Below are 57,671 nucleotides of genomic sequence, written 5' to 3'. Positions count from 1 at the left end.
TTCACCTGTACAAATTGCAGTTAATTGGCCGTCGCCAAACACAACCTCTGTTCCTGCTTTAACACGCTTAGCAGGCTTCACAAGTGTTTCCCACTGGTCATCTTCTAATTGTTTTAATAACAGGATCTCAATACTGGCTCCTGTATCTTTTTTTAGACCATAAAGCCTTGCAGGCAAAACACGGGTATCATTTAATACTAGACAATCTCCCTCATGTAATTCATCAATAATTGATAAGAAATTTCGATCTTTTGTTTCACCTGTCTTACGATCAAGGACAAGCAAACGAGACGCCGTCCTGTCGGGAAGCGGCGTCTGAGCAATTAATTCATCTGGCAATTCAAAATCAAATTCTTCTACATTCATGTTAACATTCACCTTTTTTAAAATATCCGTTCATTTTTATACATCTTTGTTATCATACCCAAACTCTTAAGTCGATGCAACTTTAACGAAAACGTCCAATAATAAAGAAAAGCAGCGATAGAACAACACTTATTACAATACTCGTTATAATAGGAAAGTAGAAGGTTGAGTTTTCACGTTTAATTAAAATATCCCCTGGAAGCTTACCTATCGGAATAAATCGACCGATTAACATCCATAACCCACCAATTACAATACATAAAATACCGATCGTAATTAATACTTTCGGAAATGTATTCATTGTTTTGGAACCTCCAAATTAAAGTGTTCATAACAAGCTGGACTTACAATCCTTCCACGAGGTGTCCGCTGGATAAAGCCAATCTGCAACAAATAAGGCTCATACACATCTTCAATTGTGTCGGGCTCTTCCCCGATGGTTGCCGATATCGTTTCGAGTCCAACTGGACCTCCACGGAATTTTTCAATCATTCCATATAATAATTTATGGTCAATATGATCAAGTCCTAATCGGTCAACTTGCAATTGTTCAAGGGAATCTTGAGCAATTGCAAGATTAATCGTTCCGTCCCCTTTTACTTGCGCAAAATCACGAACACGGCGGAGGAGTCGGTTGGCAATCCGAGGTGTCCCTCTTGAACGTCGAGCAATTTCAACAGCTGCTTCTTCATCTATATCTGTGCCAAAAATCTCAGCTGTACGACGAACGATGATGGATAGTTCTTGCTCTGTGTAATATTCAAGACGCGCAAGTACACCAAACCGATCACGCAGAGGAGCTGAGAGCATCCCTGCGCGTGTAGTCGCACCAACAAGAGTAAATGGGGGCAAGTCTAAACGCACAGAGCGTGCGGTTGGTCCTTTGCCAATTACAATATCTAAACAAAAGTCTTCCATTGCAGGATAGAGAACTTCTTCAACCATACGGTTTAGTCTATGTATTTCGTCAATAAATAAAACATCTCCTGGCTCAAGAGCAGTTAAAATCGCCGCTAAATCACCAGGTCTTTCAATAGCAGGTCCTGAAGTTGTTCTCATTTGAACACCCATCTCAGTTGCTATTATTCCAGATAACGTTGTTTTCCCTAGTCCGGGCGGTCCATATAGAAGAACATGATCGAGACATTCTTCCCGCATTTTGGCTGCTTCCATAAACACTTGAAGATTCTTTTTAACCTTTTCCTGTCCAATATATTGTTGGAGTTTGTGTGGTCGAATTTGCTGATCAAGTGAATCTTCCATACCTTGTTCTTCCGCCGATACCATTCGTTCATCCATTCCTATCACCCCCGTTTATTACCCATTTAATAATAACTGAAGTGCTTTTTTAATATATGCATCGGTAGTCAAATCTTCTTTTTCCAAATGTGGGCGCACCTTTTTCAGTTCTCTCTCTACGTATCCAAGTGCTCGCAAGGCTTCTAGAGCTTCTTCTAATAACGGATTTTCCGTTTTTAAACTTTTAGGTGAAGCAGTCATTCCACTTTGTTTAAATAAATTCGGAGCAAAATCATCAAGCTTCCCTTTTAAATCTAGTATAATTTGTCTGGCCGTTTTCTTCCCAACACCAGGAAATTTAACGAGGAAAGATTCATCCTCTTCCTCAATCGCATGAACAACATGCTCAGGTTCTCCTGTTGCCAAAATAGCTAATGCTCCTTTTGGACCAATTCCTGAAACATTAAGAAGCTTCTCGAACAACGCACGTTCTTCCTTTGTCTCAAAACCATATAAACGAATCACATCTTCCCTTACATATTGATATGTAAACACTTGAACGGAATGCTCCATTTTACTTTGAAATCGATAAGGGTTCGGACAATATAATTGATAACCTAACCCATGATGATCCACAACAATATATTGAGTTTCTATATACACTAACTTTCCAACTACGTATTCAATCAATTTATATCCCTCTCCATACGAACATTTATTTCTATTTTAGCATAGAGTTCAACCAAAAAGGTCGCTTTTTACCTTTTTGGTTGAACTCTATGCGCTGTGCGGAGCCGATGCCTGGTTTTAAGCCTAAAGGAGCGCTCTTCTCCTTTAGGCGCGCATCGCGTGGAGCCAGCGCCACTATGTTCGCACCTGCCGCAAAAGAAAGCATTCCCCTTCACCTTTTGGGTTGAACTCGTAGCGATGTGCGGAGCCGCCGTTATGTTTTAAGCCCTTTGAGCGCTCTTTTCAAAAGGCGCACGGCGCGTGGAACCAGCACAAACTTGTTCTCCGACTCCAAAAATCTGTACCTTTTTTTATTCTTATAACCATGACAAAAACAAAAGGTGATTTCAATAACGAAACCACCCAATTAACTTACATCTGTGCTGATTTATATTGTCCAAAAACTTGTAGCACTTCCTCATAATGTTTAAGGTCCTGAACAGGTATGCCTTTTCTCAGTTCGGAATGTTGTCGACTCTTTAGTTTGGCTGTATCCAATTGGAAGAAAGATTGAATGACTCTTTCTTCATTTGGCTGCCCTTCATAAATGGAAAGAATTCCATCTTCTGTTATTCCAAAATATCCATTTACCTTCAACAGCGGTGAAATATCATTTACTTCCTTCCTAAAAATCATCTTATTTTCACTTTGGTCAACCAAGTTCCAGTCTTCATAATAAGCCCAAAAATCTTCCATCGACCAAATTGTTTCTTGAATTCGTTCTTCACTCTTTTCACCATCAAGGTATACACGTTCTAATATCACGTTAATTGTTTGAGGTCCCATTACTTGGTAAGCTTCCGATTCTGCTTGTTTCTGGTTATATGATTTCGTTTGGCTGCCTTCTATTACTGTCGTATTCCACAACGTAAAACCCATAACAATTAATGTCAAACTTAAAAGCAAAGAAAAGATATGTTTTCGCTGAGTTCGTTGTAATTTCATCAGCTCTCACCACCATTATAAAAAATAAAAACTTCCATCCTAGGCTAATGTTGCCCAAAAATGGAAGTCATCATTCGTAAATTAAATCATTTCACTACATATTCACATTTAAATGTCAGTAAGACAGTGGAGAAAAAGCTCCACTGTCTGTAACAATTAACGAGAACGTTCAAATGGTCGTTGTACTGCTCTTCCTAAATCTCCAAGCATATCTGTAAATGTAGCTGTTACTTCATCAAATGCAGTCCCTGTCCGTAATCTGTCATCCATATTACGGATGCGACCCACTGCATCAGAATCTGTTACTACTCGTACATCTTTATCTTTTGCTAAACCATTAACCGTTTTTTCAACTTTTCTTTTCACATCATCCATATCTCCATTTGTTGTAATTCCTACAACAACATCATTTTCATGAACAATTACACGTGCATCTTCAACACCATCTATACGTTCACATCGTTCTGCAAGACGTTGGACAGTTTGTCCATCATAGTCTTTATGATAGTTCATCGCACGAGTACCATGTTTACCTTGTGCACGTTGTTGACCATGGTGGACTCCCGTACGGTCACCACGACCAGTTGCATCAAAGCGATTCGGTGTGCGTGTACCATGATTTACATTCCCGCGATCACGCGCTTCTAAATTCATAGCTCCTTGCCCTTGACGACGATGGCCAGGAGTTGCATCTAAAGCACCAGCTCCTCGGCGTGCTCTTCCACGAAGAATTCCATCTTCATCAACCATGCCAGGACGGTTTCCTCCTGTTAATCCAGCACGTCCCATTCCTGCATTACGCTCCGTTGCACGAATCCCATCACGAGCGGTTCCACGATTTAAACCAGCAAGTCCTATTCCTCGTGCATCTGTTCCTTGACGTCCAGTGATCCCCTGTGCGCCATGCGTGCCGAATAACCCAGTATTAGTACCAAAGTTATCTCGGCCAGTATTTGTATAACCTACACCACGGTCATTGCCAGTTCCACGAGTTTGGAAATTATTTAAATGTGTACGGCTTTGTCCAGTCATACCAGTACCTTGGCCTCCAAATAACCCACCACGCGCATTTGTTTGGCCTGTACCTTGCCCTCCAAATAACCCGCCACGCGTTCCTGTTTGACCAGCTCTTTGACCTCCAAAAATCCCACCACGTGCATCTGTTTGGCCCGTGCCTTGGCCTCCAAATAGCCCGCCACGATGCCCTACATCAGCCCCTCTAGTCGTACCTTGTCCAACGGTACCACCACGCTGACGGTCTGGTGTCATCATATCAGTTATTGGACCTTCCCCTCTATGACGACCATCTATTGCTCCTCTACCACGCATATCTTGTGCATATATTCCTGTTTGTTGATTTGCACCCATGTCTGTTGCTTGGTTATCTACACCACATCCAGCAAGTCCACCTAAAAGCATTGTTGCTGTTGCTACTGACATTGCAATTTTTTTCATTTTTTAATTCCCCCTTTCACCAATTATGTTGGCTAATCGGAGGTTTCTTTACACTGTTACATCTTGGTTAGTGTTCCATAACAAGAAATTAAAATCAAATTAGCTTATACCTATGTAAGCCTGCTATGAATTTCTCATAGCAGGCAAAAAAGCTTACTTTATATATATTGCTTGATATTAATCATCATAATCATCTGACTCATGGTAACCTTGCATAAATGGCTGTTGTGGATAATCTTGCATCGGCATCAGTTGGCCGTTTGGACCATAAGTAATAGGTTGTGTTGGTCCACAACACCCTTTTTGTGGACTTTGGTAAGGCTGCTGCATCGGTTGGTGTTGATGCATTGGCTGTTGCTGGTGCATTGGCTGCTGCTGGTGCATTGGCTGCTGCTGGTGCATTGGCTGCTGCTGGTGCATTGGCTGCTGCTGGTGCATTGGCTGTTGCTGTGGATAGAATAGCATAGATTCCTGTTGTGGCATATAAGGTTGTTCTGGATAATATGGCATTGGTTCTTGTGATGGTGGCATTGACATTTGATGTTGGTGGTATGGTTGCATCATTGGCTGTGACGGACCGCATCCTGGCATTAATGGACTAACCGGGTGCATAGGCTGTTGAATGTATGGAGCTGTTTTAGGTTTTGACGGACCACACCCCGGCATTAGTGGACTAATTGGAACCAATGGTGGGCAAGGTGCCTTTTGCTCAGGTTGATACATTTGTGGCTGAATAGGTTTGTGGGCTGGCATTTGAATTGGTTTGTGAATTGGTTTGTGAATTGGTTTGTGAATTGGTTTGTGAATTGGTTTGTGAATTGCTGGCTTTGGTGCATAATGTTTTGGTGCAATCGGAGCTTCTTTTTTTATAGGTTTTACTTCTTCTTTCGGTTTTACTTCTTCTTTCGGTTTTACTATTTCTTTTTTCGGTTCAACTTGCTTCTTCACAGGCGGCTTTTTGACATCTGGCATAACCTTTTTAGGTTTTACTTGTGGTTGATAAAAGTTGATATTTGTTTCATATGAATGATAATCAACTTTTGTCTTTTGTTTTGGTTGCACCATTTGTGGCATTGTTGGCATCTGCGGCATAGGCATTGGTGCCGGCTTTGGTGCTTCTTTCTTTTGGATTGGTTTTGGCATTTCCTTTTTAGGCTGCTCTTTTACATGTGCTTGTGGAGCGACCTGGGTTTCTTTTTTTACCGGCACACTTCCTGTAGGTACTTTAATCTTCATACCAGGCATAATCATATCTGGATTGGACAATTGTGTATTTGCTGCCTTTAGTTGTTCAAAATCAACCCCGTACTTTTGAGCTAACTTCCAAAGTGTGTCACCTTTTTGGACAATATGAATTTTCACGTTTTCATTCCCTCCTCTTACCGTTCCTTACATCGTATGTCGCTATAGGCGAATTGACACGAAACCTTACCTTAGAACAGAAAAAAAGATTGAAAAAATCCTAATATTACAGGGGGCTCAGCACAGCTTATGTCGGAAAAAATAGGTTTATGCCTACATAAACAGAAAAACAAAAAGAGTGTAGTAAAAAAGGGTGTTTTTTTCCTTTTTTACTACACTCAGCAATGTGCGTAGCCGTTGCCATATTTTAAAGCCCGCTATGAGCGATTTCCTCATAGCGGGTGCGCATCGTGCGAAGCCATTGCTACTTAAACAGTAAAAAAGGGTGTTTTTTCCTTTTTTACTACACTTTTTAATCGTTAGGACGGACGATCAAGCATGCGTTGCAATGCAAGGTTTCCCTCTAAAGTTGTTTGTTCATCTACAGTAATTGGAAAATGCAGCCTCCCTTCAATAATCTCTTCCAGAGACCAAAGCAAATGATCTAAATCAATCCTATTCATTGTTAAACACGGACACATCGTTGAATTTAAAGAAAATACATTTTTATCAGGATGCTGTTGTGCTAAACGATTCACTAAATTCATCTCTGTTCCTACTGCCCATGATGAACCAGGCTCAGCATTTTTAATTGTTTCAATTATATAATGCGTCGAACCATTTAAGTCAGCTGCTTGAACAACATCAAAGGTACATTCTGGATGAACAATAATATTTGTATTTGGTGAATTTTGGCGTAACTCTTCAATTTGATCAACAGTAAATTTTTCGTGTACGGAACAGTGTCCTTTCCAAAGAATAACTTTTACTTGTTCGATAGGACCTTCACAGACAAGCTCTCTTGCAATTGGATCCCAGATTGCCATCTCATCCAGTTTTATACCTAGATCATAGGCTGTATTTCTTCCTAAATGCTGATCAGGTAGGAAGAGTAGCCTTTGCTTTTGCGTAAATGCCCACTGAACCATTGCCTTTGCATTAGAAGATGTTACAGTTGCTCCGCCGTTCCTTCCACAGAAAGCTTTAATTGCAGCTGTACTGTTAACATACGTTAAAGGTAAGATCGTATCTCCAAATTGTTTCTGTAACTCAACCCATGCGTGCTCTGTTTGAGCTATGTCCGCCATGTCTGCCATTGAACAGCCAGCCTTCAAGTCTGGCAAAATGACATGCTGATTGTCTGTAGTGAGCATATCAGCCGTTTCTGCCATAAAGTGGACTCCACAAAAAACAATATATTCTGCATCACGATTAGTTTTTGATAATTGAGCTAGTTGGAGCGAATCACCTGTTGCATCAGCAAATTCAATAACTTCATCGCGCTGGTAATGATGGCCAGGAATAAACAGTTTGCTGCCCAGTTTTTGTTTAATTTCTTTAATTCGCTCTTTTTTATCCTCTATAGACATCTTTTTGTACCGTTCTGGTATGCGATCTAACGTTGCTACTTTTTCAAGAAAATTCATCCTATTTGCCCCCCTCTAATAAAAAACTTAAATCTGTCGCTTTCACTGAATGCGTTAAACAACCGAGCGATATATAATCAACACCTGTATCTCGAAATGTTGCAAGATTATCGATCGTAATTCCACCAGATGCTTCCATGATAATATTTCCAGGTACAAGCTTGCGATAATTTTTAATCTCCATAGGAGTTGCATTATCGAACATAATGACATCTACGTTTGACTCTACCGCTTCTCTTACCTCATCTTCATTTGTCGTTTCAACTTCAATTTTTACCATATGCCCAATATGGTTTCGGACCGTTTCCACAGCTTGCTTTATTCCACCACAAGCGAGTATATGGTTTTCCTTCAACATGACAGCATCACTTAAACCTCTACGATGGTTAAATCCCCCTCCACATCTTACTGCGTATTTTTCAAATACTCTAAGGCCCGGTGTTGTTTTTCTTGTATCACAAATTCGGATCCTTTCATCTTCAAGTATCTTAATAGCAGTATGAGTCATCGTCGCAATCCCTGACATACGTTGCAACAAATTTAATAACACCCTCTCCCCGGCTAATAAAGGAATCACCCTTCCCTCTAAAATAGCGATCGTATCCCCTCTTTGAAATTCTTCGCCGTCTGAAACCAACACTTGAACTGTGATCGTAGAATCTAACATGCCATATCCCCATGTCAGCAAATCGCAACCAGCCATTACCCCATTCGCCTTAGCTACAATTTTGGCTTTCCCAATTGCACTAGTTGAAATGGCTGATTCACTCGTAACATCACTTTCACCCAGGTCTTCTATAAAAAAATGCTCTAATTGTTTTTTTACTAATAACTTGTTCATTCTCTCTCCCCCTAGATATTTTCGAGTACAAGATGTCGTTTTTCTTTTTGTGTAATTTGTGCACCTTTTTCTTTCGATAATGCAACGTACGTACTTGACCAAAGGTGGTCATTCCTTTTCGGAAAGTCCAATCGATAATGCCCCCCTCTGCTTTCAGTCCGATGAATAGCAGCTTCTGTAATTAAAGCAGAAACGATAAGCATATTTTTGCATTCTATCGTGTCATGAGAATCCGTAGAGAGAATTTGATTAGCATAAGGTAGAAATTGTTCAAGCCAACTTTTCATTTCAAGAAGACCTGATAGGTCACGCTCAATCCCAACAAATTTAGTCATACGAATTTGAATATCAGATTTAGAGGGCAAATGATGCGGAACTGTGATGTCAGAGTCCTCCTCTGAATAAACTAACTGAAATTTCGACTGAACACTTTGAATATCACTCGCTACTTGCTCGGCAAATACCAAACCCTCTAATAACGAATTGCTTGCAAGACGGTTAGCTCCATGAACACCTGTACAAGCTACCTCTCCTACAGCATATAACCCCTTTAATGATGTTCGACCAGATGAATCGGTCTCAATTCCTCCACTCACAAAATGGGCCCCTGGTACAACCGCTAACGGAGTAACTGTTGGATCAATCAACGCTTTCTCGCAACGCTCCGATAACCCTGGAAAGCTATGTTTAAAACCCTTTATGCCTCGACAATCTAAATAAATTTCATTTCCATTTTGTAACGCTTTATGAATTTCTCTACTAACAACATCTCTAGATTCCAATTCTTTCAATGGAAAATCTTCCATTAATCTTTTTCCATTTTTATCAATAAGCTTAGCTCCTTCACCACGCACCGCTTCGCTTATTAATCCCATTGTTTCCCCACCAACTCTCAGCAGTGTAGGGTGAAATTGTATAAATTCCATATCAATTAACGTAGCACCAGCACGGTAAGCAAGTGCAAATCCATCAGCTGTTGCCTCTTCAACATTTGACGTATGCTCATAAAGCCCACCGAGCCCTCCAGTTGCTAACACTGTCGCTTTTGCATAAATACATTCCTTCTCTGTATGAACCCCGATGACTCTTCCATTTTTTGAAACTAGTTTTTTCACCATTGTATAATCGAGAATTTCTACTCTCTCTTTGACCGCATTTATTAATGCCTCAGTAAAAGCCTGACCAGTCTTGTCACCATTTACATGTACAATTCGGCGATTTTGATGAGCTCCTTCCATTCCTAAAACGAGTGCTCCATCTTCATCTTTATCAAATGGGACCCCAAGTTGGTCTAATAAGGAAACAATTGCAGGAGCTCGTTTTACCAACATCTCAACATGAGTTTCATTATGGTGATCCCCTCCAGCTTTTAATGTATCAGCAAGATGTTTTCTCCAATCATCGTCAGGTCCAAGCGCTGCAGCCATACCTCCCTGTGCACAGCTAGAGTTACTCGTATTAACGTTAGACTTTGTGATAATCATCACATTCATATGATCAGCTAGCAAATGAGCCGTCATAAGACCCGCAATACCACTTCCGATAATAATAGCATCGACCGTCTTATTAGCCATCCCCATCCCCCTAAATAATTTACAGTTGTCTTGTCACCTATCTTTACATAAAATAAGAGTTGTGACAAGCGCTTTTTTTTGATTAAATAGGGAATTATTGGCTAGTGAGGAGGTCTTTTTCATGATTTACTTTGATTATAGTGCAACCACCCCCATGTCCTCTTATGCTCTAGAAACGTATAACCGCGTTGCGACTGATTTTTTTGCTAATAGTCGTAGTCTGCATAATCACGGGTTAGAAAGTGACGATATTCTTTCTTTAAGCCGTAAGACGATTGCCGATGCTTTACATGTAAATAGCAATGAAATTTACTTTACTGGTTCTGGTTCAGAGGCGACATTCCTGTCTTTAACAGGATTAGCATTTTCCCATCAGCAGAAAGGAAAAACTATCATTACAACGGAAGGGGAACACCACTCGGTCCTGCAAGCAATGAACTATTTAAAGAATTTTGGATTTACTATTTTATTTGTCCCAGTTAATGAATTCGGACAAGTTACTAAAGAACAACTAGCCTCCACTATTACGCAAGACACCATTTTAGTATCGATTGCCCATGCCAACAGTGAAATTGGGACCGTTCAAGATTTGCAGGCTCTTGGTTCTTTTTTAGCTGATAATGATATACTTTTTCATAGTGATTGCGTCCAAACTTTTGGAAAACTCCCTATTCCTATTGACGTGTTGACAAGTATCAGCATTACCGCACATAAATGCTACGGACCAAAAGGAGTAGGTGCCGCTTATCTTAATAAAAAAGTTCCTTGGTCTTCTTTTTTGCACGGCACAACTCATGAAAGTGGGTTTAGGGCAGGGACAGTCAATGTTCCTGGTATAGCAGCATTTGCAGCGGCAGTGGAAGAGTATCTCCCCCTCGCACCATCAGATATGAAACGGTTACTAGCATTCAGAAATAAAGTTGTAGATGAATTTAAAGGCAATCGTCATATTTATTTTGAAGGACATCCAACCGAACGCCTTCCCTTTCACATAAGCTTGCGAATTAGTGGAATTGAAGGTCAGCTAGCGATGCTCGAGTTCAACCGAAAGGGTTTTGCTATTTCGACCGGTTCTGCGTGTAGAGTAGGAGAGAGCGCTCCACCTCGGACATTAATTAGTTTAGGTCGGAAACACCATGAAGCTCATGAACTAATTCGAATCACGTTTGGCCGCTATACGACTGAAGATGAAGTTATAAAATTTATTAAAGCACTTAAACAAATATTGTTAGAATTTAAGGGGTTTGATGGAAGTGAATGATGGAAAAAAAATATTAGGTGACAAAAGAAGAGAGTTAATTATTCAATGGTTGTCTAGCAGTGAGGAGCCACTCACGGGCGGAGAGCTTGCAAAGCGTTCAAATGTAAGTAGACAAGTTATCGTCCAAGACATTTCAATTCTAAAAGCGAAAAAGCACCCAATTATTGCAACCGCTCAAGGATATATTTACGTTCAGCAAACGCCTTCACCAAAAGTAAATCGAATTATCGCTTGCAAGCATTCTCCAGCTGAAACGAAAGAAGAATTATTTACTTTAGTTGACCATGGTGTAACAGTCCAACAAGTTATTGTCGAGCATGCTATTTACGGTGAAATTACCGCTTCACTCATGCTCTCCACTCGCTTAGATGTTGAAGCTTTTTGTAAAAAAATCGAGCAAACTCAATCCTCATTGTTATCTGAATTAACCGATGGGGTTCACCTTCATGTAATTGAAGGTGAGAACTCTAGTCAGCTTGAAGCAGCGATCCAAGCTCTTAATGAAAAAGGATTTATTTTAAATGATTGACTCTTTAAACCAGAAAAAGGAACCAGCTAAGAGCATGCTGGTTCCTTAATCAAACAACCCTGCCAAGTTCGGAAGCCACTAAAAAAGGTACGGTTTTCACCTTTTTTCAGTGGCTTTTAAATAATGAGCGGAACCGTTGCTTTGTCTTAAGCCTGTTATGAGTGGGGTTCTCATAACGGGCGCGCAACGTGTGGAGTCATTGCTGCTTCCTTGAACTTGCTAAAAAAGTCTTTAAAAAGATTTCGCTTTGTTTTTAGCCATTGTGTAACATGGATAACTTCCAAGAATTTCGACGCCACACCCAAGGGCTTCGACTTCTGACACAACTCCTGGTATTAAAACATCGTCCATTGCACCTTCAACATCAATAATAAAGAAATAATTCCCTAATCCTGTCTTCGTTGGTCTAGATTCAATTTTCTTTAGGTTTAATTTTCTCCAAGCAAAAGCTGACAGTACTTGGTGAAGTGCACCTGAATAATCTGAAGGCAACGTCACCATTAATGTCGTTTTGTCTTCCGTAAAATTCGCACCTTCATATGAAACATCAAGTGGCTCTTTACTTAAAACAACAAAGCTTGTTCCATTGTTCTCAAAATCATGTATATTTGTATGAGCCATCTTTAACCCATATTCTTGCGCAGCTCTCTCATTAGCTATTGCTGCAATTGCTAATTCAGGGTGGTTCTTTACATACTCAGCTGCCGCTCCTGTCGAATTCATATATTCCCATTCAGTATTCGGGTAATAGTTTTGTAAAAATTCATGACATTGAGCAATCGCATGTGGATGAGATACTATTTTTTCAATTTTACTACCTTGATAATCAGGGTTCATTAATAAATGTTGCTCGATTGGGACTGTAATTCCGCCTATGATTGGTAGCCTTTGTTTATGAATTAAATAATCTAATGTCATATTTACAGAGCCTTCAATTGCATTCTCAATAGGTACAACAGCAACCCGTACTTCTTCCGTAGCAACTGCATCCATACACGAAGGAATGGTTCGGAAAGGAAGGAAGTCCCCTTTTTCAAATAATCCTCTCGCTGCCATTTCTGTAAATGTCCCTTTTGGTCCTAAAAATCCGATCTTCATGTTGTTCAAACTCCTTCCTATGAACCAGTTCCTACCAGTTCCACCTTTTCTACTGCTTCTAATCCTACAAGCCACTCCATAAGTTCATCTAAATCTAGTTTCATTGGCTCCGTATCGATTGATAACGTCATATGAGCCCTCCCTTGTAAGGGAATTGTCTGGTTTATTGTTAAGACGTTTGCACCTGTCTCGGCGACTTTCCCTAGTAACTGCGAAAGCGAACCAGAGCGATCGACTAATATAATCGAAAGGGTAATAATTTTTTCCTTCACTACTTTATTAAAAGGAAAGATTCCATCCTTATATTTATAAAAAGCACTTCGGCTAAGCCCAACCTTATTAACAGCTTCATTAATCTTCTTCACTTTACCTAATTCCAGTAGCTCTTTAGCAGCTAACGTTTTTTCCATTGCTTCTGTTAGCATATCCTCACGTACAAGATAAAATGATTTTCTTGCTGTCATATATCGTATTCACCTTCTTTCAACGAAGAGCTATGTATCATTATAGAATTGACGAAACTTTTTGACAACACAAATATGTCTTTTTACAGTAAAAAACTGTCTCCATAGAAGAGACAGTTTTTCTATATAGTCTTGTATTAATCGATAAACTCAAACTCAAATTTCATGATCCTAACAAGATCTCCATCCTTAGCTCCTCTTGCACGAAGAGCATCATCAACGCCCATTCCTCTCATTTGTCTTGCAAAGCGCCTTACTGACTCATCACGAGAAAAATCAGTCATTTTAAACAATCGTTCAAGCTCTGCTCCAGATAATACAAATGTACCATCGTCATCTCTTGTGATTACAAAAGGAATTTCTTTTTTCTCATGACGATAGATAACGCGAGTAGACTCCTCAGTTTCTTCATAGAGAGGAAACTCTGGGGTTTCTTCAATCTTATCAGCTACTGTTATTAAGAGATCACGTAACCCCTTTTTTGTCACTGCAGATATTGGAAAGACAGGATATTGGCCGTTAAGCTTTTCTTTAAAGATCTTTAAATTTTCTTCAGACTCGGGCATGTCCATTTTATTCGCTACAACTATTTGCGGTCGTTCAAGTAATCGCATGTTATATTGCTTCAGCTCATCATTAATCATCAAAAAGTCTTCATATGGATCGCGACCTTCAAGTGCTGACATATCAATGACATGAACAATCACTCTCGTTCGTTCTATATGTCGCAAAAATTGATGGCCTAACCCGACCCCTTCATGTGCACCTTCAATCAACCCTGGTAAATCAGCCATAACGAAACTACGATTGTCTTCTGTCTCCACTACCCCTAAATTCGGTGTAATCGTTGTAAAATGATAATCAGCTATTTTAGGCTTAGCTGCAGAGACTACTGAAAGCAATGTCGACTTACCAACACTAGGAAAGCCAACTAACCCGACATCTGCAAGAACCTTTAATTCAAGCACAACATCTCGTTCCTGACCCGGCTCTCCATTTTCAGCAATATCCGGTGCAGGATTTACCGGTGTAGCAAAACGAGTATTGCCCCGTCCACCTCTACCACCTTTAGCGATGACAGCTTTTTGCCCATGCTCGGTTAAATCTGCAATAATTTGACCAGTCGCATCATCAATAACGGTTGTTCCCGGTGGTACTTTGACAATCATATCGTCTGCGTTTTTTCCGTGCTGATTTTTTGGTCTTCCGTGCTCACCTCTTTGGGCTTTAAAATGACGCTTATAACGGAAATCCATTAACGTTCGTAATCCTTCTTCTACTTCAAAAACGACACTTGCACCTCGTCCGCCATCTCCACCTGCTGGTCCGCCGTCAGGTACATACTTCTCTCTACGGTAAGAGACTTGTCCATTTCCACCGTCTCCACCTTTTACGTATACTTTTACCTTATCTACAAACATACCTTTCACCTCAACTTCTCATAAACCTAGCGACTAATACACATTCAGACTCGTCCATCTCCACTAGCTTTACGTTTGGCTCCCATTCATTTAAAAATTCAAGCCAATCTTCCTTTTTCATTTGTAATGACCCTTGAAAATCAAATGTTATTTTACATTCAATATCCGTGAAAAGAAATGTAAGTAACAAATTATTTTCTGATTCTATTGAACATCCTTCTGTTAGCTTCTCCGTAATTTGCTCACATAATCGCAGCATACGAACTTCATCTTTTTCAAGTGAAAAGACGTCACCTGCAACATCTATTTCTAATTTCAGTTTACTGCTGAACCAATTATACGTTAAAAGAAAATACACAACACTAACTGCCTGTATTTCTGAAATTTTGCTCTCGCAAATCGATTGTTGTGTCACTTGATCAATAATTTCTTCAATGCGATCGTATCGTTTAAGTGCTAAATTCCCTTTTATTAACTGCATAACGTTCAACCAATCATGACGTGTTTGCCTAAGCGCCTTTAAGACATCTAATTGGTTATCCATTTCAGTCTCTCCCTTGTCCTCCATTAAAATAAGAATCGCTCTTTTCATTACATGGATTATCTTACCACAAAGTAAGGAATAGAAACCACGTTCTCTTTATTCGTTATATTATTAAATATTGTACAATACTAATCCTCACTATCCAACTCGGAAATCTAAGAAAACAATTGACAGATGACAAACTTCTACATATACTTAATAAAAGCTAAAACCCACTAAATCACTATGAATTGTAAAGAAATTCCTTGAATGAGGAGGGATACCATGTCTGACGTTAAAATTGCTAGTGTAGGAAAGACATTTGAGAATAAAGAAGAACAAACTTCCTATACTGTTTTCGATAACATTGATCTACATGTAAAATCAGGTGAATTTGTATCACTACTTGGTCCATCTGGGTGCGGAAAATCAACATTATTAAATATCATTGCCGGACTAGATCAAGCAAGCACTGGTTCTGTATTGGTCGGTGAACGTAAAGTTACAGGGCCTGGGGTGGACCGAGGGGTAGTCTTCCAAGAAGCGGCACTCATGCCTTGGATGACCGTGCTAGATAATGTTATGTTTGGAATTAAAAAGCGTTACAGCAAAAAAGAAGCAAAAGAACGGGCCATTGAATACCTCAAACTTGTACATCTTAGTAAATTTGTTGACTCATATCCACACGAGTTATCTGGTGGAATGAAACAGCGGGTCTCGATTGCACGTGCTTTAGCAATGGATCCAGAAGTTCTATTAATGGATGAACCGTTCGGAGCATTAGATGAGCAAACAAGATCAATGCTTCATAAAGAAGTACAATATATTTGGGAACAAACTGGAAAAACGATTATCTTCGTTACCCATAACATTCGCGAATCTATTTTACTATCAGATCGAATTGTTTTGATGGGTGTAAGACCTGGTGGAATTATTAATGTTTTTGACGTTCCTCTTGCCCGTCCTAGAAAACCATCTAATGAAGCTTTTGCTTCATTAGAAGATAAAATTAGTAAACAACTAGCAGGGGAAATCGAGAAAGTGATGAAGGAGGAAATGGGTGATGATTACCATAGTCAGAAGGCTACTCTTCTTTACAGCTCTCATCGCGATATGGGAGATAATATATAAACTTGATGTCTTTGGTACAAGAATGTTCCCTTCCCCCCTTCTCTCATTTGTAGAGCTTTATAAAGGCTTTTTCGAGACTGGGATCTTAACAGTTGCCTTAACAACAAGTTTAGGACGTATCGGCTTAGGTTTTGCCCTAGCTGTTATCATCGGCTCCATTCTTGGTATTATTTTAGCTACTTCTAAAATTGCTGATGAAACACTTGGTTCACTTGTTGTTGCTTTGCAATCTGTACCAAGTATCGTTTGGTTGCCGTTAGCCTTAGTTATGTTTCAAGGCGGAACAACAGCCATTCTATTTGTTATTGTACTTGGGGGAACGTGGCCAATGACGATGAATGTTAGAATGGGAATTAAAAATGTTCAGCCACTATTAATTCGAGCCGCACGTACAATGGGCTACAAAGGCTATGAATTAATATGGAAAGTAATGATACCAGCTTCCATTCCATCCGCTCTAACAGGGGTTCGATTATCTTGGGCATTTGGATGGCGTGCATTGATGGCAGCAGAACTTCTAGGTAGAGGTGGCCTCGGCCGTACTCTTCTAGATGCTCGTGACTTCTTTAATATGGAATTAGTCATTGCCATTATGATTATTATTGCTGTTATTGGTCTTATTGTAGAGTATTGTATTTTTAATCCGATTGAACGGAAAGTACTTAGTCGTTGGGGATATGCGAAATAGATAAATATTTTATTTTTAAAAAGGGAGAGACTACGATGAAAAAATGGCTTAAAGCAACTGGGATCGCGTTAGTGCTTGGGGCATTAACCGCATGTGGAGCAGGTAGTACGAGTGGTTCAGATTCAGAAAGTGACGTCCGCATTGGTTATTTTCCAAACCTTGACCATGCAGCTGCTATTATTGGAAAAGAAAAAGGATTCTTTGATGATGAATTAGGCGAAAGAGGTGCTGAGTACACCCACTTCCCAAATGGAAATGACTTCATCGAAGCGCTTGAAACAGGGAATCTAGATGTTGGATATGTTGGACCAGGTCCGGCTATTAACTACTTCCTTACTGGTGGAGATATCGTTGTTCTTGGAGCTGCTGCTAACGGAGCTACACTAATTGTTTCTCGTGAGGACTCTGGTATTGAAACACTTGAAGATTTTGGTGGTAAATCGTTCTGTACTCCAGGAAATGGATGCACACACAATGTTCAACTTGAAATGATGTTAAAAGACATTGGTCTAGAATCAAACCGTGTTGGTGGAACTGTTGAACATCAATCCCGTATTGCTCCAGCAAATATGGTTGCTATGTTTGAGCAAGGACAAATTGATGCTGCAGCTGCACCAGAGCCTTGGGGCACTTACCTTGTAGAAGAGCTAAATGCCAATGTCGTTACAGAATGGAATAATGTTTTCTTAGGTGAAGAACTAGCAAGTGTTGTTGTTGTTACATCTAAAAAATTCTTAGAAGAAAATCCTGAAGCTGTTGATGCTGTATTACGTGGTCATAAGCAAGCCGTTGATTACACACAAGAGAATACAAAGGATACACTAACAACAATTAACGATCACCTTTTTGATTTAACACAAAACCGTCTACCTGAAACCGTTCTTGAAAAAGCTTGGACTCGCATGGCTGTTACAACAGAAACACACGCAGACGCTTTACAAGCTTGGGCAGATGCTTCTTATGAATTAAAATTTATGGATAAAGAGCCAGATCTTACTGGATTTGTTGATACATCTCGTCTAGATGCGATTTTAAATCAATAAATAGGAAACCGCTCAAAACCTGTTGGTTTTGAGCGGTTTTTGTCTCTTGTCAATCTTTTTATAAAATAGGCAAAAAAAATTCACATTTTATGTTTACAACTTACCAAACATTGGATATAATTCCTTATGAAAGCAAATTTGAGAGCAAAGGAGGTTGAACACAATGATTAAAGGATTACTTACACCTACATTATTTTCATATATCATGCGTTCAAAACCTGCTAGCCTCAAACTAGAAGTTTGTTAAAATTTCTATTAGGAAGCTAATTTTTCAAGCCGCAGGTAGAGCGTATACCTGTGGCTTTTTTAGATATCTACCTAGCCACAGGAGCGTATACCTGTGGCTTTTTGTGTCTAATTTAACTTCCAATAATAGGAATCATTTTTGCTTATCCTTGAAATAGAAAGGCGGTGATCAAATGACTTTTACATTTTTACTTTTTACAATTTCTATAAAAAGACGACAATATACTGGAGAAGAACTTGAACGTTTAGTTAGACAACAGAAATTAGAAGAGTACCATAATCAACAGATTCACAAATTTATGCAATAAATTAAATAAAATATAAATAGGAGGTAATGACGATGATTTTTCTTAAAGGGATTGTTTTACAAGGCTGGTATGAGCAGGTGAAAGGCCTTACCTGAATGACTAAAATTTCTATTTAGGAGGCATCTATGACATTTCATTTTATTTTATTTACGATTACAATTAAGAAAAGACAATATACCGGGAAAGAATTAGAACAAATTGTTAGACAACAAGATTACGAGCAAGAACACCAAGAGCGAATCTCTCGCATTGAAAAATGGAACTAAAAAAGGGCGACTAGCTTTTTATCAAGCTAGTTGCCTTTTTTAGTAGTATCTTACCAACGTGCCGTTAACATTTTCTTTCTTGTATAAAAGTTTACCCCATCTTTTCCGTTAGCATGAAGGTCCCCATAAAATGAATTCTTCCATCCAGAGAATGGGAAAAACGCCATTGGAGCTGGTACATTGACATTTACACCAAGCATCCCTACTTCAATATCTTCACGATACTGACGAACCGCTGCTCCACTATCTGTATACAACACAGAGCCATTCCCGAAGTCAGATTCATTTGTCACCTCAATTGCTTCAGTTAAGTCTTTCACGCGTACAATTGATAGAACTGGTGCAAAAATTTCCTTTTTCCAAATATTCATATCTGTCGTCACGTTGTCAAAAATGGTTGCTCCTAAGAAGTAACCGTCAAGATCCTGACCATCTGGACGACCATCACGCACAAGCGTTGCCCCTTCTTGAATGCCTTCTTCAATCGCCTCATTTACCTTATCTAAATGAGACTGGCGAATAACCGGCCCTAGATTAACAGATTTATCACATCCGTCACCTAAAACTAACTGATCTGCCGCTTCCTTTAATTTAGAAATAAGTTCATCCGCAATATCTTCGGTTACAACAACGACAGACGTAGCCATGCAACGTTGACCTGCACTTCCAAATGCCCCTCCAACAATTCCTTGGACTGTCTTTTCCATATTACAATCAGCAAGAACGATCGAGTGGTTTTTCGCCCCAGCTAAAGCTTGAACTCGCTTCCCATAACTAGCACCTGTTTTATAAACATACTCAGCTACTGGTTGAGAGCCTACAAATGAAATGGCTTTGACATCTTTATGCTCAAGTAATCCGTTTACAACATCATGTGCTCCTTGAACTAAGTTCAGCACACCTTTAGGTAAGCCAGCTTCTGTAAATAATTCAACTAAACGCTCAGCAAGTAACGGCGTGCGCTCAGACGGCTTTAACACGAACGTATTTCCACAAGCAATCGCTAATGGGAACATCCAACAAGGAACCATCATTGGAAAGTTAAATGGAGAAATTCCACCAATTACTCCGACAGGATAACGATACATACCAGATTCAATTCCAGTTGCAATATCAGGTAACATCTCCCCCATCATTAAACTAGGTACACCAGCTGCAAACTCTACACATTCAATTCCTCTTTGCACTTCCCCATACGCATCATCGTAACACTTGCCATTTTCCTTCGTTATTAAACTTGCAAGCTCTTCGTAATTCTCCATGAGAAGTTGTTGATATTTAAATAGAATACGAGCTCTCTTTGGAACAGGAGTCTTCTTCCATGTTTTAAAAGCTTCTTTCGCTGTTAATACAGCACGATCTACATCTTCCTTTGTAGAGAGCGGAACACGAGCAATCTCTTCACCCGTTGCAGGATTTGGAACAATTTCAAATTCAGATGATTTAGAATCAACCCATTCACCATTGATATAATTTTTTAATACAGCTGTTGTTGTTATTGTCATTTTTAAAAACTCCTTTTTCTCATTTATTTAAATATAAAATAAAGAATATAATACAATCGCTAAAATTAGCGCAATTGTCGGAAGAATAACACTTACACAGAATATCGGTAAATAAGCTCTCTTATGTGTTTCACCACAGATTGCCCTAACCGTTGTTACCACATATCCGTTATGCGGCAAGGAATCTAATCCACCAGATGCTAAGGCTGAAACCCGGTGCATAGAACCAGGATCTATCCCTTTTGCTAAATAAATCGGTGCCAATAAAGGAAGAGCAATCCCGAGACCCCCTGAGGCTGAGCCTGTAAGTCCACATATAATCGTAACTCCAATAGCTAAGCCAAGCAGCGGAGGTCCTGAAATATTTACAAGAGCATTAATAAATGTATCAAAAGCAGATACTTGGGCTGCCACACTTCCAAAACCTACAACAGCACACGTATTAGCAATGGCTACAAGTGAGTTTTGTGTACCTACAGCTAATGACTGCCAATACTCTTGAACAAATTTATAGTTAAATCCCCAAACTGCTAAAATACCAAGTATTAACGCAACAAGAGCAGCCGTCTTTGGTGGCATGTAGAAAGAATATTCAGTACTGCAATTACAATAATAAGTGGTAAAATTGCAAAAAATGCATTTGGTAAGTTTTTCTTCTCCGTCGTAGCAGCTATCTCATCTTCAGCTTTGTCTGCAGAGTAGAACGGGCTTGATTTTGGTAATTCAAACACCTCACCATTTGCTATTGCTTTTCTAACTAATAATCGTAACCACAATCCACCAACTGCCGCAATGAAAACCCCTGTAAAAACTCCGACCCAGCCACCAGCAGTAGGTTTCGTACCAAAGAACTCGGTCGGAATTAAATTTTGAATTTCAGGTGACCCAGGTGATGTCATTGTAAAAGAAATTGATCCAAAAACTAATGCTGCAGGAATAAACCTATGTGGATAATTAGCTAGTCTAAATAATGATACAGCAATTGGATAAACGGTAAATCCAACTACAAATAAACTCACACCACCATACGTCATAATGGCACAGGCACCTACAACTGCAAAAACCGCCCATTGAGGTCCCATTGTCCGACTTACCCAATCGGCAATGGCTTCTGCTGATTTAGTATCTTGCATGACCTTTCCAAAAATGGCCCCTAGTAGAAAAATCAAAAACCAATTAGCAAAATAACCTGTAAACCCATCCATATAGTAGCCAGCCATTGCTGTATTTAGGTTTAACCCTCCTGTTACAGCAAGTACAATCGAGCAAAGCAATGCTGCAACAATGATGTTAATCCCTCTCATAGTTAAATAGATTAGAAGACCTAGTGCGACAAATAACCCAATCATGCTCAACATCTTTTTCTCCCCCTAAAAAGTGTCCATTATAACTTCTTCAATGAATGTTCATACACATAAGCTTGACGATATAAAGAAATAATCTCTGCTTCTGTAGGAACTTTAGGGTTATTAGCTGGACTTCCACTATCTAAAGCATCCTTTGCCATTTTTCCAAGAACACTTTCAAACTCCGCCTCATCTACACCCCACGTTTTTAAATTAGGAATATGTAAGCTTTGACACAACTCTAGAATATTTGTTACTACACGGTTAGCCATCGCTTCATCTGTAAGCCCTTTCACTTCTGGGTATAAAAAACGTCCTATTTCCGCTAAACGTGTCACGCATGAATCTTTTGTATACTCTAAGACAGCAGGCAATAACATTGCATTTGATATACCATGAGGAACATGGAATAATGCACCAATTGGTCTTGACATCCCGTGCACAAGGCAAACCGAAGCATTTGAGAATGCAATTCCAGCCTGCATTGAACCGTATATCATCTTATCTCTTGCTTCTAGATCAGACCCATTATGATAAGCTGATAATAAATTTTCTGTAATTAACTTAATTGCCGAAAGAGCCATGTGATCTGTAAATGGATGTGCCTTTCTTGAGATATATGCTTCCAACGCATGAGTTAGCGCATCAACTCCAGTTGCAGATGTTGTATTTTTCGGCGACGATATCGTTAAGACAGGGTCAACTATGGCAATTTCAGGCATAAATGCCGGTTGTTTAATCATCATTTTTACATCATTACTCGTATTGGTAATAACCGTTACATCAGTTGCCTCTGATCCGGTACCAGCCGTAGTAGGAATTGCTATTAGCGGCAGAGGCTTGACATTTAAAAACGTTTTCAAATTCATGTAATCACTAATTTCTCCACCGTTTGTTGCTAGCACTGCCACAGCTTTAGCCGTATCAATACAACTTCCTCCACCTAACGCTATAATAACGTCACATTGTTCTGTCTTTGTTAAAGTAAGTGCATCGTAAACGTATTGATCCGTTGGTTCACTCGCAACTTCTAAAAAATCAACAGAATCAACACCTGATTCGCTTAAATATGTATGACAAGTCTCTAAATTCCCTAAGTCTCTCATCACATAATCACTAATAATCAGTGCCTTTTTCCCTAGTTTCGCCGCCTCTTCTCCGATTTTTTCAAAGCTTCCTTGACCGTAGAAAATACTTTTTGGCAAGTGGACTGCTGCTACATTCATATTTGATTCCTCCTTTTTGCTTTTCGATTTCAGTAATGCAAAATTCGTGCCAACTTTTTAATTGTTGAAAATATGCCATATTCAAAGAAATAGAAAAGAAAATAGTGTAGCAAAAAAGATACACTATATATAGACGTGTATCTTTTTTGCTACACTATTTTAAATTATATTGCTTCATTTTCTTGTAAAGCGTTGTTCTATGAATCCCTAATCGCTTAGCCGCCTCGGACTTATTCCCACCTACTACTTCTAACATCTGTTCAATCGTTAGTTTTTCATTTTCAATTCTCCCTAGTTTAAGCGGCTGACCTACCATTACTTTTTGCTGATCTCTAATAGCAGCAGGTAAATGTATCGTTTTAATTATCTTTCCATCGACTAATACACTAAGTTGTTCAACTGTATTGATGAGTTGACGGATATTACCTGGCCAATCATATGACATTACTTTTTCCATAGCAGTTGGATCGACCTTTTTCACTTCTACTTTATTTTCACGAGAAAATTGTTTTAAATAATAAGCAAACAATATTGGAATATCCGAACGACGTCTTCTTAATGGAGGAATTTCTAATTCAATCACGTTAAGCCGATAATATAAATCTTCTCTAAATGAACCTACCTTTACTTTCTCGAGCAAAGCTTGATGCGTTGCTGCAATGACTCTAACATTGACAGGAACTTCCTGATTCCCTCCGACTTTCATTACCTTTCTCTCTTCTAAAACACGGAGAATTTTGGTTTGCATATGCTTTGGCATATCACCGATCTCATCTAAAAAAATCGTACCTCCATTAGCCAATTCGAACTTCCCTTGGTTTCCTCCCTTTTTGGCACCTGTAAATGCACCCTCTACATACCCAAATAATTCTGATTCAAGAAGGTTTTCTGGGATAGCTGCACAATTAATAGCAACAAAGGGGCCTTGCGACCTTCTGCTAGATTGATGAATAGCTTGGGCAAACACTTCTTTTCCTGTACCGGTTTCTCCAGTAATCAGTACCGTTGCGTTCGTCTTGGCTGCTTTTTTTGAAAGTCTTTTGCATGCATTGATTTCATCACTAACTCCTAGAATTCCATCAAAAGTGTTCAAAGGAGTTACTTCAGTTTTTTTCTTCTCTTCACTTATTAAAGGAAAAGGAGAGCCTTCTTTTGAAGTTTGAGTTGCATTTTCTAATATTCGGTACAACTCTGAAACTCCTTCAAAAATTAACATCCCAATAGCGCCAATCAGCTCATTATTCTGCCAAATCGGTATACGGTGGACGATCATTTTTTGACCTTGAATTACTTGAACTTCCCCTCTTTGAGGTATGCCTGTCTTGGCCGTTAGATGGAGCTCTGTATTATCAATAACTTCTGTTACATGTTTTCCTATAACATCTTCTGAAATAATTCCTAAGAAATTTCGATACGCTTGATTCATCTTTACGATAAATCCATTTCGATCGACGAGAGCAACCCCTTCATAAGCAATATCAAGAATGATATCAATGACATTCACATTATGCTGAATCGAACTTATTAAAAATTCCTGTGCAACGAACATCTCTCTCGCACTAATAGAGCCAACTAATTTATCGTCTTGATTCACGACTGGAATCACTTGTTCATTAAAAGGTATATGTAAAATCGATGTATCAGGAAAAATGGTAGGTGATGTTTCGAGCCACGCTACCTCCATTTTTTCATTAGGAGATATTCCTTCTAAATAAAGACGATTCACCATTTGTTGAGTAATGATCCCTAATACAATATGATCCTGGTCAATAACAATTAGATCATTGTTTTTATATTGCATTATTTCAAGTATGTCATGTATGGAGTGGTTGTCATATACAACAAAATGAGGAGGAACCATCCAATGTATCACTTGAAGCTCAGACTGAAGATCAGATTCATCGATTACACTTAATTGGTCAGTAGAGTTCTCCATCCTTTCGCCTCCTACTCTTACATATTCAAATATTAAATAGAAAAAAGAGGGCTCCTGATTCTCCATTCTCTAAAAAGTCATATAACAACATACGGACTTAAATAGAAGGCACTGAAAAAGGGAAAACCGCCCTTTTTCAGTGCCCACTTTTTCTCTACCACCTATTTAAAATTTGTTCTACAGCTGCCTCTCCTTGATTAATACAATCAGGCAACCCAATTCCATCATATCCTCCACCGGCAAGATGAAGGCCAGGAAGATTCCGTACAATGTCTTCTTTCACTTTTGCTAATTTATATGTATGACCCACATTGTATTGTGGCATAGCCTCCTGCCAACGTTTAATGAAGTAAAATTCCGGCTTTCCTTCAATTGTCATGATTTGCTTCAGGTCATAAAGAACAGCACTTACTATTTCCTCATCTGATCTCGAGACAATGGCCGAATCACCGGCGCGTCCAACATAAGCGCGGAGTAGCGCGTACCCTTCTGGAGTGGAATGCTGCCATTTATTATGCGTCCATGTACATGCGGTAATGGTATGGTTGCTTTTCTTCGAGACAACAAAGCCTGTCCCTTCATGTCGATTTATAACTTTTTCTTTCTTATAAGCAAGCGCTACTGTCGCAACCGTTGTTGATTCCATCTCACTTAAATAACTGAAATATGGATAATCAGCTAGTAAGTTCGCTGTTACCTTAGGTGGGGTAGTAATGATCACTTCATCATAGATAGCTTCCTCGCCATTTTTAAAATACAAATGGAAATGCTTATCTTGCTTTACGATCTTTATGAGATCACTACCTTTATGGACTGAATCTGAGTCAAGTTGCATTTCAATAGCTTCAACGAAAGACTGTAACCCCCTTCGAAACGTTAAAAACATGCCTGTTGATTTAACAGCCTCCGTTTGCGGCTTTGCTTTTTTATCCTTTGCCCCTTTCATCCCACGAATGAGACTTCCATACTTTTGCTCAACTTGCAAAAACTGAGGAAAGGTAGCTTTTAGACTTAACTTATCTAGGTCGCCTGCGTAAATCCCAGATAAAAGTGGCTCGATGAGACTATCGACCACTTCATTGCCTAATCTCCGCCGAAAGAAGTGGCCAAGAGAGATATCCTCATCTTTACCTGTAATACGTGGGGAAAAGAAGTCGCCTGCTGCTCTTAGTTTCCCGATTGGAGATAATAGACTTGTATGCAAAAACGGCTTGATCTCTGTAGGAATGCCCATGATGGCTCCACCAGGAATCGGGTGAAGGGTTTCACCTTTTAAGACATATGCTTGACCTGAATCATTAAACAGAAGTTCCTCTTCTAGCCCAACTTCTTTCGCTAACCTTGTCATGCTGTCCTTTCTAGCTAAGTAAGAATCTGGCCCAAGTTCAATAACAAAGCCATTGACGCGCTCGGTCCGTATCTTCCCGCCAAGTCGCTCACTTTTTTCAAACAAGTCATAGGAAATAGATGCACCGTTTGCCTTTGCCTTTTTCAGTTTATGCGCAGCTGCTAACCCAGTAATTCCACCGCCAATAATCGCTATCCTTCTATCCTTTTGCACCACAAATTTTCACTACTCTCTCTCTGCAAGCTTTTTTTTGACAACTGTTGCTAAACATTGAAGAAATTCTGGTTTGGCATTGGGCATCTCAGGACGATAATAATCAATCCCAAGCTCATCTGTTACAATCTTACATTCAATATCATTATCATAAAGTACTTCTAAATGGTCAGCGACAAACCCAACCGGACAATAGACAATAGCAGTATAACCATGCTGTTCGTAGAGACCTCTCGTTAAATCTTGAACATCTGGACCTAGCCAAGGGTCAGGTGTGTTGCCTTCACTTTGCCAGCCAATTGTATAATTCTTAATTCCTGCTTTTTCTGCAATCAAGTCAGCTGTTTCTTGCAGTTGATCTGGGTACGGATCTCCCATTTTTGTAATTTTTTCTGGCAGGCTATGGGCTGAAAAGATAACACAGGATTTGTCCTTATCCTTAATTTTACCTAATGTTTCTTTTACCTGATTTACCCAATAATCGATAAACAATGGCTCATCATACCAGCTATCAACACTGTAAATCGTTGGTCCATCAACATTTTCTGACTCATCTATAGCTCTGCCATTGTAAGATTTAACGCTGTATGTAGAGAAATGGGGTGCAAGGACTAAGCTTACCGCTTCTTCAATTCCGTCTTCTTTCATTTGCTTAACAGCATCCTCAATAAAAGGATCAATATGCTTTAAACCAAGGTACGCTTTAAATTCAATATCCTCAAATTCGCTATTTAATTGTGCCTCTAAGCCAAATGCTTGATCTTCTGTAATTTTAGCTAGGGGGCTAATACCTCCAATAGCTTCATAGCGCTCCGTCAACTCTTCTAACGCTTCATCAGAAGGTTTCCTCCCCCTGCGAATATGGGTATAATACGGCTCAATTTCTTCTTTCTTTCTTGGTGTTCCATATGCCATTACTAATAAGCCAATTCTTCTCTTAGTCATTTCCTCACCTCAAATTACTTGTTGTTCATTGAATAGTCATGCACAAACGCCGTTAATCTCTTTAACGTATCAGGACTAACCTCCGGGAAGACTCCATGTCCTAGATTGAAGATAAAGTTTGGATTTTTCATTCCTTGATCTAGAATTGCTTTCGCGCGTTCTTCAATTACATTCCATGGCGCTAATAAAATGGCAGGATCTAAATTCCCTTGAACCGTTTTCTTAATACCTAACTCTCTTGCTTCTTGTACAGACAAACGCCAGTCAAGCCCAACTACATCTAGAGGTAAGTCATTCCACTCGTTTGCTAAATGACTAGCTCCTACACCGAACATAATAAGTGGGACATTTTCTTGTTTAAGTTCTGCAAAGATACGGTTCATGACCGGCTTCACAAATGTACGATAATCAGCTACATTTAACGCCCCTACCCAAGAATCAAAAATTTGAATCGCTTGCGCCCCCGCCGCAATCTGCGATTTAACATATGTAATGGTCATTTCACCTAGCTTATCCATCAACAGGTGCCAAGCTTCAGGCTCTGCATACATAAACGCTTTTGTATTGTTGTAGTTTTTAGATGGGCCACCCTCAATCATATAGCTAGCAAGCGTAAAAGGAGCTCCTCCAAAACTAATTAATGGAACCGTTAACTGTTCACGTAGCAGTTTAATTGTATCTAGAACATATGGCACATCTTCTTCAGGGTTAATCGTTCCTAATTTTTCTACGTCACCTTTCGTACGTATTGGATTTTCGATAACTGGACCAATTCCTGACTTAATCTCTACATCTACTCCAATGGCTGGTAGCGGTGTCATGATGTCTTTATACAAAATAGCTGCATCGTTATTATATTGATCAACAGGTAACTTAGTCACATAGGCACATAGTTCCGGTTGATGTGTAATTTCAAAAAGAGAATATTTTTCTTTAATTTTTCTATATTCAGGCTGAGACCGCCCAGCTTGCCTCATATACCAAACAGGTACATGATCATGAGCCTCTCCTCTACAGGCTTTTAAAAACGTATCGTTAAAAATCTTCTGATCCATTGTGCCACTCCTTTATATATCTTTCCTACCTATTTTACTTGATTACATTCGAAAAAGCATATTATACAACTTTTACTATAATGACCGAACCTTAACGTGTATAGACAATCCGAACAACTGTCATAAAATAGATGAATGTTTCCCGTTTGTTTCAATAACTTAGCTTCTAGGCCCAAAGAAAGCGTTAAGGGGCTGTCCCAAAAGTCCGGAACAGAGGTGGCAATGGCTCCGTTCGCTACGCGCCTTGAGAGGAGAAACCCACTCCTCTCAAGGCTTTTATAAGATGTAGCGACTTCGCTCATTGCTTCGGGGGTGTCTCAAAAGGTCAAAAACAGACCTTTTGGGACACCCCCCGTAGTTAATGAAATCCTAGCCTAAATTCCACCTCAGCTAAATTTGAAGATACCCCTTCTTGATCTGTTATTGAGTTATAAGGAACAACCTCATATTTTTTAGATGTAAATGGATTTCGGCTATTAATGTAATATTCTGTCTGTCCAACAACTGTTGCAAGAAGGTGGCTTCCATCTTCAGTATTCTCATAAATATGATAGTAAATTCTCTCATCAGCTTTGCCGCTCCAGTTTAGGTGAATACTAGAAAATCCTCTTCCACCCATTGAAAAAGTCGCTGATAAATCAGTAATCACTGGAAGTTCAACAGGTGGCAGCAGTTCTTCTACTTCATCAGGTTTCTCAAAAGCCGCTACACGCATCCAACTTGGCAGTTCATTGATCATATCCTTATATAACACAGTAGGATACGCACTTCCTCCTCTAAGATACTGTTCACTTGTTGTAACATCATAACCCATCCATACTGCCCCCACAACCGTAGGCGTATAGCCGACAAACCAGGCATCCATTATTCCCCCCGCTACTTCAGGATAGGACGTCGTACCTGTTTTTCCAGCTAATGGGCTAATAGCCTCTCCACTCTTTCCTGTACCATTATTTACAACAGATTCAAGCATTCTAGTCATGTACCATGATGTCTGAGTCGATACGGGTGATTCACTTTTCCTTTCTTCACCGAGTAACTCTTCCCCATTTTGGCTATAAATAGCTTCAATAAAGTAAGGTGCTACTTGGTTTCCGTTATTGGCAAAGACACTGTAAGCAGAAGCGAGTTCAAGAGGAGTTACACCTTCTGATAATCCTCCTAATGCGATTGCTAATCCTCGATCATTTGTATGAATACCAAAACGTTCTAGAGCTTCGACAGACGTTGCAATTCCCATTTCATTCATCAGCCAAACAGCTGGTGCATTGGCTGAATAAGTGATTGCATCATACATCGTCATTTTCCCTGAATACTCTTGATTAAAATTCCTAGGAGTATATCCATCATAATCAATTAATTCATCAACAATCATTGAGTACGGATGAAATGTCCCCATCTCCATTGCCGGAGCATAAACAGCAAGTGGCTTAATTGTAGAACCAGGTTGTCGTTTCACATTCAAACGATTTAAACCCTTTCGTACATACTCCCTTCCACCTTGTACTGCAAGAACACCTCCCGTTTTTGAGTCAAAGAGAACAATGGCTGCCTCTGCATCCTCATTGCCACTTGGAAAATAACGATCATCTCGTATCTTTTCATAAGAATCTTTTTGAATCTCTTTGTTCATCGGAACGACAATTTGATAGCCTCCCGTTAGAACCTCTTCATTCGTTAAATGATAACGATCACGTGCTTCATCTAACACCATATCAATATATGTTAAATAAGCTTCATTTTCCGTTATACGATTTTGATTTATAACAACGGTTCGTCCACGTAAATGCCTAGCCTCTTCAGAATTTAACTTCCCATGCCTTTCCATTAACGTTAAGACAAGATCTCGTCTTTGTTTGCTTTGTTCTGGGTTTGTTATAGGAGAATAAGAGTTAGGGGCTTTTGGCAACCCGGCAAGGAGAGCTCCTTCCTCAATCGATAAATCATTCACAACTTTATTAAAGTACAATTTAGACGCGGCTTGTATTCCATAAGCTCCGTGACCAAAATAGATTCGATTCAAATACATTTCCAAAAGTTTACTTTTGCTGTATTTTCGCTCTAAATTCATAGCAATTAGAACTTCATTCGTTTTTCGTAGTAATGTCTTCTCACTTGTAAGAAAGACATTTTTGGCAAGCTGCTGAGTAATTGTGCTTCCCCCTTCTACTTTTGCACCTGCAAGCAAATCACGATATAACGCTCTCCCTATAGCACGAATGTCTATCCCTTGATGATCATAAAAACGTATATCCTCCACCGAAATAAAGGCTTGTTGTACATGTTCAGGTATCTCACCAATAGCCACAGGTTCTCTATTTTCAATATAAAGTTGGGTAAGAACCTCTCCATTTTGATCAACAAGAGACGTCGTCGCCTTCATCACCAGTTTCTGATCATCTATTACATAATTCCCTGCTAGAATAATACTTAAATAAATAATAAGAGCAAAAAGCATTGTTCCTACAACTGCTGCTATCGCTATAATTATTTTCTTTTTCAAATGACATTCACCTCCCTTTCTAGAAGCTACTGAAAAAGGAAAAAGCCCTTTTTTCAGCGCAATTCTTTCTATTACCTACTATACCCGTCTACCACTAGTTCATAACAGTTGCAAAGCAAATCTCCTACAGCTAAACTTATTTACGAATAGATTTACTTTTTCGTTTCAAAGATTGCAAAACAATAGGAGGTGCCTCATTTGAAAAAAGCTAGTATTGTTCAAATTAATAGTGAAATTTCTGCGCTTAATGGAGTTACGATGCAAGGAGAAGAGGGGCAGTTTGTTTATGTAGAGGAAGTCTCTGAACTTAGTACGGCAAAACATTATGAAGTCATTAGCGAAACAGGAACGATTGATACGAAAGGATTTGTTGTTATTAATAATATTCCTGTTAGCGAAGAAGGACGCCCTTCTTTTGAAGAACGTTTTCGTAATCGTGCAGGATTAGTTGACGGAGAGCCTGGATTCCAAGCCATTCGGATTTTACGACCTGTTAGTGATGATACATATGCAATCATGACAATATGGGATGATGAGGAATCTTTTCAAAAGTGGCAAACATCGAAATCGTATGAGAACGCGCATAAGAAACGAGGAACTTCTCAAGCGTTACCAACTACCATTTTCCCACGTCCATCTTTTGTTACGACATTTAAAGTTGGATAAAATAACCGCGAAAAAGAGAACATGCATCTATATTTTCCCTGCATGTTCTCTACTACTTTACTAATCCAGAACGATGTGCATAAACTGCCATTTGTGTACGGTCCTCTAATTCAAGCTTTTGCAGAATATGACTCACATGCGTTTTAACCGTTTTAATACCAATGAAGAGCGTATCAGCTATTTCTTGATTGCTTTTCCCCTCTCCCACTAGCTCAAGTACTTCTCTTTCTCGTGGGGTAAGTGCATCGTGTAATGGTTTCTCTTTCTTTCCTCTCATCCGGTCCATCATTTTATTCGTAACTTTCGCTTCCACGACTGACTTACCTTCTACGGCTCCTCGGATCGCATCAGCGATTTCAATTGCTGATGATGTTTTGAGCAGGTAACTAAATGCCCCAGCTTCAATTACTGGGTACACTTTCTCATCATCGATAAAACTCGTAAGAACAATCACCTTACAATTTGGCAATTCCTTAACAATCTCTGCTGTTGCAGCAATCCCGTCCATCTGTTCCATTACTAAGTCCATCAACACGACATCAGGTTGTAATTGTATTGCTGTATTGACTCCATCAAGTCCATTACTCGCTTGCCCAACAACCTTTATATCTGGTAGTGTCGATAAATACGCTGACAATCCCATTCGTACCATTTCATGGTCATCGACTAACAAGACATGAATCATTTTACTCACCCTTCCATGCAATTGGAATATTCACTTCAATTTGTGTTCCTTTATTAGGAACAGAAACGATTTGGAGCGTTCCGCCAATTTCAGTCATTCGCTCTCGCATCGTATGTAAACCATAAGAATTTTTCTGAACACTTTTCACGTCAAAACCAACACCATTATCGATTAGTTTTATTTTTAGATCTTGATTCGTTTGTCTAAGCTGAAGCTCTAATTGTGTTGCTTTTGCATGCCGCAAAACATTCGAAATTGCTTCTTGAACCATTCGAAAAATTTGATCTTCTATTCCTTTAGGAATCATCATATTCTCTTCAATCGTAACGGTGACATCCATTCCATACTTTTCTTGCAATTCATTAAATAATTGATGTATACCATCCTTTAAACTCTTCCCTTCTAAATGGGCAGGTCTAAGGTGAAGTAGCAATGCGCGCATTTCTGCTTGAGCCGTATTAGCCATCTTTTCAACCATCTTTACTTGTTCAACACTTGGATCTGACGTCTTTACCATCGTTTGTTTAATAGCAGCGGTCATCATGGAGATAGCAAATAGCTGTTGACTAACCGCATCATGCAAATCTCTAGCTAAACGCTGTCGTTCTTCTGATACAGCTGCCTTTTTGACCGTTTCTTGCATCGCAGCACGTTCGCTAGAAAGTCGCTGCAAGGACGCCACTTGTTCTTCAAAGTTTTGAGCCATTCCATTTAGTCGCTTACCAAGCTCTGCTAATTCGTCTTCCCCCTCGACTTCAACCCTGTGCGTAAATGTCCCACGTTCAAATCTCAGTGCTCCATGAACTAATTGGTCAACCCGTCTCCTTATTGGATCGGCTTGAATATAACCAGCAATAACTCCCGTAATCACGATTAGAGCAAACACCCAAAAAAAGAGCGGAATCGCTACTAGTTTACGATCAAATACGATAAGTAAGCCACGTGGTTCATCATATGTCATTAGAAAAAGCAAAAGAAATGACAAAATAAAAGTAACAAGGAGACTATGTCTTATAAATTGCCAACGAATACTAGCTAGCCGTTTTTTCATACTGCTCTCACCTTCACTTCGCCAACAAAAGTAGAAAGGATGAGTTTGACTCTTCTTTGTGCTTGTTTGTAATCTTTTGTTGCGATGCTAAGCTGTTGATTGATTCCACTGTGACTTTCATGAAAGAGGGAAACTTCACCAATCGTTGAAGTGGCTTGGATGGCAACCGCTAAATCTTCTGGTACATAAAAGTCGATTTCTCCAATTAATGTTTGGACAACAATGACGGTTTCACCTTCAGGTATGATTGCTTTTGATAAATCAATACGGACTTCGCCAATCCCATTCCAGATGGTTAAATCATTTAGTTCAAAAGCTTCACCCAAATAATGAATTTCTCCGATTAAGCTTTTTCGCATTGTAGGAGTGAACACCACTCGATTGTCTTTTGCAGCCTTTCGTTCATCGTCTTCTCTACTAGTTTTTTCATTTATTTTATCTAGCTTTTTCTCTGCTTTTCGAATCTTCCTCTCTGCTTTATCGTATTTCGCTTCTCTTTCACGCCTGTTTTTTTTTGGTGAGCGAACTAAACGTATGCCAAAATAAAGTACTGCAATCGCGATAAGCAGCCCCATGAAATTCATCCCTAAAACTTGATCGAAAATAATACTTGCACTAATAAAAAAGAAAATGAGGCTAATAAAATTATGGTTTCTTTTATAAAAAAACAGACCCATTACGAAGAAAATGAGTGGAGCAACGAAGTTTCCTATTGATAGATTCATCGTATTAATTAAAATATTGAAACCAATGATAACAAAGATAAGTCCAAATAATGTTTGCTTCTTCATGCTCCATCTCCTTTCATTTAGCGCTCACGGATGCGAATATCTCCAGAAGTTGTTGAAATCCTCAGTGGATGTAAACCATCACCTAGTATTCCTGTATAGGACCTAGATTTTATAGATTGTTGTTGTTGTAAATCAAGATGTACGTCACCTGAAACAGTGCTTACATTTACTTCTGCATTGCCTATTGGAATAAATAGCTCAACATCTCCAGAAACCGTTTTTAGCCAGACCTTGTCATTTTCATCTCTATACTCTATCTCAATATTACCAGAGACTGTTTTTCCTTCAATGTCCCCTGATAAAGTTTGAACAATAAGATCGCCAGAAACACTTTCTAACCTAACATCGGTAGCTGTTACTTCTTTAAATTTAATATTCCCTGAAGTTGTTTTCACTTCAACAGATTCACTTGAAAGTGTTGATCCTAATACATTTCCGGAAACAGTCTTTGAAAATGTATTGTTCACACTTAATTCATCATGAAACACAATTTCCCCTGAAATACTATTTACGTTTAGATTCTGACTATAACTATTGGGGATGCGAACAATAGCCTTCGTCTTCCCCAAAAAATTAAACGAAAAGAACCTGAATCTCGGTTCTTTCACCACAATCTGTAACGTTTCTTTTTGTTCGTTTGAATGTAATTCTATTTGTTTATTTTGATTAACTAATTCAACCGAAAGCATTTCACCGTCATGGCCTTCTATGACCCAATCTACAGAAGTGCTTGATAGGTCAAGACTTTTCACTGAACTTATGTCAGTCGTTAATGATCCTTCATTGTATTTTGTTTTTGAGTTTGTAAACGGTGAGGAAATAGTTGTTACTAAAAGAAATGCACCTATAACTATCAAAATGATCCCGAACATCACCTTCATGTTCTCCCTCCTCGCAATCATTTACACATTATAACTATATAAGACTTTTCGTTGTTCGCCTAGGAAATTTTTATATATGAAGGAGTAGTGAGCTACCCGTAGCATCAACTAACACTACTCCCTCACAACTGTTGACTATTAATTGCCTTGCATTTGTTCCTTTAATTTATTTATTTCTATTTCAATCTCACTTTCTTTTTCCCATTCAGGGTCAAGTACATTTGGATCATTCCAATTGTATGCCTTCCCTTTTTCCTTTTCATTTATTTTCATTTTCCCACTCGCTTTGACAGCTTGAACGCGTACAATTAATTCCATATGTTTTTCTTGTAATTGACTGTACTTTGTTTGAAGTTGTTCGAGCTTAGCGTTTTTTTCATAGATAGATTTCTCTTGCTGTGCTAACATTTCTTCAAACTGATTCATTTGCTTCCACACTTCTTTTTTGTTTAACAATATTTTTCGTGCCAAATCTTCGTTATCGGCTTGTAAAGCAACGCGCGCCTGCTCTTCTCGCTTCTCAAACAGCTCGCGTGCTAACGTTAGGTCGTTCTCCAATGTTTTTTTCCTTACTAATGCCTTCTCTAATTGTTGTTCCGCTTGTTCGACCTGTTCCCTCACATCTCGAATGTATTGCTTTACCATAATAGCAGGTTCCTCAATACGTTCTAATCCTTCATTTATATACGCTTTAATTAATTGATTAATTCTTGTTCCAATCATATTAATTTCCCCCTTCTTTCATTAGCTTTGCGAACTCTTCATCGATCGTGTCAAACGAGCTTTTTGTTTTCTCTTTGAAATCAACCTTACTGTCATTATTTGTTTTCATAAGCTTGTAGCCACCATAAACTAAGAATGCACCGATCAATAAACTAACAATTCCTCCAAGCCCCCCAAGGAGCATTAACGCACCAAATGTAACTAGAATAATACTTGAGAACGACCATTGTCCTTTATCTTGCCACTTTGTATACCCAAAGTAGAGAAGCGCTCCACCAATGAGAAGCCCAATAATTCCTCCAATATTGACTCCAATCATGCCAAGAAGAATATTGATCCCTATGAAAATAAGGAGTATTCCACCGATAAATTTACCTGAATGTTTCATTTTATTTTCCTCCTTTTCTTAACTACTTTTATTGTAGGTGAAATAAATTCTTTTGAAGCCAATCTGTAGAATGGTTTTGTCTCCGCCTTAAGACTGATCTTTCATTACTACTTTGTGAACGTTTAGAAAATGAACATTATCATTGTAAAGAATCAGCTATAATAAATAGGCAAGTTTAAAAATTGATTCATATATCGAGAATGGACTAGAATAGAATAGAATAGATTAGATTAGGAAGTAGCACGAATACGAGTTCTAGATTTACTTTACTTTAAGGATGTGTTTTAGCATGACGGAAGTTTCTATTTGGCTTGCCTTTTTAGCGGGTATTGTTTCGTTTTTGTCTCCTTGCGTTTTTCCGTTAGTACCAGCTTACTTAGCTCAATTAACAGGAACCAATATCTCGGATAATCAAATAAACGCTGATAGAAAATTAATTATCTCACGAAGTCTTGGCTTCATTTTTGGATTCACGATCATCTTTCTCCTCCTCGGTTTGTCTTCGACGTTTATTGGTCAAGCTTTTTTAGGTAATAGACAGCTTTTCGAACAAATCGGAGGAATTATTATTGCGGTTTTTGGTTTACAAATGATGGGAGTTATCTCCATCCGAATGCTGCTAAGCGAAAAAAAGCTAGCAGTTAAACCGAAAAAAACAGCGAGTTTCGCCAATTCAGTTTTGCTTGGTTTTTTATTTGGGACTGGCTGGTCCCCTTGTATCGGTCTCGTTCTTTCTTCGATCCTTTTTATGGCAAGCCAAGCCGACACGATGTGGGCAGGAGTCTTTATGTTATTTATTTATTCGATTGGCTTAGGAATTCCATTTCTTTTAGTAGCCCTGCTTTGGTCGCGTTCCCTGAATAAAGTCCGGGCATTAAATAAGTGGCTTCCTACCATTCAAAAAGTAAGCGGTGGAATTATGGTAATCTTAGGTATCTTATTATTCACAGGACAATTTGCTGTTATCTCTGCTTACCTAAATCGTATCTCTCAATCACTGCCATTTACGATTTAACACAATATAAAAGGCTGTTTTCGCATATATTGTTGTTTTTGGAGTACGTGTTCTCCTCATGTTTGTTCCATTGCGATCCAGCCACTCGCTTTCCACGGGGAGGTGTAAAGTACTTCCGCTCCATTTCACTACGAGAATAACCTTTCTTCACAGCATTAATCGTTACGAAAACAGCAATATAAAAAAACGAGGTTGACTAAATTAGTCAACCTCGTTTTTTTATTCCGGTAGCGATGACAACCACCTTATTCGATAGCCATTCATAGCGGTTTCCCCTAATAGATCCAGAAAACGGTAATTAGCCGCTGCACCTACTACTGCTCCGAACCCTGGGATAAGTTGAAGCATTTTGGGTAAATCAATATAATCACGATAATCTAGTTGAAATGCCTTCCAATCAAACGTAGCTAAATATTCTTCTTTTTCAGGAAGATGCTCTATTTTTAATTCCCATTCTTCCAACTGCTTGATTAAATCAGATCGCTTTTCTTCCCTTGCATAAGTTAACTGAAAAAGATACAAAACAAACAATCGCTCTCGATAGTCCCTGACATCATAACCATATGCAGAGGCAACATCAAAAAGGAACTTCATTTTTATACTTAGAAGCAAAGGAAAATCAGCCATTCCAAGTAAAATGCCTCCTGCACCTGTTCCAGCTCCTTCTAGAGCAGCGGTACGCTTATACGTTTTAATTATTTGAAATACTTTCTCTTCTCTTTGCTCTAGGCTTAATGCCACCTCAGGTTGTTTTTTTGTAGTATATTCAGAACCAACTAACGTAGCGTAGACCATATTCTTTATACTTGCCGTTACGACGGAATGTACTTTTTCTGGAATAAGATTGTTCATCTTTGATTGCAATCCTTTTGTATAACGCCCTACCATCGAAGGTCGTTTTAACAGCTTCCGCTTCCACCTTTGCAATTCTTCTGCAATCTCCTTTTCATACATAACAGCCTCTCCTTTTGACGTTACTCCTTAGTCCTATTAATGCACGTATTAGTATGATGATGACTAATTTTTCCTTTTTTTATGAATCAGTTTATGACTTCCAACATAGCTATATAGTCCACCAAGAATAAGGGTAGCTCCGGCAATCAAGAGAGAGGAAGAAGCTAGTAATACACCTAGTTGAACGGCTGTCATAATTAATAGCAACCTAAAGGATAGCTGAGTTAGGGCATCCTTCTTTTCATCATTTCTTACAGGATACAAATCAACCCACATATTCGTATCGTAATGATACCAAATTGTAGACAATTGATTTGTCACCATATGCATAAATAAGAGAAGAACGACTAGTTGAAGCCACCCAGTAGGAAGAGCAAGAAGGATAACAGCTGATATAATAACAAGCCTTACATAGATACCAAGATAATCGTTCGCCCGAATAAAGGATTTCGCAAATAAATAATGATAAACTGATTTCTTAGAATCTGTAATTACAGGCAAAATCCCCTTCAAATAATTCCTTGGTCTCACTTTATTTCTTAGTTGTGGAACATCTGTAAAAGCATTAGCAATGCGATAAAAGAACAACAACATTCCTTGTTCTACTTCAATTAAATGATCCCACTTGATCGATAATTGCTTAGCCAATTTTTGATAATAAACGTAATACAGAGCTGCCATGATTACGTAAACGGCAAGAATATATATTAAATTAGCACCTGAAAAAAGCAAATAGGTGAAAGCAATGTTTATTCCCCCACGTAATAAAAAGTGAGAACGTCTATCTGACTCGCTTTGAAAACGTTGCTCTTCAAAACTTGCAAACACATTCCAACCTTTCGCCACAATCAAGAGTACTAACACGAGAAACAAGCTTCCAACGTCAGCAGCTAAGTACTCCGAAAATAAAGGAGAAAGAACAACTAATACAAGAAGTATGACTCCACTTTGCAATCCAATGCTGTACCATTTAGATGATTGAAAATAGGCTCCTAGTTTCGATTCATACGGCAAGAGAAAAACCACATCCGCGTGCTTTACAAATGTTCGCACACCACTTCTTGTTAACAAATGGGCAAACACCGCAACAAACACCCATACTGCTGGAAAAGATTCTGGTAGCCAATCTAAAAACACACTATAGTAGTAGCTCCCTATTATGATGAGAACATAGACTGTGAATAAAAACCCACTGTTCCCAATTAAACGCAAATATCGTATTGCCATATTCCAATAGGCGTTAACTCGCTCTCTCCACAACGTCATTCCATCATTCATACGAGTTCTTCCTTTGTCATTTCAATATATATATCATCCAATGTCGCTTGAGGAAGTTGTAATTGATGACGCATCTCATCCAGTGTCCCTTCCAACACAACCTTCCCTTGATGTAATATCACAAAACGGTCACAGTAACGTTCTGCTGTCGCTAAGATATGTGTGGACATTAAGACAGCGGCACCTCTATTTTTCATATCGCTTAAAAATGTTAAAAAGGATTGAATACCAATTGGATCTAATCCAACAATTGGCTCATCAACAATATAAACGGGAGGTTCAATTAAAAATGCACTCATAATCATAACTTTTTGACGCATTCCTTTTGAAAAATGACTTGGGTACCACTTCTTCATTTTTCCCATCCGGAACTCAGCAAGCAACTTCTCTGCTCTCTGTTCAAAAATGTCTTTCTTAAGTCCATATGCCAATGCTGTCAGCTCTAAGTGCTCCCACAACGTTAACTCATCATATAAAATTGGTGTTTCTGGAATATAGGCATATGAACGCCGATATTCATTAACGTCATCTTGAAACGTTCTCCCTTCTATCGTTACTTGTCCTTTTTCAGGTTGAAGTAACCCCAGTATATGTTTAATCGTTGTACTCTTCCCTGCGCCATTTAGCCCAATCAACCCGACAATCTCAGAATTATTAACATGGAAATTAACATCATGCAATACAGGCTTTTTCGGATGGTATCCACCCGTTATTCCCTCTATTTTTAAAACTGACATATTTAACAACTCCTTCACCCCCTTATCTTACCAAAAGTCCAGAATAGTTCTCTAGTCTAATGACAAAGGCTTGCTTTCTTCGACACACTTTTTTCAAAATTAATGAGTTGAATGGCGACTTGCAAGTCAGTCAAGCACTCATGTATAGTTGGATTAGACAAATTATGGGAAGGGTGATTCGATGGCGACTGATTCTAATTGTATCTTTTGTAAAATTGTGCAGGGGGAGATCCCTGCAGCCAAAGTTTATGAAGACGAACATGTACTAGCTTTTATAGACATTAGTCAAGTAACAAAAGGGCATACTTTAGTTATCCCCAAAGCTCATCACCAAGATCTTTTTGATTTAACTGAAGAGAGCTCGAAGCGTATTTTTGCGGTTGTTCCAAAAATCGCTAAAGCAATCAAACAAACGTATCAAGCTGAAGGCTTAAACATTGTTAACAATAACGGTGAACTTGCTGGACAAACCGTCTATCATTTCCATGTCCATCTGATTCCACGTTATGGTAAAGGTGACGGATTTGGTGCCGTTTGGAAAGATCATAGCGCCGAATACAAACCTGAAGATTTACAACAAATAGCAAAAGAAATAACTGTTTTTATGAAGAAATAAAAAAGAAAAATCGAGGCCATTTGAAAAAGGTCAAAACTGTACCTTTTTCAGTGGCCTTGAAAAATCAACTTCTTTGTACTATTAGTGAATATACGAAGAAGCTGATTCAGATAAGGCTAATCGGAAATTCTGATTAGCCTTATCTAAATCATTTTTTAAAGGAACTTTCAGAAAACACTAAAAAAACAGTTCATTATCTGCTTAGTTATGGTACGATAATGACAATCTATGTTATTAACGTGGTGAAGAGATAAAGGAGTGGAGAGAACATGACAGCAGTTTATAACTTTAATGCTGGACCATCTGCGTTACCGAAAGAAGTATTACAAAGAGCACAAGCTGAGTTAACTAATTTTAACGGAACCGGGATGTCGGTTATGGAACTTAGCCATCGTAGCAAAGATTACGAAGCCGTTCATCAAAATGCAATTGATCTGCTAAAGGAACTTTATAACATTCCCGATCAATACAAGGTTCTTTTTCTACAAGGCGGTGCTAGCTTACAGTTTTCAATGATTCCTCTTCAGTTTTTAAAAGAAGGAACAATCGGAAATTACATTTTAACGGGTTCATGGTCTGAGAAAGCATTAAAAGAAGCTAAACTTATTGGTAAGACAGCTATTGCAGCATCAACTAAAGAAAATAACTATCAATCAATTCCTACATCAAATGAGTTTCAATTTAACAAAAATGATGCTTATGTTCATTTAACATCTAATAACACAATTTTTGGAACACAGTGGCAGGATTTCCCTACAATAGACCATGCTCCCCTTATTGCGGATATGTCTAGTGATATTCTTTCACGCCCTATTGATGTAGAGAAATTTGGGCTTATTTATGCAGGTGCACAAAAGAACTTAGGTCCATCAGGTGTAACAGTTGCCATTATTAAAGAGGATCTACTTGAGGTAAACGTTGACCAAGTTCCTACCGTCTTACGTTACAAAACTCATGCCGATAGTAACTCGCTCTATCACACACCTCCAACATTTGCTATTTACATGTTAAATCAGGTATTAACATGGGTGAAAGAGCAAGGTGGGGTAAATGCAATCCAAAAGCGTAATGAGGAAAAGGCTAAATTAATATATGATGCGATCGATGAAAGTAACGGTTTTTATAGAGGGCATGCTGAAAAAGATGCCCGCTCATTAATGAATATTACATTTAACCTTCCTACCGAGGACGATAACCAAAAGTTTCTTTCCAAAGCAAAAGAACTCGGATTTGTCGGACTAAATGGTCACCGCTCCGTAGGCGGTTGCCGTGCTTCTACGTACAATGCCGTTCCACTCGAAGCGTGTGTAGCACTTCGAGAGTATATGGATTCTTATCGAGCAAGTAATTAACGTGGTTAGGATTACCCCCTAACCACTTGTTAAGACATGATGAGAAAAGTTGCAGAAACACCACTAATGAGCAATAATACCAACATAACAAGAAGAGAATTTCTGAATTGGGCTTTTTCACAGCTTTTCACATTGCCCACTAATCGCAATGAAACATAAACAAGCCCGTACAATGAAAGTAAACAAACTGATATCATTAATAAAATGAGTGCTTCCATCTTCCCCCCTCCTTATCCTTGATATATATGCTTATAGGAGGGGTTTTAGAACAAGTTAAGAAAGGTGGTACGAATCATGAATACTAAATCGTTTCTTTCAGGTTTGTTCGTAGGTTCAACTATAGTCGGTGCAATAACACTTTTAACAACACCTACAACAGGAAAAGACTTGCGTACGAGTTGTAAAGAAAGTGCTATAAAAGTCCAAAAAGGGTTTGAGCAACTAGCTAAAGATAGTCAAACTGCCTCTATTCAACTTAAGACGACTGCAAAAGTCGGCAAAGAAACGTTTGAAACCGTTGGTGAAGAAGTTAAAGGCTCTATCAATAATTGGAAAGAAGATGTAGAACCTGCGTTAAATCAACTAAAAAAAGATATTGAGGCTCTTCAAAAAAATGTAGAACAATCTAGAAAAGCAATCGACTAGATTGTTCTACAAATCGAAGCAATGGTTTTATAATAATTTTCTAAAAGTTTATAATTAACAAATTTTTTCACTTTCTTTTTATTTCAATTCTTGTCATAATGTAAAGAAGAAAAAATATCGGAAAATAATTCTTTTAAGAACAAAACAGAATTTACTAACGTCATACGTAGGGGGAGAATGATGGATCAACAAATACCTAGCTCCTTAAAACAATCAGTCATATTTAGTCATAAGGTAGCTCAATTAAGTAAAGCACTATGGAAGTCCGTAGAAAAGGATTGGCAAACATGGATCAAGCCATTTGATCTTAATATCAATGAGCATCATATTCTATGGATTGCTTATCATTTAGATGGTGCCTCTATCTCGGATATTGCGAAGTTTGGAGTTATGCATGTATCAACTGCCTTTAACTTCTCAAAGAAATTAGAAGAAAGAGGTCTCTTACATTTTTCAAAAAAGGAAAATGACAAACGAAATACTTATGTATGTTTAACAAATGCAGGACATGATTTATTCCTTCAAACACTTGAATCATACCAGCCAAATACGTACGGTGTGTTCGAAGGGGCATTGCCAATTAGAGACTTGTATGGAAAATTCCCTGAATTATCTGAAATAACAAGTATTTTGAGACATATATACGGACCTGACTTTATTGACACTTTTGAACAATCGTTATCGAAGTTCGATGAAGACTTCAAAGAAGTTAATGGTCGTCTTACTAAATTAGAAACAGACAATAAAACAAACTTTTCAAGTGAAGGAGCCTAGTATTAAACTAGACTCTCTTTTTTTTGCTGTTTTCGTAAAGATTGTTGCTGTGAAGAAATGTGTTTTCTCGTAGTGAAATGGAGCGGAAGTCACTCGACTCCTGCGAGATGAAGAAGTAGGCCACTGAAAAAGGTACGGTTTTGACCTTTTTCAGTGGCCTTTAAGCAATGAGCGGAACCGTTGCTTTGTCTTAAAGCCTGCTATGAGTGGGTTTCTCATAGCAGGCGCGCAACGTGTGGAGCCATTGCTGCTTCCTAGAATCCGCTAAAAAGGACTTTTTCAGTGCCCTCATGAAGAAGGAGGGTCGAGACCTCCCCGTGGAAAGCGATTGGCTGGAGCGCAATGAAACAAACATGTGGAGACGCGTCCCCCATAAAAACAACAAAGTTTACGAAACCAGCCTTTTTTTTGAAGAATAATAAAGTTGTATCAGAATTTAGTTCTTTATCTTCTAATTTAGTAATGTGTTAAAATCTTTATTGTCGAAATCATTTTATTTTTGTCGATTCTATTGCTTTCTAATAAAAATGAGAGTAAATTAGTCAGTGAATTGAGGAGGTGCAGCACTTCAATGAACTGCTGGAAAACAATACGTATAAGCCGTGAATACGGTACGTTGCGCCTAATGATGTATTCTGGATGCACGATGCTTTTTACTTTTTTATTTTCTTATTTAGTTGTTAGCAGCCTTTTACCGACTACACAGTCGCCTAATGTTAGCCTGCCATTTTTTGTTATGAGTATTATAGCAATATTAATTGTTCATAAAATCTTACATCTTCTGCCTATTTGGCTTTGTGGAAAGAAAGCAATGTTAAAGACGAACTGGCTAACACCCATTCCAGTTCTTTCAGTACAGCTGTCGAAACCATTAGCGCGTAACCTATATTTAACGGCTTTATTAACACCGGTTCTTACCATAACTGCAATAGGTGCAGTTGCCTCAGCTATGTTTCCGATGTATATTGCCTATATTTCAATTATAAGCTCTATTCACTTCGGGTTAGCTTTTTACGACATTCTGTATGCTTCTTACTTATTTAAGGCACCGAAAGATAGTTATGTAAAAAACCACGATGAAGGGTTCCATATTTTAATTAAGCAAGCTGTATAACAAAAAGGATGACTGATAGGTGATTTCCCTACTAGCCATCCTTTTTCTATTTAAAAATCATTTCAAGCTCAATTTTATCTTGAGTTAAATCGAAGGTGAGAAAACGAAACATAATTGATTCATTTTCATCTATTTGCAGTTCCGTTATTTTTACTTCAACTAGCTTATCGCTTGGATATGTAACAATCCAATCTGCTAACTCAAGCCAGTTAGTTAATATTTGCATAACCTGATCTACCGGTAAATTAAGAATACCTATCGAGAAAGTCCTCACCTCTAGTAATAGGTCGCCATTTGGGGTAACTCTTGGGTAAAAATTTATAGTCACTGGTACTTCCTGACCGAGCATCCAAAAAGCTGATCGAAATTGAACACTATCATCCATTAATTCAACAATATATCGAATATCACCTGGGTGTTCAGCAATTTTAGATGCAATTAATGAATTTAATCTGGCTTTGTCTGTTTGAATATGAAATGTAGCTTCTTCTCCCGTTGGCTGCTGCGGGACAAAGTGTTGTTCCTCAACTTCAGGGAAGTAACGCTGGAGGAGCACAAAGGCAACAATTATCGTGACTAGGACAAAACCGAGTAATGATAGAAAGGCAATTTTCCATACTTGTTCACTTTTTTTCATTCGTTTATCCACACCTTTCCTGTCTTTTTGTTCCACGTCCTATCTAAAATATAACAAACCTTCATACTTTTAAACTCCTTTTTAAATTAATTTAGCATTCTTCTATCTTTTTTAGCCGATTTTTGATAAAGTTTATATATCATTGCTCGTCAGGAGGCACGTACATGCTCTTCTTTATTATATTTTTTGCATTGTTTATTTTATTTGTTATTAATTCTATGACTGACGCATTATGTTTGAAGCGTGAGATCCCATCCGAAAAACAACCTAAGTTATTTCGGACTATTAACATCCTTATGACTATTTTACTGACTTCCACATATGTAAAAATATTATTCACATAAGAAGAGTGAGGGACAATTCAAATCCCTCACTCTTCTTCTTACTACATGTTAGTTCTTACTAGTACATCCAAGATGCACCAATAATCACTAGTAAAATAAACAATACAACAAGCAACGCGAAACCGCTATGATAAGTGTGAGACATAATTATCCCTCCTTATTTTTAACTTACATATCGTCCGTAAGAGATGTCGTTTTTGGTATTATAACCAAGCTGCACCTACAATAACTAATAAGATGAACAACACAACGATCAACGCAAATCCTCCGTGGTATGCGTGAGACATAATAACACCTCCTCATGCTTTGTTACGATATCCTATGCTAAAAACCAATTTCCGTACTAGGCTCTTGCCCTAGTTAGGCAAATTCCTTAGGAAGCTGTTCGAAAACATTTCTCTAACTCTCAAATGTATGGTATAGTAAGGTCTGTAAAATAGACAAGCTTGACCGAGCATGATGCCCAAGGAGTGAGAGAACAATGAAAAAACGAATGTTGACCGCTATCGGGGTAGCCTGTATTATCACTTTAGCTGCTTGTAATAACGAGGATACAGCTGCAGATAATACACCAGTTGCTATTGTTGATGGAACAGAAATTACTGAAGCACAATTTGTGGATGAGTTAAAAACAAGACATGGAGACGCGATCTTGCAGGAAATGATTAGAAATCATGTCCTTGATCAAGCTATCGAAACGGTTGAAATTCCTGAGGAAGAAATTGAAGAGGAATTAGATATGTTACGAAACGAGTTTCGTACTGCTTATGATATTGAAGATGATGAAGGAATTGTAGATGCTCTTCAAAACCAATTTAACCTAGATGTAGAGTCTCTAGATGACTTTGTAAATGAATACCTTCTTCCGCCATTAGTATTGCAAAAACTAGCTACAGAAGGCATTGACGTAACTGAGGAAGACATTAGAGCATTTTATGAAGAAAATGAAGAGCAATTTGCTGAACAAGTACGTGCCAGCCACATTTTAGTTGAAGATGAAGAAACTGCTAATGAATTAATTGAACGAATTGAAGCAGGAGAAGACTTTGCTGATCTTGCTAGAGAATACTCTACAGATCCAGGTTCAGGCGCCCGCGGAGGCGACTTAGATTTCTTTGGACGAGGCCAAATGGTGGAACCATTTGAAGATGCGGCCTTTTCATTAGAAATTGATGAAGTTAGTGAGCCTGTTGAATCTGACTATGGTTTCCACATTATTAAAGTGACAGACCAAAGAGACGAGTTCGAGGATTTCATTGAAGAAATTGAGCAAATCTTAATTCAACAACAGTCTAAGTCACAAGATGAAGTAATGGCTGAACTAATTGAAAATGCCAATATCGATATTAAAGATCCACGTTTTTCTAACTTATTTGGCAATGAAGCCGCTGAATAAATGGGTAAAGATGTCTAAAAGGTCAATGAGGGAGTTTCAAAAGGTCAAAAGCCTTTCGGGACTTCCTTTTTTTCTATAAATTCCGCCTATGCCTAGAGCAAAACAATAGCCTATGCATAGGCTAAAACTAGGGAACCCTAATTAACCAATAGAAAGGATGTTTCACCATGTCAGGAACTGTAAAACCATCTTATCACACTGGCTTCACATTGCTTGTAGTGTTGTTCATTCTACTTATTATTGTAGGTGCAGCATACGTTTGCTAAGAAAAACCGCGTATGTGGTCTTCTTTCAGGACTCTTCGGAGACCCACGTTAGACCCACTATCCAATAAAAAATAGACAGAGAAGCTGTCTAGCAAGCTCTCTGTCTATTTCTATAATTATCCTTTACTTATTTTACGACGCTCCCGTTCTTCTTCAAGGCGCTTCATATAAATATTTCCTTCGTTTTCAATCCATTCTTGTTCGGTACGTTTGTCTTCAATTGAATATTTCACTGCAAGATACCCACTTAAGATTATCCCAGCTACTACAAAATAAACCCACCAAGGACTTGATAAGAGAAACGCCCCAATTGCTGTTTGGGTAAGGATAAACCCAACTGCAAGGATAGCTAGTAGAATGAATGCATATCGTTTACTCGGTTTATTTTTCATAATTACCCCTCCATGCTTTGTACCATTTACTATAGCTTATGTACAAGCATTCGTGGTTAGAACTAAAAATCTAAAGGAGGTTCATGAAAGGTAGGTTTGTAGAAGCTTCTGTTATCCAAAGCCATGACACGCTCTGAAAATTCACCTGGTTGAACACGCTCTAGGGCACGATCCATCATATTCATCTTTGCATCAATATTATCAATCATGTGTAGGACTTCTGCTTCTCGAATGACCGGTACTTTTGGACTTCCCCATTCACCTTTTCCGTGATGTGATAAAATTAGATGCTGAAGAATTAGCACTTCTTCCCCTTCTATAGCCAACTCTTTTGCAGCTTCAGCAATTTCACTAACCATAATGGAAATATGGCCAATTAACTTTCCTTCTAATGTATAGGATGTATCGACTGGACCAGAAAGCTCTCTAACCTTCCCAAGATCATGTAAAATAACCCCTGCATATAAGAGGTCTGTATCAAGAGTCGGATATAACTCAGAGAGGCTTTTTGCTACTTTTAGCATTGATACAACGTGGTACGCTAGTCCGGATACAAATTCATGATGATTTTTTGTAGCCGCCGGCACTTCTAAAAAAGCTTGCTGATGTTTCTTTAATAAATGACGAGTAATACGTTGTATATTAGGATTCTTCATTTCAAAGATACATTGTGTTATTTCTTCAAGCATATCTGCAGGTGCCAAAGGAGCAGATCTAACGAAATCAGCGATGTTTACTTGATCCATCGCTGTCGTTGGACGGATACTATTTATCTTCATTTGCAATCTTCCACGATATTCTGACACTTCTCCATGGAGGTGAACGATCACTTGACTACAAAAAGCGGCTTCATCATCAGGCGAACATCCCCATAACTTTGCTTCAATATCCCCTGTGTGATCACTTAAAATCAAAGTTAAAAAAGGTTTCCCATTGCTCGCTACCCCTTTTACTGCTGATTTTATTAAGTAATACGTTTCTACTCGATCTCCAACTTTTTGAAATCGTATTCCCTTACTCATCTTCATTCACCTCAGCTACAATATTCGATATTCTATTAGTATAGCATATTTTGATTGCCTTTTATAAAGAATAGGGGTTATCCAAAATGATCTATTTTTCGACCTCTTCGGATAACCCCTAATCATTACTATAGGATAGCTCTATTTCTTCTGCTTCTTTTTCATTGGATAACTTGGAAAAGAAATAGAAAATCTGACCCCTGATTCTGTATTTTCGACTTTAGGCGAACCACCATGTAATTCAGTAATTCTCTTTACAATCGCAAGACCAAGTCCAAATTTCCCTTTATTCCCTTTGTAAAATGGATTAAAAAGTTGCGGTAAATCTTGAGTCGGAATTGAATCACCGTTATTCTCTACCGTAATAAGTACCTGCTCTTCTTTTAAGGAAGCTTTCATCCATATGGTATCTTTCGCATACCTTAGCGCATTTTCAACTAAGTTTTCTAATAGAACTTCAAGTTGTTCAACATCACCTGAGAAACGTGTTTCAGCACCTTCGACTAATATTTTGACGTCTTCCCTTTGCACACGGAACCTTTCTTCTATTTGAAAAGCTATTTGTCCAAATATAATCTCTTCATGCTTAGGACTTTCTTCCTTTAATGAATCTAATTTAGTGTAATATAACATATCAATGACGCGACGTTCCATCCTATTCGCTTCCTCAATAATTACATCCATTGTTTGTTCCATGTTATTTTTAGGCAAAATGCCGTCCTTAACGGAATGAGCATAACTTTTAATAACCATTATTGGTGTTTTCAGTTCATGTGAAGCATGTTGAATAAACGTTTTCTGTGCACGATCGTATAAATTTAAGTTTTGGCGCATTCTTTCAAATTGATCTGACAACCTTTGGAAATCTTCATCACCTTTCCACTTCAATGGTTCTTGCCAATCACGATTTGCTATAAGTTCTAAATGATTGCCCAAAATAATGAGTGGCTGGCGTAAATAATGCTTTAACCAAATAGCAGGAATTAAACTTAAACAACTTGTCAAAAGGAGTATATAAAGTAGCCTCTCCCATAGTCGGTTGACCATTTGATCACGATACGTATCCCACATATAGGAGATATGGAAGGCCGGACGTTCATCAATTTGTGCTTTAGTAATAACATAGAAAACGGTTGCACCACCATATTGAATTTCATAGCGACCACGATTAGCTTCTTGTTTATAGGCATTTTGGGCCATTTCCTGAAGTACTTCTTTTGGTGGAGGAGCTCCCTCTGTCGCTCGTCCTAATGTATCATATATTAGAAAATGTCCTACCCTTCCTGGGTCTCGATCGGTAAACTCATGTTCATTCCTAGGGTTAATTAAATCAAGTAATGGGTAAGCACTTCTGATTTGTTCATGTTCAATGATTCGGTACGTTTCTTCAGTCATCGTTCCTTTAATGGAGATCGGGTAAATAATTATAATGGATAGAACGACGATAACAATGATCGATATAAACGCGAGCCAGATTCGCTGCGTTAAATTAACTTTAATCATGAAGACAAGATCCTATAACCGTAACCATACAACGTTTCGAGATGAACCCTAGGCATTTTTTTACGCACTCGTCTTACTACATCATCAACTGCACGCTCAGATCCGAAATAATTCTCGCCCCAAACATGTTCGATTATTTTCTCTCTTGAAAAAGCCTTTCCTACTTCCCCTGTAAGAAGCAAAATTAAATCCATTTCTTTTGTGGTCAGATCAACCAATTGCTCTCCTTCTGCCTCTTCGTCAACAACTGTTCGTCCAATCGGATCAATGGTATATTGATTCAATTCAATTTTCTTTTGTTCTTGTGTTGATACTCCGTACACTCTATTTAGTAATTTCTTTGCTCGTATAATTAATTCTTGTGGTAAGAAAGGTTTCGCTAAATAATCATCACTTCCCATTTCAAGCCCTAATACTCGATCCAAATCTTGATCCCTTGCCGAAATAAAAATAACTGGCGTATCCGTTTCCTCTTTAACGGCCTTCAATAATTGATAACCATCTGTTCCTGGTAACATTATATCAAGAATCCATAAATGAGGTTTGTCCATAATAGCATCGCGAGCTGCATCACCATCATTAAAGACTTTAACATTCCAACCTTCTTTCTCTAAATAGGCTTTTAACACCTCAGACAAATTCTCTTCATCTTCAACTAAATAGACAAGATATTCACCCATATCTGTTTCCTCCTTATAAAACACTCTAAATACAATCTATCTTATATTGTATCTTATTTTAATCGATGAAACGAGTTTCAGGTATAGGAACCGCTACTATCAAACATAATTACACTTTTTCTCATAATCAAGCAAGTTTAGAGACTTTTCGGGAAACATTTCCTCATTTCGCTATTTCCCGGGTAAAACTGACGAAAATAAATTGAATACGACAAAAAGCAACCAAGCCTCTAATGACGTTGATTGCTTAAATATCAAAATATAACACAATACAAATTAGTGATTACACTAGTGTTGCAATAGCTGTTAGAGCAGCAAGTGGTAAGATTAAACGATTCCACCCTAGAGGACGCGTGTATGGCCCATAAGGGTAGGGGTAATATGGATAATAGTATGGGTAGGGAGAATAGAAACCTTCTGGATAATACCTTTCATTTCTTTCCTGTCTAGCCAGTGGATCTTGTGAATGTTGGGCATACGCATGATCATACTCCTGACCAGACGGATACATGGATTGAACATCTGTCCCTTGCATCAATTGTGCCAAATCCATATACTGTCCTGTTTCATCAACAGGAACCAAAACATAGACGTTGTGATCATCTACATGCTCAATAATCCCAGAATATCCATGTTGACCGCCAACTTGTAATTGAACTGGCTGATGTAAGTAGTTTTGACACTGCATTTTCATATTTTGGTGGTGACTCATTTCATCTCCTCCTTTTCAGTTATAGCCTATTCAGAAAAGAAAGTTTGGGTGAATGCTGATGGGCTCTACCTCTTTGCTCTTTTCATATGAAAAAGCATAGCGGCGATCGCTATGCTTTTAATAAACTATTTACGTTTTACTTACTTGAGCGGTTTGTTGTTCAAAACGAGTTACAGTAAAATATGTTTGAACAATCATGAAAATATTCCCTACCACCCAATACAATGAAAGCGCTGATGGCAGTGTCATACCTGCTACAATAATCATAACTGGCATAATATACATCATGATCTTCATCTGATCATTTAACTGTGCCGCAGTCATTCTCACTTGCATGAATGTCGTCGCACCTGCAATTAGAGGTAACAAATACAAAGGATCAGGGTTCCCTAAATCAAACCATAAAAACGTATGAAGGGCGATTTGTTCTGTTCTCATAATCGCAAAATAAAATGCCATCATGACTGGAAGTTGAACAAATAAAGGAAGACAACCAGCCATCGGATTAACACCATGTTGCTGGTAAAGAGAGAATAATTCTTTCTGCATCTCTTGCTGTTTTTTTGGGTCTTTCTTCGTAGCCTCTTTATACTTATTTTGTAATTTTTCCATCTCGGGACGTAGAGTTTGTAAAGCTCTAGTACTTTTTTGTTGTTTCAATACTAACGGGAGCAATGCCAACCTGACTACAATCGTCACTAATACAATTGCCAAACCATAGCTTCCATTAAATAATTCAGCAACATAGATAAGTAGCCATGACATTGGATATACGAAAAAATGGTTCCATACACCTTCAGTCTCCGCTGTTATCGGAACATGCTCTACACTTCCACAAGCTGTCATTGTCACTAAGATCCCCAAGAATAATAACAAAATGGCTATTTTTTTCACAAAAGTTCCTCCTTGTTGTTTTCGTTTTTACATTTAGAAAACAACAAGGATAGGGTCTTCATCATCTTGATTTTTATGATCAATAAACGAAGGAATTTTGGGCCGATACTGTTTTGAAGATGGTTGGATAAGACTTGAATTTACACCTGCTTGATCATCCATATGAATATACTGTCTTTTCCAACTCGTTCGTAGCTCCCATTCAATCATCAAAACATTAGCTTTAGTAAAAGCAGCTACTACTAAGACTGTCATAATTATTGTTACCCATACCATGGTCATATCTGATACAATTTCTATCAACTTATCCACCTCCTCTATTACGTTCATCTTATCACAAAATTATTTGCTAAACAAAAGACAGTTAAAACCAATCCTTACATATAACTTATATTATATTATTGATAAAATCTTAAAAGGTCTCCATAAATCACTTTATCTGAGAAATCTAAATCTAATTTAACTTTTTCAAAGTATGGTTCACAGTTTTCTATCTGAGTTTCTAGTTCACTACTTTTATCGTAGCACAGTCCTTTCGTATAGACGACCTCGTCTGTAATAAAACTTCTGTCGCGTAGTACAGTAAAGGATTGGCGCTCTTCAGAAAATAAATCGGATCCAAATTGAACATCTGCAATAGAATCAATACCAAGTAAATGCATAATTGTAGGTTTGATATCAATTTGGCCTGATACCGTATGACTGACTTGAGGCTCATGTCCCGGGATATGAATAAGCATTGGAACCCTTTGTAATTGTACGTGATCAAATGGAGTGAGTTTTTCCTTCCCCAAAAACAAACTCATTGCTTTATGATGGTACTCTGAGATGCCATAGTGATCTCCATATAAAATAAAAATAGAATCTTCGTAGATGCCTTCTTCTTTCACTCTCTCAAAGAAATGTTCGACTGCGTAATCCATATACCTTACTGTAGGAAAATAACGATTTAATGTCCCACTGTTTGAATTGAATTCATTTATCAGTTTATCATCTTCTCCTAATTCAAATGGGAAATGATTCGTTAACGTGATCAGCTTTGTATAATAAGGCTTTGGTTGAGTTTTTAATAAGTCAATCGATTGCTCAAAGAAGTCTAAATCCTTTAACCCCCAACCAACTGAGTTTTCTTCGTTTACGATATAAGAAGTAATATCATAGAACTTGTCATAACCAAATTGTAAATACATCATATCTCTATTCCAAAAGCTTTTGTTATTTGCATGCATGACAGTAGTGTAATAGCCCTCTCCACTAACAATTTCTGGCAAACTATTATACTCATTTCCTGCATGAGTAAAAAATACAGATCCACTCTCCCTACCAAATAAAGAATTCGCAACTAAGAATTCTGAATCCGACGTTTTCCCTTGTGCCGTTTGATGATAAAACTGATCAAAGTAGTAGCTTTCCTCAATCAATTGATTAAGAAATGGAGTAATTTCTTCACCGTCAATCGTTTCATTAACAACAAAACTTTGAAGAGATTCCAAAGATAAGACAATGACATTCTTTCCTTCTGCAATTCCAAACATTTCAGTGTTCGGTTCCTTGTAGTTCTCATTTCTGTAACGAACCACTTCATCAATATCTGTACTCTCTGCAAATACTCGCTGTGCCTTAGAATGGGATTGAACATAAATATCATATAAATGATAATTCATAATTCCAATGTTCTTCACTAACATCTCTCTGTCAAACGCCCTTGTTAGTAATTGAGGTCTTTCCAGTTGAGCAACACTAATATTCAGGGTAAATAAAAGTGCTGTTACACCTAGCAAGAGGACAGGCTCTCTCTTACCCCTTAATTGTAACGGAACCTCTTTTTTAATCAAAATAAAAAGAAGCACTAGTATATCTATAAGTAGGATTAAATCTCCCCACCTAACTAATTCTGAAATACTTCCTTGTACATCCTGTACATTACTAGTTTGAAACAATACAGGCCATGTAAGAAAGTCATTAAAAAAACGAAAATATAAAAGGTTAAAATATAAAATACATGTACCTACGAAACTTAATATTACAACCAATAGATTTCTCGTTCTCCCGCTAAAAAGAAAACTGATACCAATTAAGAGTACTGCTGAACTTATTGGATTCATTAATAAGAGTACTTCTTGTAGGAGATTATCAGTTTGAATTTGAAAGCCCAATTTATAAAGTACATACGTTTTTAAACATAAAAAAAAGACAGCTATCAAGAAAAATCTAAGTCTAATGAATACGGCTTTTACCTTAGCAGCCAATTTCGATTACTCCTCTCACTAAGAAACATTTTTTTACAAATGCGAACTACCTTATAATATATTATTCTTTTCTAGCTACAAGTCAATAAAAATAATTCTATTATTACAGTTTCCTTGTATGAACTGTTAAAAAATAAAAAAAGGGCTTTCTCAAAAGGTCTGTTCTTGACCTTTTGAGAAAGCCCGTAGACATAAAGGAAATTTATAATTGCACTCTCAATTGTTTGCGAAACACTTCTCGAATCATGTAGGAAACCCCATTTTGCTCATTTGTACGAGTCAACCAGTCTGCCACTTCTTTAACTGAATCAGTTGCATTTCCCATCGCCACGCCTAAACCTACTTGATTAACCATGTCAACATCAGTATTTTGTGATCCTACAGCTACCATTTCATTGGCTCTTATTCCTAGGTACTGGCCTAATGTTTGTAATCCTCTTGCCTTTGAAACTCCTGCACTTACAATCTCAAACCTACCCGGAGCCGATTCAAGCACTCTAACTCCATTAGCCACTTCTTCAATTTGCCTAATAGCTCGCTTTTGATCCTCTTTTTCGAAGAACTGAACTTGAATTTTCGGAGGAGACATTGGCTCTTGCATAAGCTGTTCACAAACAGAGTCTACGAAACGAATAGGATAAAATAATGGATCCCCTACCCCAATAGTCATTTTTGCTATCAAATGATTTCTCTGTTTCACTTTATTACCAATCGAGAAGTCTTCATGTAACACTCGTATGTGACATTCATACCTCTCTAAAATATCCACAACTTGTAGAGCTTTCTCTTCTTGTATTCTTCGTACAAAAATAGGTTCATCTGCATTTTGAGCAATAAATGCTCCATCACTTGTAATAAGACACCCATCTATTTTTAATGCTTTTGCAATCTTTTTCGCAGATGGGTATGGTCTTGACGTCGCAAGAGTCACATACACTCCTTTTTCCTTCACATACTGAATTGCATCCTTGGTTTGTTTTGTAATTTTAGAATTTGACCTTAATATGGTTCCATCGATGTTCAGGGCTAGCAGTTTATAAGTCATTGTCGTAAGTCCCCCTTCTTCATGTTGTCCCTATGTTTTGAGCAACAATAAATGGCTTGCTCTTTATAAGTAAGACTATGAAGATAGCTCGTTTATTAGAACCTAGACGAAGTACCGAATCTTTTCTATACTTTAATTACTGCATAAAATGGGAATAATAGTTCTTATTATACTTACTGACTGTTAAAAGAAAATATTTTAAGAGGGGTCTTATGAAAAAAGTTGCATCTTACTATTTATTACCTATTGTCTTTTTCTTACTACTTTCTGCTTCACAATTATATGGGCAAACCTTACAAACAATTCTAATGACCATACTTGGCTCAGCCTGTATGGGCCTTTTAACTGGTTTTGTCATTCACATTGCAATGATTGTTAAGAAAAAAGTATCCAAATAAAGAGGGCACTGAAAGAAAAAGGGTTGTTCCAAAAGGCCTTTGACCTTTGGAACAACCCCAAACTCATTATCATATTTATTGTTGATCAGGATTTCCGTAGATTTCCTCTAAAGGTTCTGTAATAATCTTGTTTACATCTCCAATGATTACACTTAAACGTTGCTCTGCTTCCATTAGCTTAGAGATCAACTCGTGTTGTTGAACAAGCTCAAATTGCTGTTGTGCTTGTTGAGCCTCTTCTTCCGTAATTTGAACTCCTTGCATTTGCTTTTGTTGAAGTTCAAGTTGAAGCTTACGGAAGTTATCTAACATTCTTTTGGCAATATCATCAGCTGCAATTTGTTCATGCAATGATTTAAGTGCTGTAAACTCTTCACTTTCAGCAAGTGTCTTTTTTAATTCGTGAGCCTTATCATAAACATTTGACATTATGTATGTCCTCCTCAAAATAATAGTCCTACCGACTATAACATTTCCGCTATAGCATTTCATCCCATCGAGCTTATTTTGTACAAAAAATATCGATTTACCTAGTTTACTACCCTATAAGCATAATAATGAAACCCTGTATGAAACCAATCAAGCCCCCAAGAACCGCCCCAAGATACGTAATCATTTTAAATTCTCGCTTGGAAATGGATAGAACAAGCTCCTCTAAACGTTCAACCGAAAACGTTTGTACTTGTTCACGAACTATATCATCAAGGTGGAAGCGTTCGAGCAATGTTTCCAAATGAGTGCTGAGCATGTCCAAAATCACCTCTACACCTTTTGGAATGATTGTTGTTTCAACGTACTCCTCATAAGCACCTGTCCACTCATTCATTGGCTGTTCTATCGTAGAAAATAAAGGCACTTGTGTTTCTAACGTTCGTGTAATAAACGAGACAATTTCCTTTTCATTTAAAAAACCTTCTACATCTTCAAGTTTTTTCTGCTTCACTTTCAGCCACTCTTGCTTTAATAACTGTTCTACGAGGGCCTGTGTCCCCTCATCTTTTAAAAACTTCAAAAGCTCTGGCTGTACTTTGTCAACTAATCGTTCATTGCCGAGGAACATAGAAATCATATTCCCTAATGTCCCTTTTTGAATTAAAAAGCGGTCAACCATCACACTTAATCTTTCTTTCCCCTCTGGACTTTGAAGGAATGATTGTCCCCTTTCAAGAATATAATTAGTTACAATTGGAATTTGTTCTTCCATTTTACTTTGTAATGAGGAAGGAATTAATTTTTCTAATGATTCATTGCGATTTTGTTGAATAAATTGACTATAGCCCTGCTTAACTATCGCTTCCGTTTTGTTTAAAAGACGATCCTTTAGATCTGTAACGGCAAAACGTTGTTCAAAGACAGTCTTAATACTTTCATTACTTCTCATTATTTTTTGTGCTTCCACTTGTAACCAACTGATCATTCCTGAAGAAAAAG

63 protein-coding genes and 1 pseudogene (2 of these 64 cut by a window edge) are annotated in these 57,671 nt (G+C 38.1%); 18 read left to right on the top strand and 46 right to left on the bottom strand.

Features of this window, described 5'->3' with window-relative positions; genetic code table 11:
• The 10 genes from queA to nadB all read right to left on the bottom strand — a co-directional run.
• Positions 1–366 carry the beginning of a tRNA preQ1(34) S-adenosylmethionine ribosyltransferase-isomerase QueA gene (gene queA, locus SAY88_RS09170; protein WP_332631211.1) on the bottom strand. The gene continues 660 nt to the left of window position 1, outside the view, so 366 of the gene's 1,026 nt are visible here — the first part of the coding sequence; it begins with the start codon at positions 364–366; its stop codon lies beyond the left edge, outside the window.
• Positions 367–448: 82 nt separating this feature from the next.
• Positions 449–667: a DUF2905 domain-containing protein gene (locus SAY88_RS09165; protein WP_332631209.1), complete on the bottom strand. Its 219-nt coding sequence runs from the start codon at positions 665–667 to the stop codon at positions 449–451.
• Entirely contained in the window at positions 664–1,665 is a 1,002-nt protein-coding gene (gene ruvB / locus SAY88_RS09160; RefSeq protein ID WP_332631207.1) for a Holliday junction branch migration DNA helicase RuvB, read from the bottom strand. The genes SAY88_RS09165 and ruvB overlap by 4 nt, the downstream gene beginning before the upstream one ends.
• 18 nt (positions 1,666–1,683) lie before the next feature.
• A complete protein-coding gene (ruvA, locus tag SAY88_RS09155) occupies positions 1,684–2,295 on the bottom strand; it encodes a Holliday junction branch migration protein RuvA (RefSeq protein ID WP_332631205.1) in 612 nt (203 codons plus the stop codon).
• A 411-nt stretch (positions 2,296–2,706) separates the two neighbouring features.
• Positions 2,707–3,279 (bottom strand): intercompartmental signaling factor BofC, encoded by a 573-nt coding sequence (locus SAY88_RS09150; protein WP_332631204.1) that lies wholly within the window; start codon positions 3,277–3,279, stop codon positions 2,707–2,709.
• A 156-nt stretch (positions 3,280–3,435) separates the two neighbouring features.
• The gene (locus SAY88_RS09145; RefSeq protein WP_332631202.1) at positions 3,436–4,734 is read right to left on the bottom strand and encodes a YhcN/YlaJ family sporulation lipoprotein; all 1,299 of its coding nucleotides are present in this window, start codon (positions 4,732–4,734) and stop codon (positions 3,436–3,438) included.
• Between the two features lie 177 nt (positions 4,735–4,911).
• Positions 4,912–6,096: a SafA/ExsA family spore coat assembly protein gene (gene safA / locus SAY88_RS09140; protein ID WP_332631200.1), complete on the bottom strand. Its 1,185-nt coding sequence runs from the start codon at positions 6,094–6,096 to the stop codon at positions 4,912–4,914.
• 359 nt (positions 6,097–6,455) lie between these two features.
• Entirely contained in the window at positions 6,456–7,562 is a 1,107-nt protein-coding gene (gene nadA, locus SAY88_RS09135) for a quinolinate synthase NadA (RefSeq protein WP_332631197.1), read from the bottom strand.
• A gap of 1 nt (position 7,563) precedes the next feature.
• On the bottom strand, positions 7,564–8,403 hold the full coding sequence (nadC, locus tag SAY88_RS09130; protein ID WP_332631195.1) for a carboxylating nicotinate-nucleotide diphosphorylase: 840 nt from the start codon (positions 8,401–8,403) through the stop codon (positions 7,564–7,566).
• Positions 8,404–8,414: 11 nt separating this feature from the next.
• Positions 8,415–9,977 carry an L-aspartate oxidase gene (gene nadB / locus SAY88_RS09125; RefSeq protein WP_332631192.1) on the bottom strand — a complete coding sequence of 521 codons (1,563 nt, stop codon included), beginning with the start codon at positions 9,975–9,977 and terminating at the stop codon, positions 8,415–8,417.
• Between the two features lie 121 nt (positions 9,978–10,098).
• Between nadB and SAY88_RS09120 the strand changes: the two genes are divergently transcribed.
• A complete protein-coding gene (locus SAY88_RS09120; protein ID WP_332631191.1) occupies positions 10,099–11,238 on the top strand; it encodes a cysteine desulfurase family protein in 1,140 nt (379 codons plus the stop codon).
• Positions 11,225–11,767, top strand: a complete 543-nt coding sequence (locus tag SAY88_RS09115; RefSeq protein ID WP_332631190.1) for a transcription repressor NadR — start codon at positions 11,225–11,227, stop codon at positions 11,765–11,767. The genes SAY88_RS09120 and SAY88_RS09115 overlap by 14 nt, the downstream gene beginning before the upstream one ends.
• Before the next feature lie 231 nt (positions 11,768–11,998).
• On the opposite strand, the gene pheA is transcribed toward SAY88_RS09115, so the two are convergent.
• From pheA to SAY88_RS09095, 4 genes are all read right to left on the bottom strand, one after another.
• Positions 11,999–12,865 (bottom strand): prephenate dehydratase, encoded by an 867-nt coding sequence (gene pheA / locus SAY88_RS09110; RefSeq protein WP_332631188.1) that lies wholly within the window; start codon positions 12,863–12,865, stop codon positions 11,999–12,001.
• Between the two features lie 17 nt (positions 12,866–12,882).
• A complete protein-coding gene (locus SAY88_RS09105; protein ID WP_332631186.1) occupies positions 12,883–13,329 on the bottom strand; it encodes an ACT domain-containing protein in 447 nt (148 codons plus the stop codon).
• Positions 13,330–13,466: 137 nt separating this feature from the next.
• Complete coding sequence (obgE, locus tag SAY88_RS09100; RefSeq protein ID WP_332631184.1) at positions 13,467–14,750, bottom strand: GTPase ObgE; 1,284 nt, start codon at positions 14,748–14,750, stop codon at positions 13,467–13,469.
• Between the two features lie 10 nt (positions 14,751–14,760).
• Positions 14,761–15,294, bottom strand: coding sequence for a Spo0B C-terminal domain-containing protein (locus tag SAY88_RS09095; protein ID WP_332631182.1), 534 nt, complete (start codon positions 15,292–15,294; stop codon positions 14,761–14,763).
• Between the two features lie 264 nt (positions 15,295–15,558).
• Between SAY88_RS09095 and SAY88_RS09090 the strand changes: the two genes are divergently transcribed.
• The 5 genes from SAY88_RS09090 to SAY88_RS09070 all read left to right on the top strand — a co-directional run bounded on the left by SAY88_RS09090 (position 15,559) and on the right by SAY88_RS09070 (position 18,955).
• Positions 15,559–16,404, top strand: a complete 846-nt coding sequence (locus SAY88_RS09090; RefSeq protein ID WP_332631180.1) for an ABC transporter ATP-binding protein — start codon at positions 15,559–15,561, stop codon at positions 16,402–16,404.
• Positions 16,337–17,092, top strand: a complete 756-nt coding sequence (locus SAY88_RS09085) for an ABC transporter permease (protein ID WP_250095879.1) — start codon at positions 16,337–16,339, stop codon at positions 17,090–17,092. The genes SAY88_RS09090 and SAY88_RS09085 overlap by 68 nt, the downstream gene beginning before the upstream one ends.
• A gap of 35 nt (positions 17,093–17,127) precedes the next feature.
• Complete coding sequence (locus SAY88_RS09080) at positions 17,128–18,135, top strand: aliphatic sulfonate ABC transporter substrate-binding protein (protein WP_332631177.1); 1,008 nt, start codon at positions 17,128–17,130, stop codon at positions 18,133–18,135.
• Between the two features lie 419 nt (positions 18,136–18,554).
• Complete coding sequence (locus SAY88_RS09075) at positions 18,555–18,689, top strand: YrzI family small protein (protein ID WP_250095881.1); 135 nt, start codon at positions 18,555–18,557, stop codon at positions 18,687–18,689.
• A gap of 125 nt (positions 18,690–18,814) precedes the next feature.
• Positions 18,815–18,955, top strand: a complete 141-nt coding sequence (locus tag SAY88_RS09070; RefSeq protein ID WP_332631176.1) for a YrzI family small protein — start codon at positions 18,815–18,817, stop codon at positions 18,953–18,955.
• 50 nt (positions 18,956–19,005) lie between these two features.
• Here the strand turns inward: SAY88_RS09070 and SAY88_RS09065 are convergent, their stop codons facing one another.
• The 8 genes and pseudogenes from SAY88_RS09065 to SAY88_RS09030 form a co-directional block, all read right to left on the bottom strand.
• On the bottom strand, positions 19,006–20,460 hold the full coding sequence (locus SAY88_RS09065) for a CoA-acylating methylmalonate-semialdehyde dehydrogenase (RefSeq protein WP_332631175.1): 1,455 nt from the start codon (positions 20,458–20,460) through the stop codon (positions 19,006–19,008).
• 27 nt (positions 20,461–20,487) lie between these two features.
• Positions 20,488–21,818 (bottom strand): annotated as a pseudogene (locus tag SAY88_RS09060) (GntP family permease).
• Positions 21,819–21,844: 26 nt separating this feature from the next.
• Complete coding sequence (locus SAY88_RS09055) at positions 21,845–23,032, bottom strand: iron-containing alcohol dehydrogenase (protein ID WP_332631174.1); 1,188 nt, start codon at positions 23,030–23,032, stop codon at positions 21,845–21,847.
• Positions 23,033–23,186: 154 nt separating this feature from the next.
• Entirely contained in the window at positions 23,187–24,968 is a 1,782-nt protein-coding gene (locus SAY88_RS09050; protein WP_332631172.1) for a sigma 54-interacting transcriptional regulator, read from the bottom strand.
• A gap of 154 nt (positions 24,969–25,122) precedes the next feature.
• Positions 25,123–26,532: a protoporphyrinogen oxidase gene (gene hemY, locus SAY88_RS09045; RefSeq protein WP_332631171.1), complete on the bottom strand. Its 1,410-nt coding sequence runs from the start codon at positions 26,530–26,532 to the stop codon at positions 25,123–25,125.
• Between the two features lie 9 nt (positions 26,533–26,541).
• On the bottom strand, positions 26,542–27,474 hold the full coding sequence (gene hemH, locus SAY88_RS09040) for a ferrochelatase (protein WP_332631170.1): 933 nt from the start codon (positions 27,472–27,474) through the stop codon (positions 26,542–26,544).
• A gap of 14 nt (positions 27,475–27,488) precedes the next feature.
• Positions 27,489–28,529 carry a uroporphyrinogen decarboxylase gene (hemE, locus tag SAY88_RS09035; RefSeq protein ID WP_332631167.1) on the bottom strand — a complete coding sequence of 347 codons (1,041 nt, stop codon included), beginning with the start codon at positions 28,527–28,529 and terminating at the stop codon, positions 27,489–27,491.
• 358 nt (positions 28,530–28,887) lie between these two features.
• Positions 28,888–31,032 carry a transglycosylase domain-containing protein gene (locus SAY88_RS09030; protein ID WP_332631166.1) on the bottom strand — a complete coding sequence of 715 codons (2,145 nt, stop codon included), beginning with the start codon at positions 31,030–31,032 and terminating at the stop codon, positions 28,888–28,890.
• Positions 31,033–31,230: 198 nt separating this feature from the next.
• On the opposite strand from SAY88_RS09030, the gene SAY88_RS09025 reads away from it, so the two are divergent.
• Positions 31,231–31,698, top strand: coding sequence for an antibiotic biosynthesis monooxygenase family protein (locus SAY88_RS09025; protein ID WP_431308852.1), 468 nt, complete (start codon positions 31,231–31,233; stop codon positions 31,696–31,698).
• 52 nt (positions 31,699–31,750) lie between these two features.
• On the opposite strand, the gene SAY88_RS09020 is transcribed toward SAY88_RS09025, so the two are convergent.
• The 6 genes from SAY88_RS09020 to SAY88_RS08995 all read right to left on the bottom strand — a co-directional run bounded on the left by SAY88_RS09020 (position 31,751) and on the right by SAY88_RS08995 (position 36,217).
• On the bottom strand, positions 31,751–32,383 hold the full coding sequence (locus SAY88_RS09020; RefSeq protein ID WP_332631164.1) for a response regulator transcription factor: 633 nt from the start codon (positions 32,381–32,383) through the stop codon (positions 31,751–31,753).
• A 1-nt stretch (position 32,384) separates the two neighbouring features.
• Positions 32,385–33,434, bottom strand: a complete 1,050-nt coding sequence (locus SAY88_RS09015) for a sensor histidine kinase (RefSeq protein ID WP_332631162.1) — start codon at positions 33,432–33,434, stop codon at positions 32,385–32,387.
• Positions 33,431–34,225 (bottom strand): cell wall-active antibiotics response protein LiaF, encoded by a 795-nt coding sequence (gene liaF, locus SAY88_RS09010; RefSeq protein ID WP_332631160.1) that lies wholly within the window; start codon positions 34,223–34,225, stop codon positions 33,431–33,433. Before liaF ends, SAY88_RS09015 begins: the two co-directional genes overlap by 4 nt.
• Before the next feature lie 17 nt (positions 34,226–34,242).
• Positions 34,243–35,106: a DUF4097 family beta strand repeat-containing protein gene (locus tag SAY88_RS09005; protein WP_332631158.1), complete on the bottom strand. Its 864-nt coding sequence runs from the start codon at positions 35,104–35,106 to the stop codon at positions 34,243–34,245.
• Positions 35,107–35,244: 138 nt separating this feature from the next.
• Positions 35,245–35,829 (bottom strand): PspA/IM30 family protein, encoded by a 585-nt coding sequence (locus tag SAY88_RS09000; protein ID WP_332631156.1) that lies wholly within the window; start codon positions 35,827–35,829, stop codon positions 35,245–35,247.
• Between the two features lies 1 nt (position 35,830).
• The gene (locus tag SAY88_RS08995) at positions 35,831–36,217 is read right to left on the bottom strand and encodes a LiaF transmembrane domain-containing protein (protein WP_332631154.1); all 387 of its coding nucleotides are present in this window, start codon (positions 36,215–36,217) and stop codon (positions 35,831–35,833) included.
• Positions 36,218–36,506: 289 nt separating this feature from the next.
• Between SAY88_RS08995 and SAY88_RS08990 the strand changes: the two genes are divergently transcribed.
• Positions 36,507–37,232, top strand: coding sequence for a cytochrome c biogenesis CcdA family protein (locus tag SAY88_RS08990; RefSeq protein ID WP_250095897.1), 726 nt, complete (start codon positions 36,507–36,509; stop codon positions 37,230–37,232).
• A gap of 219 nt (positions 37,233–37,451) precedes the next feature.
• Here the strand turns inward: SAY88_RS08990 and SAY88_RS08985 are convergent, their stop codons facing one another.
• The 3 genes from SAY88_RS08985 to SAY88_RS08975 all read right to left on the bottom strand — a co-directional run bounded on the left by SAY88_RS08985 (position 37,452) and on the right by SAY88_RS08975 (position 40,201).
• Positions 37,452–38,186, bottom strand: coding sequence for an EcsC family protein (locus tag SAY88_RS08985; protein WP_332631152.1), 735 nt, complete (start codon positions 38,184–38,186; stop codon positions 37,452–37,454).
• A 63-nt stretch (positions 38,187–38,249) separates the two neighbouring features.
• Entirely contained in the window at positions 38,250–39,464 is a 1,215-nt protein-coding gene (locus SAY88_RS08980) for an ABC transporter permease (RefSeq protein ID WP_332631150.1), read from the bottom strand.
• On the bottom strand, positions 39,461–40,201 hold the full coding sequence (locus tag SAY88_RS08975) for an ABC transporter ATP-binding protein (protein WP_332631148.1): 741 nt from the start codon (positions 40,199–40,201) through the stop codon (positions 39,461–39,463). Before SAY88_RS08975 ends, SAY88_RS08980 begins: the two co-directional genes overlap by 4 nt.
• Before the next feature lie 181 nt (positions 40,202–40,382).
• Here SAY88_RS08975 and SAY88_RS08970 point away from each other — a divergent pair, with 181 nt between their 5' ends.
• Together SAY88_RS08970 and serC are read left to right on the top strand one after the other, a co-directional pair.
• Entirely contained in the window at positions 40,383–40,817 is a 435-nt protein-coding gene (locus tag SAY88_RS08970; protein WP_332631147.1) for an HIT family protein, read from the top strand.
• A 269-nt stretch (positions 40,818–41,086) separates the two neighbouring features.
• The gene (gene serC / locus SAY88_RS08965; RefSeq protein ID WP_332631145.1) at positions 41,087–42,169 is read left to right on the top strand and encodes a 3-phosphoserine/phosphohydroxythreonine transaminase; all 1,083 of its coding nucleotides are present in this window, start codon (positions 41,087–41,089) and stop codon (positions 42,167–42,169) included.
• Between the two features lie 29 nt (positions 42,170–42,198).
• Here serC and SAY88_RS08960 read toward each other — a convergent pair whose 3' ends face one another.
• Complete coding sequence (locus SAY88_RS08960) at positions 42,199–42,387, bottom strand: hypothetical protein (RefSeq protein ID WP_250095905.1); 189 nt, start codon at positions 42,385–42,387, stop codon at positions 42,199–42,201.
• Between the two features lie 76 nt (positions 42,388–42,463).
• Here SAY88_RS08960 and SAY88_RS08955 point away from each other — a divergent pair, with 76 nt between their 5' ends.
• The 3 genes from SAY88_RS08955 (at position 42,464) to SAY88_RS08945 (ending at position 44,702) form a co-directional block, all read left to right on the top strand.
• Positions 42,464–42,814, top strand: coding sequence for a YtxH domain-containing protein (locus SAY88_RS08955; protein WP_332631143.1), 351 nt, complete (start codon positions 42,464–42,466; stop codon positions 42,812–42,814).
• A 180-nt stretch (positions 42,815–42,994) separates the two neighbouring features.
• A complete protein-coding gene (locus SAY88_RS08950) occupies positions 42,995–43,588 on the top strand; it encodes an HTH-type transcriptional regulator Hpr (RefSeq protein ID WP_332631259.1) in 594 nt (197 codons plus the stop codon).
• Between the two features lie 571 nt (positions 43,589–44,159).
• Positions 44,160–44,702 carry a DUF3267 domain-containing protein gene (locus SAY88_RS08945; protein WP_332631141.1) on the top strand — a complete coding sequence of 181 codons (543 nt, stop codon included), beginning with the start codon at positions 44,160–44,162 and terminating at the stop codon, positions 44,700–44,702.
• 46 nt (positions 44,703–44,748) lie between these two features.
• Here the strand turns inward: SAY88_RS08945 and SAY88_RS08940 are convergent, their stop codons facing one another.
• The gene (locus SAY88_RS08940) at positions 44,749–45,339 is read right to left on the bottom strand and encodes a YpmS family protein (RefSeq protein WP_332631138.1); all 591 of its coding nucleotides are present in this window, start codon (positions 45,337–45,339) and stop codon (positions 44,749–44,751) included.
• A 164-nt stretch (positions 45,340–45,503) separates the two neighbouring features.
• Between SAY88_RS08940 and SAY88_RS08935 the strand changes: the two genes are divergently transcribed.
• Positions 45,504–45,683, top strand: a complete 180-nt coding sequence (locus SAY88_RS08935; RefSeq protein WP_250095910.1) for a hypothetical protein — start codon at positions 45,504–45,506, stop codon at positions 45,681–45,683.
• A gap of 58 nt (positions 45,684–45,741) precedes the next feature.
• Here SAY88_RS08935 and SAY88_RS08930 read toward each other — a convergent pair whose 3' ends face one another.
• Positions 45,742–45,828 (bottom strand): YjcZ family sporulation protein, encoded by an 87-nt coding sequence (locus SAY88_RS08930; protein WP_250095987.1) that lies wholly within the window; start codon positions 45,826–45,828, stop codon positions 45,742–45,744.
• Between the two features lie 58 nt (positions 45,829–45,886).
• Positions 45,887–45,970, bottom strand: a complete 84-nt coding sequence (locus tag SAY88_RS08925) for a YjcZ family sporulation protein (protein ID WP_088102685.1) — start codon at positions 45,968–45,970, stop codon at positions 45,887–45,889.
• Between the two features lie 194 nt (positions 45,971–46,164).
• Here SAY88_RS08925 and SAY88_RS08920 point away from each other — a divergent pair, with 194 nt between their 5' ends.
• Positions 46,165–47,079 (top strand): foldase protein PrsA, encoded by a 915-nt coding sequence (locus SAY88_RS08920; RefSeq protein WP_332631136.1) that lies wholly within the window; start codon positions 46,165–46,167, stop codon positions 47,077–47,079.
• 167 nt (positions 47,080–47,246) lie between these two features.
• Positions 47,247–47,345 (top strand): YjcZ family sporulation protein, encoded by a 99-nt coding sequence (locus SAY88_RS08915; RefSeq protein ID WP_332631134.1) that lies wholly within the window; start codon positions 47,247–47,249, stop codon positions 47,343–47,345.
• 116 nt (positions 47,346–47,461) lie between these two features.
• On the opposite strand, the gene SAY88_RS08910 is transcribed toward SAY88_RS08915, so the two are convergent.
• From SAY88_RS08910 to SAY88_RS08870, 9 genes are all read right to left on the bottom strand, one after another.
• Positions 47,462–47,737, bottom strand: coding sequence for a sporulation YhaL family protein (locus tag SAY88_RS08910; RefSeq protein ID WP_332631131.1), 276 nt, complete (start codon positions 47,735–47,737; stop codon positions 47,462–47,464).
• A 62-nt stretch (positions 47,738–47,799) separates the two neighbouring features.
• Positions 47,800–48,759, bottom strand: coding sequence for a 3'-5' exoribonuclease YhaM (yhaM, locus tag SAY88_RS08905; protein WP_332631128.1), 960 nt, complete (start codon positions 48,757–48,759; stop codon positions 47,800–47,802).
• A 141-nt stretch (positions 48,760–48,900) separates the two neighbouring features.
• Entirely contained in the window at positions 48,901–50,262 is a 1,362-nt protein-coding gene (locus SAY88_RS08900) for a sensor histidine kinase (RefSeq protein ID WP_332631126.1), read from the bottom strand.
• Positions 50,259–50,942, bottom strand: coding sequence for a response regulator transcription factor (locus SAY88_RS08895; protein ID WP_332631123.1), 684 nt, complete (start codon positions 50,940–50,942; stop codon positions 50,259–50,261). The genes SAY88_RS08900 and SAY88_RS08895 overlap by 4 nt, the downstream gene beginning before the upstream one ends.
• Before the next feature lie 283 nt (positions 50,943–51,225).
• Positions 51,226–51,654 carry a hypothetical protein gene (locus SAY88_RS08890; protein ID WP_332631121.1) on the bottom strand — a complete coding sequence of 143 codons (429 nt, stop codon included), beginning with the start codon at positions 51,652–51,654 and terminating at the stop codon, positions 51,226–51,228.
• A gap of 129 nt (positions 51,655–51,783) precedes the next feature.
• On the bottom strand, positions 51,784–52,500 hold the full coding sequence (gene yidC / locus SAY88_RS08885; RefSeq protein ID WP_431308853.1) for a membrane protein insertase YidC: 717 nt from the start codon (positions 52,498–52,500) through the stop codon (positions 51,784–51,786).
• Between the two features lie 81 nt (positions 52,501–52,581).
• On the bottom strand, positions 52,582–52,851 hold the full coding sequence (locus SAY88_RS08880) for a hypothetical protein (RefSeq protein WP_332631117.1): 270 nt from the start codon (positions 52,849–52,851) through the stop codon (positions 52,582–52,584).
• A gap of 95 nt (positions 52,852–52,946) precedes the next feature.
• The gene (locus tag SAY88_RS08875) at positions 52,947–54,797 is read right to left on the bottom strand and encodes an LTA synthase family protein (protein ID WP_332631115.1); all 1,851 of its coding nucleotides are present in this window, start codon (positions 54,795–54,797) and stop codon (positions 52,947–52,949) included.
• Between the two features lie 202 nt (positions 54,798–54,999).
• The gene (locus SAY88_RS08870) at positions 55,000–55,842 is read right to left on the bottom strand and encodes a Cof-type HAD-IIB family hydrolase (protein ID WP_332631113.1); all 843 of its coding nucleotides are present in this window, start codon (positions 55,840–55,842) and stop codon (positions 55,000–55,002) included.
• 212 nt (positions 55,843–56,054) lie between these two features.
• Here SAY88_RS08870 and SAY88_RS08865 point away from each other — a divergent pair, with 212 nt between their 5' ends.
• Positions 56,055–56,240, top strand: a complete 186-nt coding sequence (locus SAY88_RS08865) for a hypothetical protein (protein ID WP_332631110.1) — start codon at positions 56,055–56,057, stop codon at positions 56,238–56,240.
• A 75-nt stretch (positions 56,241–56,315) separates the two neighbouring features.
• Here the strand turns inward: SAY88_RS08865 and SAY88_RS08860 are convergent, their stop codons facing one another.
• Both SAY88_RS08860 and SAY88_RS08855 read right to left on the bottom strand, forming a co-directional pair.
• Complete coding sequence (locus SAY88_RS08860; RefSeq protein ID WP_250095923.1) at positions 56,316–56,669, bottom strand: YlbF/YmcA family competence regulator; 354 nt, start codon at positions 56,667–56,669, stop codon at positions 56,316–56,318.
• 109 nt (positions 56,670–56,778) lie between these two features.
• Positions 56,779–57,671, bottom strand: partial view of a DUF445 domain-containing protein gene (locus tag SAY88_RS08855; protein WP_332631254.1) — the 3' portion only. 238 nt of this gene lie beyond the right edge of the window; 893 of the gene's 1,131 nt are visible here — the last part of the coding sequence; the start codon falls outside the window, past its right edge — the gene reads right to left on this strand; its stop codon occupies positions 56,779–56,781.

The sequence above is a fragment of the Halalkalibacter flavus genome (assembly GCF_036663575.1).
Taxonomy (GTDB): Bacteria; Bacillota; Bacilli; order Bacillales; family Bacillaceae_D; genus Halalkalibacter; species Halalkalibacter flavus.
Note: the sequence above shows the minus strand (reverse complement) of the source record. Positions and strands in the feature narration are given on the sequence as shown.

Bases quoted from the DNA above. Each gene is read 5' to 3' on its own strand.
- SAY88_RS08950 (WP_332631259.1), top strand. From the start codon at position 42,995: ATGGATCAACAAATACCTAGCTCCTTAAAACAATCAGTCATATTTAGT.
- yidC (WP_431308853.1), bottom strand. From the start codon at position 52,500: ATGACAGCTTGTGGAAGTGTAGAGCATGTTCCGATAACAGCGGAGACT.
- SAY88_RS09005 (WP_332631158.1), bottom strand. From the start codon at position 35,106: ATGAAGGTGATGTTCGGGATCATTTTGATAGTTATAGGTGCATTTCTT.
- SAY88_RS09165 (WP_332631209.1), bottom strand. From the start codon at position 667: ATGAATACATTTCCGAAAGTATTAATTACGATCGGTATTTTATGTATT.
- SAY88_RS09015 (WP_332631162.1), bottom strand. From the start codon at position 33,434: ATGAAAAAACGGCTAGCTAGTATTCGTTGGCAATTTATAAGACATAGT.
- SAY88_RS09050 (WP_332631172.1), bottom strand. From the start codon at position 24,968: ATGGAGAACTCTACTGACCAATTAAGTGTAATCGATGAATCTGATCTT.
- SAY88_RS09115 (WP_332631190.1), top strand. From the start codon at position 11,225: ATGGAAGTGAATGATGGAAAAAAAATATTAGGTGACAAAAGAAGAGAG.
- SAY88_RS08955 (WP_332631143.1), top strand. From the start codon at position 42,464: ATGAATACTAAATCGTTTCTTTCAGGTTTGTTCGTAGGTTCAACTATA.
- SAY88_RS08980 (WP_332631150.1), bottom strand. From the start codon at position 39,464: ATGAATGATGGAATGACGTTGTGGAGAGAGCGAGTTAACGCCTATTGG.
- pheA (WP_332631188.1), bottom strand. From the start codon at position 12,865: ATGAAGATCGGATTTTTAGGACCAAAAGGGACATTTACAGAAATGGCA.
- SAY88_RS08945 (WP_332631141.1), top strand. From the start codon at position 44,160: ATGAACTGCTGGAAAACAATACGTATAAGCCGTGAATACGGTACGTTG.
- hemE (WP_332631167.1), bottom strand. From the start codon at position 28,529: ATGGATCAGAAGATTTTTAACGATACGTTTTTAAAAGCCTGTAGAGGA.
- hemH (WP_332631170.1), bottom strand. From the start codon at position 27,474: ATGACTAAGAGAAGAATTGGCTTATTAGTAATGGCATATGGAACACCA.
- SAY88_RS09105 (WP_332631186.1), bottom strand. From the start codon at position 13,329: ATGACAGCAAGAAAATCATTTTATCTTGTACGTGAGGATATGCTAACA.
- SAY88_RS08985 (WP_332631152.1), bottom strand. From the start codon at position 38,186: ATGTATGAAAAGGAGATTGCAGAAGAATTGCAAAGGTGGAAGCGGAAG.
- SAY88_RS08910 (WP_332631131.1), bottom strand. From the start codon at position 47,737: ATGAAAAATAAACCGAGTAAACGATATGCATTCATTCTACTAGCTATC.
- SAY88_RS08940 (WP_332631138.1), bottom strand. From the start codon at position 45,339: ATGAAAAAAAGTGAACAAGTATGGAAAATTGCCTTTCTATCATTACTC.
- SAY88_RS09085 (WP_250095879.1), top strand. From the start codon at position 16,337: ATGATTACCATAGTCAGAAGGCTACTCTTCTTTACAGCTCTCATCGCG.
- SAY88_RS08900 (WP_332631126.1), bottom strand. From the start codon at position 50,262: ATGATTAAAGTTAATTTAACGCAGCGAATCTGGCTCGCGTTTATATCG.
- SAY88_RS08920 (WP_332631136.1), top strand. From the start codon at position 46,165: ATGAAAAAACGAATGTTGACCGCTATCGGGGTAGCCTGTATTATCACT.
- nadC (WP_332631195.1), bottom strand. From the start codon at position 8,403: ATGAACAAGTTATTAGTAAAAAAACAATTAGAGCATTTTTTTATAGAA.
- SAY88_RS09065 (WP_332631175.1), bottom strand. From the start codon at position 20,460: ATGACAATAACAACAACAGCTGTATTAAAAAATTATATCAATGGTGAA.
- SAY88_RS09090 (WP_332631180.1), top strand. From the start codon at position 15,559: ATGTCTGACGTTAAAATTGCTAGTGTAGGAAAGACATTTGAGAATAAA.
- SAY88_RS08865 (WP_332631110.1), top strand. From the start codon at position 56,055: ATGAAAAAAGTTGCATCTTACTATTTATTACCTATTGTCTTTTTCTTA.
- SAY88_RS08870 (WP_332631113.1), bottom strand. From the start codon at position 55,842: ATGACTTATAAACTGCTAGCCCTGAACATCGATGGAACCATATTAAGG.
- SAY88_RS08990 (WP_250095897.1), top strand. From the start codon at position 36,507: ATGACGGAAGTTTCTATTTGGCTTGCCTTTTTAGCGGGTATTGTTTCG.
- ruvB (WP_332631207.1), bottom strand. From the start codon at position 1,665: ATGGATGAACGAATGGTATCGGCGGAAGAACAAGGTATGGAAGATTCA.
- nadB (WP_332631192.1), bottom strand. From the start codon at position 9,977: ATGGCTAATAAGACGGTCGATGCTATTATTATCGGAAGTGGTATTGCG.
- SAY88_RS09020 (WP_332631164.1), bottom strand. From the start codon at position 32,383: ATGATTCATGTCTTGTTAGTCGATGACCATGAAATGGTACGAATGGGA.
- SAY88_RS09000 (WP_332631156.1), bottom strand. From the start codon at position 35,829: ATGATTGGAACAAGAATTAATCAATTAATTAAAGCGTATATAAATGAA.
- SAY88_RS08895 (WP_332631123.1), bottom strand. From the start codon at position 50,942: ATGGGTGAATATCTTGTCTATTTAGTTGAAGATGAAGAGAATTTGTCT.
- SAY88_RS08995 (WP_332631154.1), bottom strand. From the start codon at position 36,217: ATGAAACATTCAGGTAAATTTATCGGTGGAATACTCCTTATTTTCATA.
- SAY88_RS08960 (WP_250095905.1), bottom strand. From the start codon at position 42,387: ATGGAAGCACTCATTTTATTAATGATATCAGTTTGTTTACTTTCATTG.
- SAY88_RS08890 (WP_332631121.1), bottom strand. From the start codon at position 51,654: ATGAGTCACCACCAAAATATGAAAATGCAGTGTCAAAACTACTTACAT.
- SAY88_RS08930 (WP_250095987.1), bottom strand. From the start codon at position 45,828: ATGTCTCACACTTATCATAGCGGTTTCGCGTTGCTTGTTGTATTGTTT.
- SAY88_RS09075 (WP_250095881.1), top strand. From the start codon at position 18,555: ATGACTTTTACATTTTTACTTTTTACAATTTCTATAAAAAGACGACAA.
- liaF (WP_332631160.1), bottom strand. From the start codon at position 34,225: ATGAAGAAGCAAACATTATTTGGACTTATCTTTGTTATCATTGGTTTC.
- SAY88_RS09080 (WP_332631177.1), top strand. From the start codon at position 17,128: ATGAAAAAATGGCTTAAAGCAACTGGGATCGCGTTAGTGCTTGGGGCA.
- SAY88_RS08970 (WP_332631147.1), top strand. From the start codon at position 40,383: ATGGCGACTGATTCTAATTGTATCTTTTGTAAAATTGTGCAGGGGGAG.
- serC (WP_332631145.1), top strand. From the start codon at position 41,087: ATGACAGCAGTTTATAACTTTAATGCTGGACCATCTGCGTTACCGAAA.
- SAY88_RS09150 (WP_332631204.1), bottom strand. From the start codon at position 3,279: ATGAAATTACAACGAACTCAGCGAAAACATATCTTTTCTTTGCTTTTA.
- SAY88_RS09055 (WP_332631174.1), bottom strand. From the start codon at position 23,032: ATGAATGTAGCAGCAGTCCACTTGCCAAAAAGTATTTTCTACGGTCAA.
- SAY88_RS08925 (WP_088102685.1), bottom strand. From the start codon at position 45,970: ATGTCTCACGCATACCACGGAGGATTTGCGTTGATCGTTGTGTTGTTC.
- SAY88_RS08975 (WP_332631148.1), bottom strand. From the start codon at position 40,201: ATGTCAGTTTTAAAAATAGAGGGAATAACGGGTGGATACCATCCGAAA.
- SAY88_RS08860 (WP_250095923.1), bottom strand. From the start codon at position 56,669: ATGTCAAATGTTTATGATAAGGCTCACGAATTAAAAAAGACACTTGCT.
- yhaM (WP_332631128.1), bottom strand. From the start codon at position 48,759: ATGAGTAAGGGAATACGATTTCAAAAAGTTGGAGATCGAGTAGAAACG.
- nadA (WP_332631197.1), bottom strand. From the start codon at position 7,562: ATGAATTTTCTTGAAAAAGTAGCAACGTTAGATCGCATACCAGAACGG.
- SAY88_RS09145 (WP_332631202.1), bottom strand. From the start codon at position 4,734: ATGAAAAAAATTGCAATGTCAGTAGCAACAGCAACAATGCTTTTAGGT.
- SAY88_RS08935 (WP_250095910.1), top strand. From the start codon at position 45,504: ATGCTCTTCTTTATTATATTTTTTGCATTGTTTATTTTATTTGTTATT.
- SAY88_RS09095 (WP_332631182.1), bottom strand. From the start codon at position 15,294: ATGGATAACCAATTAGATGTCTTAAAGGCGCTTAGGCAAACACGTCAT.
- obgE (WP_332631184.1), bottom strand. From the start codon at position 14,750: ATGTTTGTAGATAAGGTAAAAGTATACGTAAAAGGTGGAGACGGTGGA.
- SAY88_RS09070 (WP_332631176.1), top strand. From the start codon at position 18,815: ATGACATTTCATTTTATTTTATTTACGATTACAATTAAGAAAAGACAA.
- SAY88_RS08915 (WP_332631134.1), top strand. From the start codon at position 47,247: ATGTCAGGAACTGTAAAACCATCTTATCACACTGGCTTCACATTGCTT.
- SAY88_RS09120 (WP_332631191.1), top strand. From the start codon at position 10,099: ATGATTTACTTTGATTATAGTGCAACCACCCCCATGTCCTCTTATGCT.